61 protein-coding genes and 1 tRNA gene (1 of these 62 running past the window's edge) are annotated in these 55,106 nt (G+C 60.1%); 21 read left to right on the plus strand and 41 right to left on the minus strand.

The genetic code is table 11. The features are described from left to right. Positions 1-259 precede the first annotated feature (259 nt). Positions 260-1,537 (minus strand): L-fuconate dehydratase, encoded by a 1,278-nt coding sequence (locus QD409_RS15155; RefSeq protein WP_092848736.1) that lies wholly within the window; start codon positions 1,535-1,537, stop codon positions 260-262. A 41-nt stretch (positions 1,538-1,578) separates the two neighbouring features. Next, a complete protein-coding gene (locus QD409_RS15160; protein WP_092848739.1) occupies positions 1,579-2,739 on the minus strand; it encodes a CaiB/BaiF CoA transferase family protein in 1,161 nt (386 codons plus the stop codon). A 231-nt stretch (positions 2,740-2,970) separates the two neighbouring features. On the opposite strand from QD409_RS15160, the gene QD409_RS15165 reads away from it, so the two are divergent. Further along, positions 2,971-3,387, plus strand: coding sequence for a carboxymuconolactone decarboxylase family protein (locus QD409_RS15165; RefSeq protein WP_092848745.1), 417 nt, complete (start codon positions 2,971-2,973; stop codon positions 3,385-3,387). Between the two features lie 54 nt (positions 3,388-3,441). Here QD409_RS15165 and QD409_RS15170 read toward each other — a convergent pair whose 3' ends face one another. Next, positions 3,442-3,831, minus strand: a complete 390-nt coding sequence (locus QD409_RS15170) for a hypothetical protein (RefSeq protein WP_092848756.1) — start codon at positions 3,829-3,831, stop codon at positions 3,442-3,444. Positions 3,832-4,170: 339 nt separating this feature from the next. Here QD409_RS15170 and QD409_RS15175 point away from each other — a divergent pair, with 339 nt between their 5' ends. From QD409_RS15175 to QD409_RS15190, 4 genes are all read left to right on the plus strand, one after another. Beyond that, complete coding sequence (locus QD409_RS15175) at positions 4,171-4,668, plus strand: cupin domain-containing protein (protein ID WP_092848891.1); 498 nt, start codon at positions 4,171-4,173, stop codon at positions 4,666-4,668. 211 nt (positions 4,669-4,879) lie between these two features. Continuing rightward, positions 4,880-5,728, plus strand: coding sequence for a MetQ/NlpA family lipoprotein (locus QD409_RS15180; protein WP_092848763.1), 849 nt, complete (start codon positions 4,880-4,882; stop codon positions 5,726-5,728). 123 nt (positions 5,729-5,851) lie between these two features. Further along, positions 5,852-6,937, plus strand: a complete 1,086-nt coding sequence (locus QD409_RS15185) for a methionine ABC transporter ATP-binding protein (protein WP_092848766.1) — start codon at positions 5,852-5,854, stop codon at positions 6,935-6,937. Beyond that, positions 6,927-7,592 carry a methionine ABC transporter permease gene (locus QD409_RS15190; RefSeq protein ID WP_430763039.1) on the plus strand — a complete coding sequence of 222 codons (666 nt, stop codon included), beginning with the start codon at positions 6,927-6,929 and terminating at the stop codon, positions 7,590-7,592. The genes QD409_RS15185 and QD409_RS15190 overlap by 11 nt, the downstream gene beginning before the upstream one ends. Positions 7,593-7,646: 54 nt before the next feature. Here the strand turns inward: QD409_RS15190 and QD409_RS15195 are convergent, their stop codons facing one another. Together QD409_RS15195 and QD409_RS15200 are read right to left on the minus strand one after the other, a co-directional pair. Continuing rightward, positions 7,647-8,678 carry a hydroxyacid dehydrogenase gene (locus QD409_RS15195; RefSeq protein WP_430763040.1) on the minus strand — a complete coding sequence of 344 codons (1,032 nt, stop codon included), beginning with the start codon at positions 8,676-8,678 and terminating at the stop codon, positions 7,647-7,649. Between the two features lie 55 nt (positions 8,679-8,733). Further along, positions 8,734-9,429 carry a DNA-3-methyladenine glycosylase I gene (locus tag QD409_RS15200; RefSeq protein ID WP_092848773.1) on the minus strand — a complete coding sequence of 232 codons (696 nt, stop codon included), beginning with the start codon at positions 9,427-9,429 and terminating at the stop codon, positions 8,734-8,736. A gap of 259 nt (positions 9,430-9,688) precedes the next feature. On the opposite strand from QD409_RS15200, the gene QD409_RS15205 reads away from it, so the two are divergent. The 4 genes from QD409_RS15205 (at position 9,689) to QD409_RS15220 (ending at position 11,413) form a co-directional block, all read left to right on the plus strand. Continuing rightward, the gene (locus QD409_RS15205; RefSeq protein ID WP_092848781.1) at positions 9,689-9,949 is read left to right on the plus strand and encodes a DUF982 domain-containing protein; all 261 of its coding nucleotides are present in this window, start codon (positions 9,689-9,691) and stop codon (positions 9,947-9,949) included. A gap of 253 nt (positions 9,950-10,202) precedes the next feature. Further along, positions 10,203-10,460: a DUF982 domain-containing protein gene (locus QD409_RS15210; RefSeq protein WP_092848784.1), complete on the plus strand. Its 258-nt coding sequence runs from the start codon at positions 10,203-10,205 to the stop codon at positions 10,458-10,460. A 323-nt stretch (positions 10,461-10,783) separates the two neighbouring features. Continuing rightward, positions 10,784-11,038 (plus strand): DUF982 domain-containing protein, encoded by a 255-nt coding sequence (locus QD409_RS15215; protein ID WP_092848789.1) that lies wholly within the window; start codon positions 10,784-10,786, stop codon positions 11,036-11,038. Between the two features lie 123 nt (positions 11,039-11,161). After that, positions 11,162-11,413: a DUF6074 family protein gene (locus tag QD409_RS15220; RefSeq protein WP_092848797.1), complete on the plus strand. Its 252-nt coding sequence runs from the start codon at positions 11,162-11,164 to the stop codon at positions 11,411-11,413. Between the two features lie 5 nt (positions 11,414-11,418). Here the strand turns inward: QD409_RS15220 and QD409_RS15225 are convergent, their stop codons facing one another. Further along, positions 11,419-11,745, minus strand: a complete 327-nt coding sequence (locus QD409_RS15225) for a hypothetical protein (RefSeq protein ID WP_092848800.1) — start codon at positions 11,743-11,745, stop codon at positions 11,419-11,421. Between the two features lie 353 nt (positions 11,746-12,098). Between QD409_RS15225 and QD409_RS15230 the strand changes: the two genes are divergently transcribed. The 4 genes from QD409_RS15230 to QD409_RS15245 all read left to right on the plus strand — a co-directional run bounded on the left by QD409_RS15230 (position 12,099) and on the right by QD409_RS15245 (position 15,643). Beyond that, positions 12,099-12,353 (plus strand): PilZ domain-containing protein, encoded by a 255-nt coding sequence (locus QD409_RS15230; protein ID WP_092848801.1) that lies wholly within the window; start codon positions 12,099-12,101, stop codon positions 12,351-12,353. A gap of 265 nt (positions 12,354-12,618) precedes the next feature. Beyond that, complete coding sequence (locus QD409_RS15235; protein WP_092848803.1) at positions 12,619-14,172, plus strand: hypothetical protein; 1,554 nt, start codon at positions 12,619-12,621, stop codon at positions 14,170-14,172. 27 nt (positions 14,173-14,199) lie between these two features. Then, entirely contained in the window at positions 14,200-14,889 is a 690-nt protein-coding gene (locus QD409_RS15240; protein WP_092848812.1) for a hypothetical protein, read from the plus strand. A gap of 22 nt (positions 14,890-14,911) precedes the next feature. Continuing rightward, entirely contained in the window at positions 14,912-15,643 is a 732-nt protein-coding gene (locus QD409_RS15245; protein WP_092848821.1) for a hypothetical protein, read from the plus strand. Between the two features lie 32 nt (positions 15,644-15,675). Here QD409_RS15245 and QD409_RS15250 read toward each other — a convergent pair. The 8 genes from QD409_RS15250 to QD409_RS15285 form a co-directional block, all read right to left on the minus strand. Continuing rightward, a tRNA-Met gene (locus QD409_RS15250) sits at positions 15,676-15,752 on the minus strand. Between the two features lie 163 nt (positions 15,753-15,915). After that, a complete protein-coding gene (mnmA, locus tag QD409_RS15255) occupies positions 15,916-17,115 on the minus strand; it encodes a tRNA 2-thiouridine(34) synthase MnmA (RefSeq protein ID WP_430763041.1) in 1,200 nt (399 codons plus the stop codon). Between the two features lie 275 nt (positions 17,116-17,390). Then, complete coding sequence (locus QD409_RS15260) at positions 17,391-18,044, minus strand: CDP-alcohol phosphatidyltransferase family protein (protein ID WP_092848826.1); 654 nt, start codon at positions 18,042-18,044, stop codon at positions 17,391-17,393. A gap of 6 nt (positions 18,045-18,050) precedes the next feature. Then, on the minus strand, positions 18,051-18,452 hold the full coding sequence (locus QD409_RS15265; protein ID WP_092848893.1) for a hypothetical protein: 402 nt from the start codon (positions 18,450-18,452) through the stop codon (positions 18,051-18,053). After that, a complete protein-coding gene (locus tag QD409_RS15270; protein WP_092848829.1) occupies positions 18,449-19,399 on the minus strand; it encodes a phosphatidate cytidylyltransferase in 951 nt (316 codons plus the stop codon). Before QD409_RS15270 ends, QD409_RS15265 begins: the two co-directional genes overlap by 4 nt. Positions 19,400-19,401: 2 nt before the next feature. Beyond that, positions 19,402-20,049, minus strand: coding sequence for a lysophospholipid acyltransferase family protein (locus QD409_RS15275; protein ID WP_092848895.1), 648 nt, complete (start codon positions 20,047-20,049; stop codon positions 19,402-19,404). A 207-nt stretch (positions 20,050-20,256) separates the two neighbouring features. Beyond that, a complete protein-coding gene (gene serA, locus QD409_RS15280) occupies positions 20,257-21,852 on the minus strand; it encodes a phosphoglycerate dehydrogenase (protein WP_092848832.1) in 1,596 nt (531 codons plus the stop codon). Between the two features lie 142 nt (positions 21,853-21,994). Beyond that, the gene (locus tag QD409_RS15285; protein WP_430763042.1) at positions 21,995-23,173 is read right to left on the minus strand and encodes a phosphoserine transaminase; all 1,179 of its coding nucleotides are present in this window, start codon (positions 23,171-23,173) and stop codon (positions 21,995-21,997) included. Positions 23,174-23,438: 265 nt separating this feature from the next. Between QD409_RS15285 and QD409_RS15290 the strand changes: the two genes are divergently transcribed. Continuing rightward, positions 23,439-24,224 (plus strand): glycosyltransferase family 25 protein, encoded by a 786-nt coding sequence (locus tag QD409_RS15290; RefSeq protein ID WP_092848837.1) that lies wholly within the window; start codon positions 23,439-23,441, stop codon positions 24,222-24,224. Between the two features lie 9 nt (positions 24,225-24,233). Here QD409_RS15290 and QD409_RS15295 read toward each other — a convergent pair whose 3' ends face one another. Then, positions 24,234-25,061 (minus strand): outer membrane protein, encoded by an 828-nt coding sequence (locus tag QD409_RS15295; RefSeq protein ID WP_092848840.1) that lies wholly within the window; start codon positions 25,059-25,061, stop codon positions 24,234-24,236. A gap of 242 nt (positions 25,062-25,303) precedes the next feature. After that, positions 25,304-26,149 (minus strand): outer membrane protein, encoded by an 846-nt coding sequence (locus tag QD409_RS15300; RefSeq protein WP_092848847.1) that lies wholly within the window; start codon positions 26,147-26,149, stop codon positions 25,304-25,306. 398 nt (positions 26,150-26,547) lie between these two features. Here QD409_RS15300 and QD409_RS15305 point away from each other — a divergent pair, with 398 nt between their 5' ends. Continuing rightward, complete coding sequence (locus tag QD409_RS15305; protein WP_245298010.1) at positions 26,548-27,024, plus strand: SH3 domain-containing protein; 477 nt, start codon at positions 26,548-26,550, stop codon at positions 27,022-27,024. A gap of 95 nt (positions 27,025-27,119) precedes the next feature. Here the strand turns inward: QD409_RS15305 and glmM are convergent, their stop codons facing one another. The 12 genes from glmM to ybgC form a co-directional block, all read right to left on the minus strand. Next, on the minus strand, positions 27,120-28,472 hold the full coding sequence (gene glmM, locus QD409_RS15310) for a phosphoglucosamine mutase (RefSeq protein ID WP_037151568.1): 1,353 nt from the start codon (positions 28,470-28,472) through the stop codon (positions 27,120-27,122). Between the two features lie 284 nt (positions 28,473-28,756). After that, positions 28,757-28,960 carry a GDCCVxC domain-containing (seleno)protein gene (locus QD409_RS15315; RefSeq protein WP_245298011.1) on the minus strand — a complete coding sequence of 68 codons (204 nt, stop codon included), beginning with the start codon at positions 28,958-28,960 and terminating at the stop codon, positions 28,757-28,759. Between the two features lie 205 nt (positions 28,961-29,165). Then, complete coding sequence (ftsH, locus tag QD409_RS15320; protein WP_092848857.1) at positions 29,166-31,109, minus strand: ATP-dependent zinc metalloprotease FtsH; 1,944 nt, start codon at positions 31,107-31,109, stop codon at positions 29,166-29,168. Positions 31,110-31,225: 116 nt separating this feature from the next. Beyond that, positions 31,226-32,560, minus strand: coding sequence for a tRNA lysidine(34) synthetase TilS (gene tilS, locus QD409_RS15325; RefSeq protein ID WP_092848867.1), 1,335 nt, complete (start codon positions 32,558-32,560; stop codon positions 31,226-31,228). Between the two features lie 5 nt (positions 32,561-32,565). Beyond that, complete coding sequence (gene ybgF, locus QD409_RS15330) at positions 32,566-33,576, minus strand: tol-pal system protein YbgF (protein ID WP_092848874.1); 1,011 nt, start codon at positions 33,574-33,576, stop codon at positions 32,566-32,568. A 158-nt stretch (positions 33,577-33,734) separates the two neighbouring features. Next, positions 33,735-34,268: a peptidoglycan-associated lipoprotein Pal gene (gene pal / locus QD409_RS15335; RefSeq protein WP_092850471.1), complete on the minus strand. Its 534-nt coding sequence runs from the start codon at positions 34,266-34,268 to the stop codon at positions 33,735-33,737. A 152-nt stretch (positions 34,269-34,420) separates the two neighbouring features. Then, positions 34,421-35,725 (minus strand): Tol-Pal system beta propeller repeat protein TolB, encoded by a 1,305-nt coding sequence (tolB, locus tag QD409_RS15340; protein ID WP_092850837.1) that lies wholly within the window; start codon positions 35,723-35,725, stop codon positions 34,421-34,423. A 20-nt stretch (positions 35,726-35,745) separates the two neighbouring features. Next, on the minus strand, positions 35,746-36,129 hold the full coding sequence (locus QD409_RS15345; RefSeq protein ID WP_092850473.1) for a hypothetical protein: 384 nt from the start codon (positions 36,127-36,129) through the stop codon (positions 35,746-35,748). Between the two features lie 56 nt (positions 36,130-36,185). Then, the gene (locus QD409_RS15350) at positions 36,186-37,445 is read right to left on the minus strand and encodes a hypothetical protein (protein ID WP_092850476.1); all 1,260 of its coding nucleotides are present in this window, start codon (positions 37,443-37,445) and stop codon (positions 36,186-36,188) included. Between the two features lie 9 nt (positions 37,446-37,454). Continuing rightward, entirely contained in the window at positions 37,455-37,913 is a 459-nt protein-coding gene (gene tolR / locus QD409_RS15355) for a protein TolR (protein ID WP_092850478.1), read from the minus strand. A gap of 27 nt (positions 37,914-37,940) precedes the next feature. Next, entirely contained in the window at positions 37,941-38,663 is a 723-nt protein-coding gene (gene tolQ, locus QD409_RS15360; RefSeq protein WP_092850481.1) for a protein TolQ, read from the minus strand. 417 nt (positions 38,664-39,080) lie between these two features. Beyond that, complete coding sequence (gene ybgC / locus QD409_RS15365; RefSeq protein ID WP_092850841.1) at positions 39,081-39,536, minus strand: tol-pal system-associated acyl-CoA thioesterase; 456 nt, start codon at positions 39,534-39,536, stop codon at positions 39,081-39,083. A gap of 136 nt (positions 39,537-39,672) precedes the next feature. Between ybgC and QD409_RS15370 the strand changes: the two genes are divergently transcribed. Genes QD409_RS15370 through QD409_RS15380 form a run of 3 tightly spaced genes read left to right on the plus strand, consistent with a single transcriptional unit; the run spans position 39,673 to position 42,679 of the window. Beyond that, positions 39,673-40,893, plus strand: coding sequence for an NAD-dependent epimerase/dehydratase family protein (locus tag QD409_RS15370; protein ID WP_092850491.1), 1,221 nt, complete (start codon positions 39,673-39,675; stop codon positions 40,891-40,893). Continuing rightward, positions 40,893-41,756 carry a glycosyltransferase gene (locus QD409_RS15375; RefSeq protein WP_430763059.1) on the plus strand — a complete coding sequence of 288 codons (864 nt, stop codon included), beginning with the start codon at positions 40,893-40,895 and terminating at the stop codon, positions 41,754-41,756. Before QD409_RS15370 ends, QD409_RS15375 begins: the two co-directional genes overlap by 1 nt. After that, positions 41,753-42,679 carry an NAD-dependent epimerase/dehydratase family protein gene (locus QD409_RS15380; protein ID WP_092850499.1) on the plus strand — a complete coding sequence of 309 codons (927 nt, stop codon included), beginning with the start codon at positions 41,753-41,755 and terminating at the stop codon, positions 42,677-42,679. Before QD409_RS15375 ends, QD409_RS15380 begins: the two co-directional genes overlap by 4 nt. On the opposite strand, the gene QD409_RS15385 is transcribed toward QD409_RS15380, so the two are convergent. The 6 genes from QD409_RS15385 to ruvC form a co-directional block, all read right to left on the minus strand. Continuing rightward, positions 42,648-43,211 (minus strand): DinB family protein, encoded by a 564-nt coding sequence (locus QD409_RS15385; RefSeq protein WP_430763043.1) that lies wholly within the window; start codon positions 43,209-43,211, stop codon positions 42,648-42,650. The two genes, QD409_RS15380 and QD409_RS15385, sit on opposite strands and share 32 nt — an antisense overlap. 12 nt (positions 43,212-43,223) lie before the next feature. Then, positions 43,224-43,733 carry an NUDIX hydrolase gene (locus tag QD409_RS15390; protein ID WP_092850511.1) on the minus strand — a complete coding sequence of 170 codons (510 nt, stop codon included), beginning with the start codon at positions 43,731-43,733 and terminating at the stop codon, positions 43,224-43,226. Positions 43,734-43,738: 5 nt separating this feature from the next. Further along, positions 43,739-44,641 (minus strand): metallophosphoesterase, encoded by a 903-nt coding sequence (locus QD409_RS15395; RefSeq protein ID WP_092850514.1) that lies wholly within the window; start codon positions 44,639-44,641, stop codon positions 43,739-43,741. Position 44,642: 1 nt separating this feature from the next. Then, positions 44,643-45,683 (minus strand): Holliday junction branch migration DNA helicase RuvB, encoded by a 1,041-nt coding sequence (ruvB, locus tag QD409_RS15400; RefSeq protein ID WP_092850517.1) that lies wholly within the window; start codon positions 45,681-45,683, stop codon positions 44,643-44,645. A gap of 153 nt (positions 45,684-45,836) precedes the next feature. Then, positions 45,837-46,451: a Holliday junction branch migration protein RuvA gene (gene ruvA, locus QD409_RS15405; RefSeq protein ID WP_092850520.1), complete on the minus strand. Its 615-nt coding sequence runs from the start codon at positions 46,449-46,451 to the stop codon at positions 45,837-45,839. 47 nt (positions 46,452-46,498) lie between these two features. Next, positions 46,499-47,026 carry a crossover junction endodeoxyribonuclease RuvC gene (gene ruvC / locus QD409_RS15410; RefSeq protein WP_092850523.1) on the minus strand — a complete coding sequence of 176 codons (528 nt, stop codon included), beginning with the start codon at positions 47,024-47,026 and terminating at the stop codon, positions 46,499-46,501. 190 nt (positions 47,027-47,216) lie between these two features. Here ruvC and QD409_RS15415 point away from each other — a divergent pair, with 190 nt between their 5' ends. Continuing rightward, positions 47,217-48,215 (plus strand): LLM class flavin-dependent oxidoreductase, encoded by a 999-nt coding sequence (locus QD409_RS15415; RefSeq protein WP_092850526.1) that lies wholly within the window; start codon positions 47,217-47,219, stop codon positions 48,213-48,215. Positions 48,216-48,284: 69 nt separating this feature from the next. Here the strand turns inward: QD409_RS15415 and QD409_RS15420 are convergent, their stop codons facing one another. From QD409_RS15420 to QD409_RS15430, 3 genes are all read right to left on the minus strand, one after another. Further along, positions 48,285-48,722 carry a DoxX family protein gene (locus tag QD409_RS15420; RefSeq protein WP_092850529.1) on the minus strand — a complete coding sequence of 146 codons (438 nt, stop codon included), beginning with the start codon at positions 48,720-48,722 and terminating at the stop codon, positions 48,285-48,287. 106 nt (positions 48,723-48,828) lie between these two features. Then, entirely contained in the window at positions 48,829-49,290 is a 462-nt protein-coding gene (locus QD409_RS15425) for a tetratricopeptide repeat protein (RefSeq protein ID WP_092850531.1), read from the minus strand. A 25-nt stretch (positions 49,291-49,315) separates the two neighbouring features. Continuing rightward, the gene (locus tag QD409_RS15430; RefSeq protein ID WP_430763044.1) at positions 49,316-50,290 is read right to left on the minus strand and encodes an MBL fold metallo-hydrolase; all 975 of its coding nucleotides are present in this window, start codon (positions 50,288-50,290) and stop codon (positions 49,316-49,318) included. Between the two features lie 343 nt (positions 50,291-50,633). Here QD409_RS15430 and QD409_RS15435 point away from each other — a divergent pair, with 343 nt between their 5' ends. After that, complete coding sequence (locus tag QD409_RS15435; RefSeq protein ID WP_092850540.1) at positions 50,634-51,389, plus strand: sigma-70 family RNA polymerase sigma factor; 756 nt, start codon at positions 50,634-50,636, stop codon at positions 51,387-51,389. Beyond that, positions 51,386-52,189, plus strand: coding sequence for an anti-sigma factor family protein (locus QD409_RS15440; protein WP_092850548.1), 804 nt, complete (start codon positions 51,386-51,388; stop codon positions 52,187-52,189). The genes QD409_RS15435 and QD409_RS15440 overlap by 4 nt, the downstream gene beginning before the upstream one ends. A 55-nt stretch (positions 52,190-52,244) precedes the next feature. Here the strand turns inward: QD409_RS15440 and QD409_RS15445 are convergent, their stop codons facing one another. The 4 genes from QD409_RS15445 to QD409_RS15460 all read right to left on the minus strand — a co-directional run. Further along, positions 52,245-52,991: a YebC/PmpR family DNA-binding transcriptional regulator gene (locus tag QD409_RS15445; protein ID WP_092850553.1), complete on the minus strand. Its 747-nt coding sequence runs from the start codon at positions 52,989-52,991 to the stop codon at positions 52,245-52,247. A gap of 134 nt (positions 52,992-53,125) precedes the next feature. Continuing rightward, complete coding sequence (locus QD409_RS15450; protein ID WP_430763045.1) at positions 53,126-53,968, minus strand: MBL fold metallo-hydrolase; 843 nt, start codon at positions 53,966-53,968, stop codon at positions 53,126-53,128. A gap of 125 nt (positions 53,969-54,093) precedes the next feature. Continuing rightward, complete coding sequence (locus QD409_RS15455) at positions 54,094-54,918, minus strand: TIGR00282 family metallophosphoesterase (RefSeq protein WP_092850568.1); 825 nt, start codon at positions 54,916-54,918, stop codon at positions 54,094-54,096. A 3-nt stretch (positions 54,919-54,921) separates the two neighbouring features. Then, positions 54,922-55,106, minus strand: the 3' portion of a protein-coding gene (locus tag QD409_RS15460) for a 5-formyltetrahydrofolate cyclo-ligase (protein WP_092850575.1). Its footprint extends 403 nt past the window's final position; 185 of the gene's 588 nt are visible here — the last part of the coding sequence; its start codon lies off the right edge, out of view; its stop codon occupies positions 54,922-54,924.

Consider the following 55,106-nt stretch of genomic DNA (forward strand, 5'->3'; position numbering starts at 1 on the left):
CCGAAGTAGTCTCATCCGGGTCCAATGCCAGTGCCTGATGGCCGCAGCCGCCCAGAACATCAAGAAGATCGCAATGGCCCTCACCAAGGCCAGCCAACCGAGCCCCGCATAAGCAGAGGGAATCTGAACGGCCCGTTCAAAACATCCAGTCAACCTCGAAACTCAACACAAAATAAAACCCCGCCAAAAAATGACGGGGTTTGTCAGCGGTCTGAGCCCGCCGGATGGCGGGCTTTTGCTTTGATCGACACGGCTGGGCTCAGCCCTTGAACGTATATTCGGCGATCGATTCCGGCTTCATCTCGATCGAGAAGCCCGGCAGGCTCGGCGGCATATAGGCGGCATCGTGAATGATGCAGGGATCGATGAAATGCTCGTGCAGATGGTCGACATACTCGATGACGCGGCCGTCCTTAGTGCCTGACACGGCGATATAGTCGATCATCGACAGATGCTGCACATATTCGCAGAGACCAACGCCGCCGGCATGCGGCCAGACCGGCAATCCATACTTGGCGGCAATCAGTAGCACCGCCAGCACTTCGTTGAGGCCACCCATGCGGCAGGAATCGATCTGCACAATGTCGATCGCGCCCTCGGCGATGAACTGCTTGAACATGATGCGGTTCTGGCACATTTCGCCCGTGGCAACCTTCACCGGGCCGATAGCCTCGCGGATCTTGCGGTGTCCGGCGACATCGTCCGGGCTGGTCGGCTCTTCGATGAAGAAGGGCTTGGCGAAGGCAAGCTTGCGCACCCAGTCAATCGCCTGATTGACTTCCCAGACCTGATTGGCGTCGATCATCAGATAGCGGTCGGGACCAATCACCTTGCGGGCAATGGTGAGGCGGCGGATATCATCCTCGAGATCGCGGCCAACCTTCATCTTCACATGATTGAAGCCGGCGTCGATCGCCTCCTGGCACAGGCGGCGCAGCTTTGCATCGTCATAGCCGAGCCAGCCGGCCGATGTCGTATAGCAGGCATATCCCTCGCGCTCGAGCGTGGCGATACGGTCAGCCTTGCCGGCCTCCGCCTTCCTGAGGATCGCGACGGCCTCGTCGCGAGTGAGCACATCAGTCAGATAACGATAGTCGACAATATCGGCGATCTGCTCCGCATCCATCTCCGAAACGAGGCGCCAGACGGGCTTGCCGGCCTCCTTGGCCAGCAGATCCCAAACGGCGTTGACGACCGCGCCGGTCGCCAGATGCATCGCGCCCTTCTCCGGGCCGATCCAGCGCAACTGGCTGTCGCTGGTCAGATGTCGCCAGTATTTGCCGGGGTTTTCCAATACCGTTGCGAGCTCCGTGCCGACGACCAGATGCCGCATCGCCTTGATCGCCATGCAGCAGATGTCGTTGCCGCGGCCGATGGTGAAGGTCAGGCCATGGCCGGCAAGGCCCGGCTTGTCGGTATCGAGGATGACATAAGCAGCCGAATAGTCCGGATCCGGATTCATCGCATCCGAACCGTCGAGGCTCTGCGAAGTCGGAAAGCGCAAATCGAAAACGCGAAGATTGGTGATGCGCGTCATTGGAAAACTCCTTCTATATCCATCGGCGACCTCGCGACCCCTCAACCGAGGTCGAACTCCTCCCAGAGCGCCGCATTATGCTCGCCAACGTGCGGGGCCGCACGCTCGAATTTCGGCCGCTGCCCATCGATGCGGATGGGTGAGCGGGTGGTATGCAGGCTGACGCCATCATCGCGCCCAACCGTCTGCAACATGTCGAGAACGCGAAAGCCTTCGCTGCCCAGAAGCTCCGGCCAGTTCAGCACCCTTGCACACCAGATATCGGCAGGTTCGAGGATCGCGAGCCAGTCGTCGAGGTTTCGGGTAGCAATGCGCGCCGCGATCAGCGCCTTGATGTCATCGCGCGACGTGAACCAGCTCTTCGGGTCGTCACGATAGGGCGCCAGTTCCTCCATGCCGAGCAGATCGGCAAGCTTGGAAATCGGCGTCATGGCAATGGCGAGATAGCCGTCGGCGGCAGGGTAGACGCCATAGGGCGCCGAGAGATAGGCGTGAGCGCTGCGAACATGCGAACGCTCAGGCAGCTTGTGGCCGCCATTCATATGGACACTCAGCACTTCGACCTGAAGATCGACCAGCGCCTCGAGCAGGCTGGTTTCCACCAGTCCGCCCTCGCCCGTCACGCCGCGCCGCACCAGCGCCGCAAGAATGCCCTGAGCAGCAGCCGCACCCGCCAGCATATCGCCGATCGCGAGGCCGAAAGGCACCGGCCCCTGCCCCTCGTCGCCGTTCAGCCACATGACGCCGGAGCGCGATTGGGCCAGTAAATCCTGCCCCGGCCGCGAAACCCACGGCCCCTCTTCGCCGTAACCGCTGATCGAGCAATAGACGAGGCGCGGATTGAGCTTGCGCGCGGCTTCATAATCCAACCCCAGCCGCTCGATCACGCCCGGGCGAAAGTTTTGCACGAGAACGTCGGCCTTGGAGATGAGCTTGCGCAGCGCACTCATGTCGCGCTCGTTCTTCAGGTCGATCGCTAGGCTTTCCTTGGAGCGATTGATCGCGTGGAAGATCGTTGAATCGCCGTTCTCGTGGTCGCTGAGATAGAGCCCGCGCGAGAGATCGCCGCCAGTTGGGCGCTCGATCTTGATAACTCTTGCGCCAAGATCCATCAACCGCAGGGTGCAATAGGGACCTGACAGGAACTGGCTCATGTCGACAACGACCAGCCCGGCCAGCGGCAAGTCCTTCTTCAACGCCATTAATATTCCCGCTCCCCTGACATTACCCCGGCAAACGCGCTTCTCCGCCCCGGCGGTCACTCTCGCTGCCGAAGTTCACGTCGGCCTCAATCTTCTTATGTGAATAGTATTTTCACATATGGATGGAATTTGCAAATGAAAAGAGGGAGGATATTCGTCGGCCTCTTCGCCTACGCCCGAGGAAAATGCGCTATGCTTCCGCAAGATCAGCTTGTTTAACGGAGGCGGAAGATGGCGACGGTCAAATTGCTCGACGATGCGGAGGCGGAAGCGATCCCGGCGGTCAAGGCGGTGTTCGACGATATTCGTGCGGTCCGGAAATCAGATTTCGTCAATAATTTCTGGCGTGGCCTCGCCAACGATCCAGCTCTGCTCAAGCGCACCTGGGAGGGCTTGAAGGCGGTCATGATGGCGGAAGGTCCGCTCGATCCGCTGGTGCGTGAAATGATCTACATCGCAGTCTCGACCGCCAATGGCTGCACCTATTGCATCCACTCCCACACCGCCGCCGCAAAAGCAAAGGGCATGACGGATGCGCAGCATGCGGACCTGCTTGCCGTCATCGGCCTTGCCGGCCAGACGAACCATCTTGTTACGTCAATGCAAATTCCAGTCGATCCCGAATTCGAAGTCGGCCACCGCAGATAAAGCAAAAGGCCCGCAGGCGGGTGCCGGCGGGCCTTCGATCATCGACCGCCTGTCTTAGCGATCAGTCTTTTCCGTAGCCCCGGCATCTGCGGCCATGGCGGCGACATTGAGGCCGTTGTTCACGGCGAGCAACCTCTTGCGAACCAGCACGCCCATGACGCGCGCCGCGGTCGAAAATGTCATCGTATCCAGCGGACCTTCGCCCTCCCAGGGCTTGGTCAGCCGCTCGGTCACGGCCGAGACGATATTGTTGGGCACGATGTCGGTGCATTCGCGCATGGCTTCGAAAACGACGCTGATGGGCACGATGCGCCCTTCGAACGTCACGATCGGTTCGGTGACTTCGTTGTCCCATTCCTCAAAGGCATAGAGCGCCTCACGGAATAGCTGCTGCAGAGTGATGGGGGCATGACCCTCATGAAGGGGCGGCAAGGCATTCGACATGTCTGTCTCCTTTCAATTGGAAGTCCGGCGCATGTATGAAACTCGATGGTCTCCGCGGAGACCCAGGCGCTGCTTCTTCAGTTTGGCGCGCCCCGAACGCAATCAATTGGGGTCAAGCGGCGCGGCAAACCATCTTCTGACCGGCGCAACGCGGGAGACACACAAAATGTTCCCACCGGTCATTTAACTTGATCAAGTCTATAGATTAATCTCGACTTGAAAAGCCTAATTAATAATTTCTAAATTTATCTTTATCTTTGAATGGCTTCACGTAGACTAAAATAGCGTCTGATGGCCGGAGGGCATACGAATCCCTTCCAGAATGGTGAAAGGAAGATCATGTGCGGCGATCATGAACATGGGCATGAACACAGCCACGATCACCGACCGATCGATTGGCGCGAACATGGCGTCAAGATCATCCCCGGCAACGCACTCGATCCGAACACGGCCCAGACTCCGGGCATGAACCGGGCGACCGCGATCAACCACGCCCGCGCCGGCGCGGAGAAGATTTGGGCCGGCACTGTGACGATCCATGCTAATGCCAAGACTGGCGCTCACCACCACGGCGATCTGGAAAGCATCATCTATGTCGTCAAAGGCAAAGCGCGGATGCGCTGGGGCGACAATCTGGAATTCGTCGCCGAAGCGGGCCCTGGAGATTTCATCTTCGTGCCGCCATTCGTGCCGCATCAGGAAATCAATGCCAGCCGCGACGAAACGCTGGAATGCGTATTGGTGCGCTCCGGACAAGAGCCTGTCGTGGTCAATCTCGATATCGAGCCGGTGGAAAAGCCAGAAGAGGTCCTCTGGAAAGACCCCATCCATCGCTAGTCTGCACAATCTTTAGGCAACAACCTCATTTGCCGCATAGATAATCCACAATATTTGTGGAAAATTAATTTCCGCTTGCACATCGAACTGAAAGAGTTTTTCAGAAGTGCAGTGCACAACGCATGATCCTGCTTCGCAGCATGAACACGCGTCTGAGATGATCTGGCCGTCAACGAGAGAATAATCTCGATCATCAGGAACAGGATTTCCCATGACTGAAAAGCTCTTCAAAGGTTTGGACGCGCTGCGCCTTTCCCGTCGCGCCGGCCTTGCAGCCATCCTTGCATCCGCTGTCGCCGTTTTCGGCTGGACGGCCACCGCCACCCCATCTTTCGCTGCGGACAAGACGATCAAGGTCGGCATCATGAGCGGCGAGGATGAAGACGTCTGGCGCGCGGTGGCCGCCGAAGCCGCCAAGAAGGGTCTGAAGGTCGAAACCGTCGTCTTCAACGACTATACCCAGCCGAACGAAGCTCTGGAGCGCGGCGAAGTCGACGCGAATGCGTTTCAGCACAAGCCCTACCTCGACAACCAGATCAAGCAGCACGGCTATCACATCGTGATTGCCGGCTATACCGGCATCTGGCCAATCGGCCTCTACACGAAGAAGTACAAGACCGTGGCAGAGCTTCCGAAGGGTGCCGCCATCGGCGTGCCGAACGACCCGTCCAACGAAGGCCGTGCGCTTCTCGTTCTGCAGCATGAAGGCGTGATCAAGCTTAAGGACGGCACCGGCATTCTCGCCACGACCGCCGATATCGCGGAAAATCCGAAGAACGTCGAAATCAAGGAACTGGATGCCGGCATTCTCGGTCGTTCGATCGACGATCTCGATGCCGCAGTCGTCAACACCGACTGGGCGCTGAAGAGCGGCCTGACGCCGAAAGAGCGCATCGCGCAGGAGCAGATCGACGGCAACCCATACCGCAACTTCATCGCCGTCAAGCAGAGCGACGAGAACGCTCCCTGGGTGAAGACCTTGGTAGCGGCCTACCAGAATGATATTGTGAAGGCCGAGTTCGACAAGGTCTACAAGGGTACGGGCCAGAGCGCCTATTGATAACCGGACAGCGCTAGATGGCGCTGAGCGGCAAGGCGGCCGGGGTTATTGCCCAGGCCGCCTTTGGTGTTTACAGCGCAGCCTCAACTCGCGCCGCACCCAAAAGAAGATCGGGAAGCAGACATGAATTCCTTCACTCCAGCCACGTCTATCGATGGACAGGCGCCGCCTGAACGATCATCAGGCGATGAGATCGTCCGTCTGGTCGATGTCCGCCGCCGGTTTGGAGCGACGCCCGCGCTCGACGGCATTTCGCTGACGGCGCGCCGCGGCGAGATCGTGGGCATCATCGGCCGCAGCGGCGCCGGCAAGTCGACGCTCATCCGCTGCCTGAACGGGCTGGAACGTGCCGACAGCGGCGAAATCCACATCGAAGGCCGCGATATCGCACGTCTGTCGGAGAAGGAACTGCAGCCGCTGCGCCGCCGCATCGGCATGGTCTTCCAGCACTTCAATCTGCTTTCCTCGAGGACGGTCGAAGAAAACATCGCGCTGCCGCTGAAGATCGAGGGCGTCGGCAAGGCCGAACGATTGCAGCGCGCCCGCGAACTACTGGAACTCGTCGGCCTCGCCGACAAGGCGAAGGCCTATCCTTCTGCCCTGTCCGGCGGCCAGAAGCAGCGCGTCGGCATCGCCCGCGCTCTTGCGGCTCGGCCTGCCATTCTTCTGTCGGACGAAGCGACGTCGGCCCTCGACCCGGAAACCACCCGGTCCATCCTGGCTCTTCTGAAGGATATCAACCGCAAGCTCGGCCTGACGATCCTGCTCATTACCCATGAGATGGAAGTGATCCGCTCGATCGCCGATCGCGTCGCGGTCATCGACGCCGGTAGGATCGTCGAAGAGGGTTCGGTATGGACTGTTTTCGCCAATCCGGAAACAGAGATTGCGGCAAGCCTGCTCAGCGGCGCCCGTCCGCAGCTTCCCGAGCATATCGCCGCCCGCCTTTCCCCGTCATCGGGCACCGAAGCCATCCTCAGCGTCGATCTTGCCGGCCCTGCTGCCCAAGGCGCGCTCTTTGCCGAGCTTTCGGCCGCGCTTCCCCGGTCTTTCCGGCTGGTCCACGGCGGCATCGACCATATCCAGAACCAGCCCGTTGCCCGCTTCTTCGTCGCGGTGCCGACGCGCGACGCAACCTTGCCGGCGCAGGTCAGTGATTTTCTGAAAGCCCGTTCCGCCCGGGTGGAGGTTCTAGGCTATGACAACTGATGTAATCCTCGGCCTGCTCTGGCGCTCCTTCTGGCAAACGGTCTGGATGACGGGCGCATCCGGCTTTCTCTCGCTGGTCATTGGCCTGCCACTCGGCCTCGCTCTCGTCGTCACCAGCCGGGGCGGCATCGCCGAACAGGGTTCAATCAGCCGCGTTCTGGGCGTCTTGGTCGACGGCTTCCGCGCCGTGCCTTTCGTGATCCTGCTCATCGCCTTGATTCCGCTGACGCGTTGGATCGTCGGCACTGCACTCGGCACAACGGCCGCGATCGTGCCGCTGACCATCGCCGCCATCCCCTATTACGCACGCGTCGCCGAGGTCTCGCTGCGCGATGTCGATCGCGGCCTGATCGATGCCGTACGTGCCATGGGCGGCAATCGCTGGACCATCGTCCGCGAGGTGCTGATACCGGAAGCTATGCCCGGCATCGTCGCCGGCTTCACCGTAACCATGGTGACGCTGATCGGCGCTTCCGCCATGGCCGGCACGATCGGCGGCGGCGGCCTCGGCGACCTCGCCATCCGCTATGGCTACCAACGCTACGAAACGAACGTCATGATCGCCGTCGTCATTATCCTGATCATTCTGGTCTGGGGTATGCAATGGCTGGGCGATCGCCTCGCCACCCGGCTCGATCGCCGCCAGTCCTGTTGATGCAAATCCATTCCCTGCGCAGAGAGACGCTGCGCCGGGAACGGAGAGCTTTGATCAGTTGCGCGTCACCGGCTTCGACCGCATGCGCGACACCGTCTCCCGCTCCGCGCGCTTGCAGCGCATCGGCGGCAGGCCGCGATCCATCAGATCCATATCCTCCAGCACCATATCGCCCATCTTCTTGAAGGCGCTGTCGAGCGCGCCGGCGCGATGGGCCGAGCGGAGGAAGCCCTTGAGCTTGCGCACCGGATGATCCTTGCCGAGCGGCTCCTCGGGATAGACATCGCTCGCCGCCACGATATGGCCCGAGGCGACTGCGGCCATCAGCGCATCGAAATCGACGACGTCTGCACGGCTGAGGAGAATGAAGGCCGCTCCCTTGCGCATCCCCGCGAAAGCTTCGGCACCGAGAAAACCCTTGTTCTCACTGGTGACGGAGGCAACCACGAAAATGAAATCGCTGCCGGACAAGACTTCGTCCAGCCCGGCGGGCTGCACGCCATGCTCCCTGAGGATCGACGGCGGCATCCACGGATCGAACACCCTGATATTGGCGCGGAAGCCGGAAAGCACCCGGTTCAACGCCTTGCCGAGATCGCCGAAACCGACAATGCCGATGTCGCTGCCCGAAATCAGCCGGGCGGTTGCATTGCCGTCACCGCCCCAAAGCTCTCTGCCCTCACGAAAATCCAGATCGGCATCAGCGATGCCGCGCGCCAGGCTCAGCGCAAATCCAAGCCCGATCTCGGCGACCGGCTCGGCAAAGACCAGGCCCGTGGTGACGACATGAATGCCGCGCTCGAAAAGCACCTCGTAAGGCATGTTGTTGATGAGGTTGCTCTCGACGTTCAGGATGCAGCGCAGTTGCGGCATGCGATCCAGCGTTTCCTTCGACAAAGGCGGCTGGCCGATGATGTAACGCGCCTCGCCGAGCACCGCGTCGCCAAGTCCGGCGATATTTTCCGGGTCCGCCTCGACAATGCGGTACTTCGAATGAAGGAGCGACAATGCGTCCCTGGTGAAGATAAGCTCAAGCGAGCGCGGTTCCGGCGCGCTGATGGCCAAGTGTCTGCTGTCGGTCGTCATTCCGTTCCTCCCTGTCTTGGGGCGAGATCCAATATCATTCGATAGACGAGATCAATCAGGCCTCGTCCTCTTCTCCCGGCATCCCAACGGAGAAGGCACAGATGCGCGAGAGATGGGTGAGCGGCAGGCCCGTCTCCGCATGCCAGGCATTGAACTGATCCTGTATCAACCGCAGATCCTTCTTGGTCGGCTTGCTTTCGGAGATCGGCACGCCGGAAAGCCGCAGGCAGACGAGAACGTCATGGCTCATGACGAAGCTATCGCGGCCGATTGCCCGCAGCAGATATTGCCCGGTCATGCCGCCAAGCCGGTTGGCCTGTTTGTCCAGGACGGCAAGCAGGCCGATCTGATCTTCCAGCGGCCAATCGGCAAAGAAGCGGCCGGCACTGCCGTGCTCGTCTGCAACCCGGCGGACGAACTGCGCGTTGGCGCGCACCGACATGATCTTGGCGCCGTTGCGGATAACGCGCGTATCCGAGGTCAAATCATGCCAATAATCATCCGGCGCGAGATTGAGAAAGGCGGGATCGAAGCCGGAAAAGGCAGCTTCGAAACCCGGCCATTTGGCATCGATGACGTTGCGCACGAAGCCCGCGTAGAAGATATAGCGCGTCATCTCCGACAGAATCCGATCGTCAGGCAGGGTCCGCAGCGCGTCATGGCTGGGCGCCTTCGGCATCAATGCCTTCAGCCCGCCCGCGCCGCCCTTGCGCTTCTCCGCCCGCTCCTTGATCTCCGCAAAGCTTCCCATGCGTTTCTCCCTTCGACTGCGCTGTGCACCAAGTCTTTTACGATCCGGCGCCTATGCGCAAGGGGTCGGCAAGCGCGCATGTGCCTAGCGAAAACACGGCATGAAAATCAACGATTCCAAAGTTGATCGGACCGCCGCTTGAAATGGCCTGACGGCGATTGAAACAACCCCGGACTGCACCAGATACTTTCATGAAATTAACTTGAGATTTCACACATCGTGGCGTTAATTCGGCGGCATCGGATCGGAGCCTCGTACCATGAACAACAAAGACTGGAACTACCCCATCATGGTTATCTGCAAGCGTACCGGAAAGGTCTATACGGTCGCGAGCACGAAGGAAGCGCTGGACATGCTGCTCAACGCGTGGCCTGTGGCGGAAGGCAAGGCATTTCTAATGGCCCTGCAGGTCTGCGCCGACGTCGAAAGCGGCCATGGACAGTCGCTGGAAGCCCGCAACAGCTTCCTGGCGGCTGCGATGGAAGCCAGCGTTCCGGTCGAAATCCCGGCGATCCAGTAGAAATTCTTCCCGAGCCAGACCGTGCTCCAGACAACTCCATAGGACCATGGCCGAAGTCACCGCGGGCGCGACGCGTTCGATGATTGGAGCGGAGCAATCGCCCCATAATCGTCGCACGCATCGCTCCGCCGTCAGCCCACTTGAAGCTTGCGGCAGGGTTCAATCCGATCAGTGCCCGTTTAATTTTCCGAAAAATTTCGAAACCTTTTCCAGCGGCGGGAGTTTGGGTAGCGATGTCGGAGCACTATAAAAAATGAATATGACTGTTAGAGCCAGCTATGTCCGCTGGTCCGAGCCCGTTTATCTGCGCATCGGCTATGGGATGCCCGAAACGATAAGAAGTCCGAAAGAAGCTCTCAACCACCTCCTTTTCCGTTGGCCAACGATCCGGGGCGAGAAATACCAATCAGCAGCGAATCTCTGCAGTGCTGCAAACGGAAATCCGTTTCTATGCGAGCAGGCCAGGAAGATATTCGTTGAAGCCTGCGTCGAAGCAGACGTGCTGGATTAGGTCCGCCTGCAAAAACTCGGGCAAGCCTGAACAGATTAGGCGCTGTTTGCATTGGGCCGCGCTGCATGATGCTGACGGCTAGCCCTGCTTCGCTCGCAAGCCGGCGCCTCAAGCGAGCAATAGCCATCCATAGCGCATAGCCGCCAACGAAATCCGGAGCCGGCGAGCACAACTATGTGTATAGTTGCAGGAAACGGCTGACCATTCCGCCGTCATCGGCGTGCAACCGAAAACAGCCGTACCAACGCCGGGCGAGATCGCGTGCCATTCGGAACGCTTCTTGCAGGCTTACCGGAGCATTTACGTTTCGGAGGTAACGCGTTTTGAAACGAAACACTTTACGGCCATTTCCGGCTGTCACGCTTGTGCTGGGAGAGAACGGCAATTATCGCCGCGTCAATTCGGTACACCAGGTTGCGGAATTGCTGCTGCAACATTGGCCGGTCGAAAGCGGCGAAGAATATGTTGCCGCAGTACGCGTGTGCCTTGAGGCCATGCTGGGTGCCGCCCCACCTGAAGCGGCAAGGGAGGCCTTGATCCGGGCTGCCGCCGAGGCAGGTATATCCGTGATGCAGTGAAATCGCCGCGCCGCGCCGCAAGCAATTGGAATCTAACAAGAAGCAATTCACCTTTTGTGAACCACTGCCAGCGATTGTGCCAACAAAGGCAAGGCGATTCGCCTCGCCAATGACGGAGAGATTATGTCGCTTTTAGCATTCCCGGCCGACAGACGTACCAGCGACATCAGACGCTGCGCCAAGGCCCTGCAGCAACTCAACGGCGAGGAAGCCAATCGTTTCTGGCGCTCGGAAATGGCAAGCTTCGCCGCGACATTGACGGAGCAAGGAATGGACGCCGACGAGATTTCGCGTCAAGCAGCACTCTTCATGCATGCGGTTCAGATGGAACTGCAGCTCGCCTTTGCGATTGACGAACTCAACGCCTCCGCCTGAGGCCGCTATTTCGGCAGCCGGCAGAATGCGATCGACTTGTCGCCGCTCGTCGGCGACTTGATCTGCACAGTCCATTCCCCGCCGGGAAAATGATATCCCTTGGACGCGGCGACGCCTGCGATCTGCATGCAGGCTTTCCGAGCATCGGCGGTCGGCAAGTCGATCGTCGCCGTAAGCGCGTATTTCCGGCTGGAAACCTGGCACGGCGCCGTGAACAAGCCGGTATTGTCTATCATCTTGCAGACCCGGAACGCATTGCTCACGGGATCATCGGCAGCCATTGCAGAACTGGCGACCACCAAAACAGTGGCCACCGCCAAAAGTCGTTTCATTGAAAACCCCGTTCCCCAGTGCAGCACGCTGCCAGAGCGTGTTTCGTCTTGCAAGACGTGCCGCGCGGATTTGCGGTGGCTGTTTGAAAATACAACGCAAATATAGGCAACTTGTTCTCATAAAAGACACTTCCGGGGGGCTTCCGGGGATGTCAGCTTGAAGAAAGCGGTGGTTCAGCGAGCGGCTTCGCGAGAGGCACTGATCATCCCCCTCCGCGGATCTGGCACCAATCACTCCCGTCGCTGCCGCTCTCCTTCCGGCCTGTGAAAATCGCTTTTCCGGCAGCACCATATTAACTTTCCTGATATTAGAACACTCGGAATTAGCGAAACTGCTATCCGGAACCAAAGCGATGACCGAACCCTCGCAAGAAAGCAGAACGTCGGGACGCAAGCGGACACTTCTCGGCGCCAAGATCATCTTCAACGGCGGACACTCGGTCTTCGATTGCGTCGTAAGAAACCTGTCGGAGACCGGTGCGATGATCCAGATCGAAAACCCGCTCTCAACTCCGGACAGCTTTGATCTTCAGCTATCGGACAACAGGCTGTTGGCCTGCGAAGTTCGCTGGCGGAAGATCAACAGCATGGGCGTTCAATTCGTGTAAGAGTGCCTTCGCGAGCCGGTCTGCGACGAATAGGGGCACCGCCCGTCGTCTGCGGGGACTCGACGACCCCGCCCGCTCAAGCCTGGCGCAAGCTGACAAACCTAGCCTCCCCCATGAAAGCTAGGGATCAGTAGCTCGTTCGGACAAGGCAGCCATTCAGCCAGAAACGAGACGGCATCCATGGCCTGTATCGACCCCAAAGATTGCACCTGAAATTGCATGCTTTGGGTTCAGGCACAAGCGCGGCAGCGTTGGGGAACACGACGTGAATACAGCTCCGAACTCCAATCAATTCAATTCGTATCTCATCGGCGCACCAAATGCCCAACCCGGCCCGGCTCAGACTTTTCCGACACCGGCCGCCACCCGGGAGACGCGTCCGCTTCCGTCCGTCAGGACATTCGACGTCTTCGACACGCTGATCGCACGTCGCTGCGTCGAGCCCGCCCATGTCTTCGAGATCGTGGGCAAGCGTGCGGGTCTTTCATCTTTCGCGGTGGCGCGCAAGCAGGCCGAGGCAAAGGTCGCCCAGCACCCCTACAATCTCGATATGATCTACGACGAACTGGCGGTCGCGCTGCAGCTCGACTCGCTGCAGACCTCCGCGCTGAAGGCGCTGGAGATCGATGTAGAACTGGAGCAGGTCATTCCAATTGCGGAAAACATGGCCCGCCTTCGCCACGGCGACGTGCTGATCTCCGACATGTATCTCGGCCCCGACATTATCCGCCGGTTGCTCGACAAGGCAGGCCTCGACAAGAAGGTGAGCCTGATCGTGACCTCCGACGGCAAGCGGTCCGGTGCGATCTGGCCGCAGGCACAGGCGAACCTGGCGATCGAAGAGCATCTTGGCGACAATGCCCACTCCGATGTGGAAATGCCGCGCCGCTTCAATATTCCCAATCGCCACACAACCATTTTCGGTCTCAACCCGGTCGAGAGCGTTCTGATGCAGATCGGTCTCCGGCAGCTTGCGGAACTCTGCCGCGAGACCAGGCTTTCGACCTGGGCGACTGACCCGCGGAGCCGAACCGTCCAGGTGATCCAGGCGAGCCTGAACTTTCCGATCATGCTGCTTGCAAGCGTCGCTCTAGCGAGGCTTGCTGCACGCCTCGACAAGCGCTCGATCCTCTTCTCCAGCCGGGACTGCGATTCCTGGATGCCGCTGTTCGAGAAGGTGTCACAACGGCTCGGATTTACCTGTCAGGCAACCTATTTCTATACGAGCCGCCTCGCCAAGATGCAGCCCTCGGCCAGCTACGCGGCCTATGCGAAGCGCCTGTTCTCCGATGATGCGGTGATCGTCGATCTCTGCGGCACCGGATGGTCGCTTGCCAATTTCGCCGCCACGCTCGGCCTGCGCAACCTGCCGGTATTTTTCCTTCATAAGCTGCCGACCGCGCCAGCCTATGAAGCGATGGCCGCGACCCCGCAGACCTGTCAGTTCCACACGGTCATCTCGCCATCGGAAACAGGCATCGAGAATACCGTGCTTGAAATGAGCAACTATGCCACGCATGGCATGGTCGAGGATGTCCGCATGCTGCAGGACTTCGCCATTCCGGTCTTTGCGAGCGACAGCCGCTCGGCCGAGACCCTGGCGATCGTGCAGGCGCAGCAAGATTGCTTCGCAACGGCCGTCGAGCTCATGGAGAAATATGATCTGCATGAAGTCTTCGCCTTGGACGATGCATCGCTCGTTGCGGTGTCGACAGCACTCTACGGCATGCTGACACAGCAGACGGAATTACGCTCGATCTACGGCAGCAGCCACACAGCGGAAGAGACCGACGTTCGCCGCGCGCTCGGCTGCGCCTGACGCCAGCTTTCTTTTGGAAGGACCTCCATGCCTGAACTCGTAGAGCTTGCCGATTACTACCGGACCGACAAGGGAACGCAGATTGGCCACGCCCATAATTACGCGGCCCTGTACTCGTTTCTCTTCGAACAGTTCCGCGACCAGGCCTTTTCGATGCTGGAAATCGGCCTCGAGCGAGGCGGCGTCGAAGCGGGAGCCTCTGTCGACCGCGTGGGCAGCGACGTGCCGTCGATCCGCATGTGGCTCAACTACTTTCCTCGCGCGAAGCTCTATGGTTTCGATCTCTCCGACTTCTCGCACATCCGGCTGGACCGCTTTGAGTTTCACCGCGGCGATCTCGGCAGCATACCCGATCTCGATCGCCTGAGTGCCGCCCTCCCGACGCTGAAGCTTCTCATCGACGACGGCTCGCATGCCTCGTTCCATCAGCAGCTTGCCTTCCTGAAGCTCTTCGACAAGGTCGAGCCCGGCGGGTTCTATGTCATTGAGGATTTTCACTGGCAGCCGCCCTTCGAAAGCTCTTTGCCGCCTTGCAAGAAGAGCGCGGAGGTTTTCGAAACCTTCCTGAAGACCGGCAAGCTCGATATTCCCTTCGCCCATCCGGATTATCTGAGCATGGTCGCCTCGCAGATCCAGAACGTCTATGTCCACCGCAACAACCGCGGCGGCATCAACGACTGGCACTTCAAGATGGTTGCGCTGCAGAAGCGGCTTTGAAAGCAGAGCGAAAGACGACAACATGTCCTACAGCATCGTGACCGGCTGGTACGCAGACAACGACGCCCGTAACTACAAAGTCCTCGGCGACGATTTCGTTCGCTCGGCGGAGTGCTTCGATATCTGGTATCACTGTGTCCGCTCCTTCACCTCGCCGAGCAACATTCTGATCGTCGATTCGGCCTCGCCGGTGCGCCCCAGGATGCCGGATGATCCCCGCATCAGCTGGGTCAATCTGAAACGCAACTACGGACACGCCGTTCAGGGCTATAGCGCGCTCTGCGGCTGGTCGCGAGCGCTGCTGCTTGGCCTGAGCTACGGCTTCAACAACGGCGACCTCTACACGGTGCTCGTCGAACAGGGCACGCTCTTCTACGGCAAGGACATCATCGAGCGCCAGATCGCTGCTCATCCCGACGCCGACATCATCGCACCCAGTGGCTCGGGAACGCCGCAGCCGCTGCAGACGGGCATCCTGATCTTCCGCAGCGCGATCATCCCGAAATTCATCGAGAACTACACGCGCATTGCCGCGGCCGATGATGCCCTGAGCCCGGAAAAGAAAGTGGCGCTTGCCGGCAACGGCATGCGGATCGCCTTCTCCAACCTACCCTTCGGCCGCCGCCGGCCGATCGACGTTTCGGCAGACCACTTCTTCCTGCGCCACTGCAACGTCGCCGAATTGCACGCCTTCACCGCACGCCTAGGCTTCGGCAAAGAACTCCTGCCGCCTCTTCAGCACCAAGTCGCCTGATTGAGGATTTCGAATTAGTTTTGATTGAGAGATGGTAGCGGAGGAGGGATTTGAACCCCCGACACAAGGATTATGATTCCTCTGCTCTGACCTACTGAGCTACTCCGCCACGTCGACGCATGATCTTTCGGGATCACACGCAAAGGTCAAACGAACCGCCGCTCGAAGCCGCCAGCTCGTTGGTGAGCGGCTTATAAGGTGCGGTTCGGCTTGGTGTCAAGCGGATGATTTGGAAAAATCAGTGCTTTCTCTTGAGCCGGCTCTTTCACCCTTCAGGCCGCGACCGGGCTTGCCAGCAGCGCCTTCAGGGAAGCTTCCGCCATCGGCTCTCTTTCCGAACGCTCGATGAAGCCGCCGCCGTAGACGCGGGCGTCGTCGCCCGGTGCGGAATAGAGCGCGCAGGCCTGGCCGGGAGCCACGCCAGCCTCGCCGATCGAAAGATCGACATAGATGCCGCTGGCATCGGCATGCAGCACAGCCGGAGCCGGGGCGCGGGTGGAGCGGACTTTGGCGAAGCAGGCAAAGCCCTCGCCGGAAGCCGCCTGCAACAGCGGCTCGTCGCCCAGCCAGTTAACATCGCGCAGATAGACGCGATGCGTTTCGAGCGCTTCCTTGGGGCCGACGATGACGCGGCGCGAGCGAGCATCGAGATAGACGACATAGAGCGGCTCGCCGGTGGCGATGCCGATGCCACGGCGCTGGCCGATCGTATAGTGCAGGATGCCTTCGTGATGGCCGAGCACGCGGCCGTCGAGATGGACGATCTCGCCGGCAAGCGCCGCATTCGGCTTCAGCTTGGCGATCACATCGGAATACTTGCCCTGCGGCACGAAACAAATGTCCTGGCTGTCAGCCTTCTTGGCGACGACGAGGCCCATTTCCTCGGCAAGCGCACGCGTTTCCGATTTTGGCATGCCGCCGAGCGGAAAGCGCAGATAGTCGATCTGCTCCTGCGTCGTTGCGAAGAGAAAATAGCTCTGGTCACGATCGGCATCAGCGGGACGATAGAGCGCGCGGCGACGCGGGTGCTCCGGGGACGGGTTCGGGCGCGAACGGATATAGTGGCCGGTCGCCAGTGCATCGGCGCCAAGCTCCTTGGCCGTCGCCAGCAGATCGGCAAACTTGACGGTCTGGTTGCAGGCAACGCAGGGGATCGGCGTTTCGCCGGCCACATAGCTCTCAGCGAAAGGATTGATCACCGTCTCGCGGAAGCGCTTTTCGTAATCGAGCACATAATGCGGGATGCCGAGCGTTTCGCAGACGCGGCGCGCATCGTCGATATCCTGGCCGGCACAACAGGAGCCAGCGCGATGCACGGCAGCACCATGGTCATAGAGCTGCAGCGTGATGCCGAGCACATCATAGCCCTGTCGCTTCAAAATGCCGGCGACGACGGAGCTGTCGACACCGCCTGACATGGCGACGACGACGCGGGTATCTTCCGGCCTCTTGTCAAAATCCAGTGTATTCACGGTCGTTGCCGCCAGTCTTGAACGATCTTCGATGCTGTCCAGAGCGGGATGGCCTTTCTTCGAAAAGCCGCCACGCCCTCATTGTTTGATATCGCATGATCTTATCCAAAACCGCTGCACACTTTTCGGGATCATGCTTCTTGCCGCCGGATGCCATGCAAAAACGGCGAATTTTCATCATGCAGGGCCATCGGCCGCTCTTTGCGGCCAGCCTCAATTGTGGACGGATATAGAAAGGATTGCCATCCCATGCAAGGGGTGGGCGAAATCGCGAATCACCTCTTGGCCTTCAAATGCCGGATCAGATTGCCTCCGCGCCGCAATACGGTCACCGCCGACCCGATGGCGACGATCCAGAGCGCGATCGTCAAAATCCAGCTGCCGCCGCTCCACAGGGCCTCGATGATGGAGAGAAGTGCCGCGCCCGTGATCACGGCCATGCGATGCTGCTTGGCCATCGGGCCGCCGAAATCGCTTGGATTGCCTGTGGCACGTCCGAGCTCACGGACATAGGCGGTCAGCACAGCAAAGACCGCCGCAGCCCAACCAAGCCCCGGCGATGCGATACCATATCCAATCCCGGCGAAGATGAGGATGTCGGCGACGCGATCCGGAAATTCGTTCCAGAACGGTCCGTCGGCCTCGCCCTTTCCGCCCTCGACGGCGACCATGCCGTCAAGCAGATTGCAGAGCAGACGCAGCTGGCAGAACAAGGCAGCCAGGATCAGCAATGTCACGCGCATTCCGGTACTGCCGGCTGCACCGGAGAACCAGAAGGAGGCTCCCGCCAGCGCCGCCATGACCATGCTTGCCTGCGATATCTGGTTCGGCGTCACCGAAAGCGCGGTCATGCGCCGCGCCAGCGTCTGAGCCCATCGCGTGTTGCGGCTGGCCAGCGGCCGCCTGTCGCCCGTTCCGTCACCTGTCATGGCCCCTCACCTGTCATGGCTTCGCTGCCTCCCGCCGGATATCGAGTAATTGTAGATCGCCGCATAGCTGGAGGAGACCAGCAGCGGCACGGCGATGGTCTTCAGGATCTCCGGCGTGCCGCTCAGCGCATGGATGGCAACCAGAATGGTTGCCGAGCCCAGGCAGGCGATCAGCGGCGGCGCCCAAAGTGCAGCAAGGCCGCGGAAGCGTCTCGCCAGAGCTTCGACCGCAGACTTCAAAAACAGCGTCAAGCAGCCCGAAAGCACGCCTTGCACGAAGCCGGCAATCAAAGGGCGCGGCATCGGATGCATGCGATTGGCAAAAACGGCCCAGCCGCCCATGGCAAGGAAGGCAAAAAGCACATGCACGATGCTGCTGCCGGCAAGCGCTTTAAGCTTTCCGCTCATGACAGCGACCACCAGTAGCGCACGAGATGGAAGAAGATCGGCGCGGAGAAGACGACCGAATCCAGCCGGTCAATCAGCCCGCCATGCCCCTCGATGAGATGACCCCAATCCTTGACGCCGCGATCCCGCTTGATCGCCGACATCACAAGCCCGCCGAAAAATCCCATGAGCGTGATGACAAAGGCGAGCAAGCCGGCCTCCAGCGGCGTGAACGGCGTCACCCACCAGAGAGCCGCCCCGATCAAAGACGCGCTGATGACGCCGCCGACAAACCCCTCGACCGTTTTCGATGGAGACAGGCGTGGCGCGATCTTCGTTTTCCCGAAAAGCTTGCCCCAGACATATTGCAGCACGTCGCTGAGCTGGACGACGATCACCAGGAAGGCGATCAGCAGCACGTTGCGGCCTTCATAGCCGGGAATATGCAGGGTCAACAGCGCCGGCACATGCGAAGCGCAAAAGACACAGATCATGAGCGCCCATTGCACCTCGGCGATGCGCACCAGAAACCGCTCGGTATCGCCGCGCAGCACTGCGATGATCGGCATGAACAGGAAGGCGTACACGGGTATGAAGATCGAGTATATGCCGTATTGTTCGGCCCAGAGCAGGTAATATTGTACCGGCACGGCCACGAAGAAGGCTGCGGCAAGCGCCCAATGATCCGCCCGCTTCGTGTTGATCAGCGTCACGAACTCGCGCAGCGCCGCAAAGGAACAGAAGGCGAAGAGCAGGATGACGCCGGCACGCCCGGCGACGAAGGCGATGCCGATCAGCACCACCATCACCCACCAGGCCTTGATGCGGGCATTCAGGTTTTCGATCGCGGCATTCGATCCGTCAGGAGACAGGCGCCGTTCCAGCACATAGCCGATGATGGAGGCGACGATCAGGACGCCGAAAATGCCGAGGACAAGATGGATCAGATCGGCGCTTGCCGCATTCATGCTCAGTCTCCCGCCCGTTTGGGCGCAAGCGCCAGCAGCGCCGCTTCGGCTCTCGCCAGGAAATCCGCCTTCTCCTCGATCTCGCCAATATGCAGCGCCTCGCCGAAGGTGACGGTACAGATCAGCGGAATAGGCACGAACTCGCCCTTGGGCATGACGCGATTGAGGTTGTCGATCCAGACGGGAACGAGATCGATATCCGGGCGCACTTGCGCGAGATGGAAGAGCCCGCTCTTGAAAGGCTGCAGCGGCGCCTCGGTCAGGTTGCGGGTGCCTTCCGGAAACAGGATCAGGGAAGAGCCGGCGTCGAGCGCCCGCGTCATTTGCGTGACCGGATCCTCCTTGCGCGCCTCGCGATCCCGCTCGATCAGCACGGCGTTGAAGACGTCCCTCCCGATGAAGCTGTTCAGCGGCGACTTCAGCCAATAGTCGGCGCCGGCCACCGGGCGAACGCGGCGGCGCAGCCGCGGCGGCAGGACAGTCCAGATCAGGATAAAGTCACCATGGCTGGAATGGTTGGCGAAATAGACGCAATGACGGGCGCGGGCGCCGCTCTCGGGCCAGATGGCTCTCACTGCGGTAATGGCCCGCGCAAACAGCACGATCGCCACGGAAACGGGCTTGGCCAGCCATTCGATCGGCGTGCCCATCCCTTCCCCGAGAATGTTCTTCCGCAAAGCCTCCATGACACAAGAAATAGGCGTGTTTGGCCGCCTCCGATAGTCTGCGAGCCGAGCTTATCCACAACCCTCACAACCACGAAGAAAGCCCGGCGCAACTCGCGTCGCACCGGGCTTTCGGATTGGCTCTTGGGAGGAGCGCACTCTGCGGCTGCCGCCCTTCGAAGGCAGGCCAGCCTAGTCGACTGCGAACACCAGCGGCTTTGCTTGACGAATAGCCTGATGCGCGGTCAGCTTGGCAAGCACATCGTCGCTGAGCGGGCCGTCGACATAGAGCAATGCGATGGCATCGCCGCCCTGCTTGTCGCGACCGAGCTGGAAGTTCGCGATGTTGACGCCGGCGGAGCCGAGCGTCGTACCGATGAAGCCGATCATGCCGGGAACGTCGGTATTGGCGATATAGATCATGTGGTTGCCCACGTCGGCGTCGAGGTTGATGCCCTTGATCTGGATGAAGCGCGGCTTGCCGTCCGAGAAGACGGTACCGGCAACCGAGCGCGTCATGCTGTCGGTGGTGACAGTCAGCTTGATGTAGCCGTCATAGACACCGGTCTTGTCGCGCTTGACTTCCGCAAGCACGATGCCCTTTTCCTTGATCATGATCGGCGCCGAAACCATGTTGACGTCGGCGACCTGATTGCGGATCAGGCCGGCGAGCAATGCGCTTGTCAGAGCCTTCGTGTTCATGCCGGCCGTCACGCCATCATAGAGAATCTCGATTTCCTTGATCGGATCTTCCGTGACCTGGCCGACGAAGGCGCCGAGAACATCTGCGAGCTTGATGAACGGCTTCAGAATCGGCGCTTCTTCGGCGGTGATCGAGGGCATGTTGATGGCGTTGGAAACCGCACCCTTGACGAGATAATCCGCCATCTGTTCGGCGACCTGCAGAGCGACGTTTTCCTGCGCTTCCGTTGTGGAGGCGCCGAGATGCGGCGTGCAGACGACGTTCGGCAGGCCGAACAGCGGGCTTTCCTTGGCAGGCTCGACTTCGAAGACGTCGAATGCGGCACCAGCGACATGGCCCGACTTGATGGCGGCAGCAAGGGCCGCCTCATCGACCAGTCCACCACGGGCGCAGTTGATGATGCGAACGCCTTGCCTCATCTTCGCAATGGCAGTGGCGTCGATGATGTTGCGGGTCTTGTCGGTCAGCGGCACGTGCAGCGTGATGAAGTCGGCGCGGGCGAAGAGCTCGTCGAGCTCGACTTTGGTGACGCCCATTTCCTCGGCGCGCTCCTTGGACAGGAACGGGTCATAGGCAACGACATGCATCTTCAGGCCGATGGCGCGGGCAATCACGATCGAGCCGATGTTGCCGGCACCGATGACGCCGAGCGTCTTGCCGGTGATTTCGACACCCATGAACTTCGACTTTTCCCACTTGCCAGCCTGGGTCGAGGCATCGGCAGACGGAAGCTGACGAGCAACGGCAAACATCAGCGCGATGGCGTGTTCAGCCGTCGTGATCGAATTGCCGAACGGCGTGTTCATGACGATGATGCCGCGGCGCGAAGCGGCCGGGATGTCGACATTGTCGACACCGATACCGGCACGGCCAACGACCTTGAGGTTCTTGGCCGCTTCGATGATCTTCTCGGTCACCTTGGTGGCTGAACGGATGGCGAGACCATCGTAATTGCCGATGATTTCGAACAGCTTGTCCTTGTCCTTGCCAAGCTGCGGCTGGAAATCGACTTCGACGCCGCGATCGCGGAAGATCTGGACGGCGGTTTCCGACAGTTCGTCGGATACGAGAACGCGAGGTGCCATGGAGGCCTCCTGAAAAAGGTCAGCTAAGACGAGCAATTCCAGGAAAATGCGAAACGGTTTTCCGGTCGGAATTGCATGAAAACAACGAGAATTTCGAGATGCTGGGCTCCGCCTCTCCGGCGGAGCCATGACGCTTCAAGCCTTAGGCAGCAACCTGGGAGAGCGTTGCCTTCTGCGTTTCGAACGCCCAGGCGAGCCAGGGCATCAGCTTCTGCATATCGGCAGCTTCGATCGTTGCACCTGCCCAGATGCGCAGGCCCGACGGTGCGTCGCGATAGTGGCCGACGTCATAGGCGACGCCTTCCTTTTCGAGGAGCGCGACCAGACCCTTGGCGAAATTCGCCTGACCGTCTTCGTCGAGAGCGGCAACATCCTTGTCGACGATCTTCAGGCAGACGGAGGTGTTGGATTCCGTCTCGGCCTTGACGGCGAGATTGGCGATCCAGTCGTTGGCAGCAACGAAGTCATGGATGACCTTGGCGTTGGCATCGGCACGGCCGATCAGCGCCGTCAGGCCGCCGAGGTCCTTCGCCCAAAGCAAAGCATCGATGTAGTCTTCAACGCAGAGCATCGAAGGCGTGTTGATCGTCTCACCGGTAAAGATGCCTTCGATCAGCTTGCCGCCGCTTGTCATGCGGAAGATCTTCGGCAGCGGCCAGGCCGGCTGATAGGTGGTCAGGCGCTCGACGGCGCGCGGCGACAGGATGATGACGCCATGTGCGCCCTCGCCGCCCAGAACCTTCTGCCAGGAGAAGGTGACGACGTCGAGCTTGGCAAAATCGAGGTTCTGAGCGAAAGCCGCCGAGGTGGCGTCGCAGATCGTCAGGCCCTTGCGGTCGGCAGGGATGAAATCGCCGTTCGGAACGCGAACGCCGGAGGTGGTGCCGTTCCAGGTGAAGACCACGTCACGATCAAAATCGATCGTGGAAAGATCAGGGAGCTCGCCGTAACCGGCTTCGAGCTTGCGGACGTCCTTGAGCTTCAGCTGCTTGACGACGTCGGTGACCCAGCCGGCACCGAAGCTTTCCCAGGCGACCATATCGACGCCGCGTTCGCCGAGCAGCGACCACAGCGCCATTTCGACGGCGCCGGTGTCGGAAGCCGGAACGATGCCGATGCGGTAATCCGCCGGCACTTCAAGAATTTCGCGAGTAAGATCAATGGCCTGCTTCAGCTTGGCTTTGCCGACCTTCGCGCGGTGCGAACGGCCAAGAGCCGCATCGGAAAGAGCGTCGAGCGTCCAACCGGGGCGCTTCGAGCAGGGGCCAGAAGAGAAATGGGTATTGTTCGGACGGATGTCCGGCTTGGCGAGCTTAGTCATGATGCTATCCTCTCAGATAGAAAGCCCTTCGTTGGGGAAGGGTGTCCCGCCGCCGGGTATATGGGAAGCCGCTCGTAAGCGCAATAGCAAAATGCAACCGGTGCCACCACTTCACCAATTCGCGGAGAAAGCTTGATGGTGGCAACCTACACGCAATGCAATCAAATTAAGTTTAGCCGCACAAAGCTGGTTTCCGTGGCGACCCGTACTCATATCAGGTCGGCGCCGACTGATTGGCGCCACCGGAAGATAACAAGTGTGCTCGATGTCCGTAACTGCGCTCGCCAAAGCCCCTCTTCAGCCCGCCCAGCCTATACCAATCTATCTGATCAACATCGACCGCGCGGCGGATAGGCTGGCGGAAATCCAGCGGCAGAGCAGTGAATTCGGTTTCCGGTTCGAGCGCATCAATGGCGTTGACGGCGCGCTCATCCCCCGCGCGCAATGGATCGACGTCGACCATGCACGCTTTCAACGACGGCATGGCAGAACCATCCTGCCCGGTGAATACGGCTGCTACCGAAGCCACATGATGGCGTTGCGCCAATTTCTGGCCAGCAGCGACGAAATAGCCGTCATCATTGAAGATGACGTCGCTCTGGGTGGGGATTTCCTTGATCGCGCCATGGCAGCCAAAGAGGCAGCACCCGCGGCCGATCTGATCAAATTCGTCAATCATCGTTGGCACGGCTTTCGCGAGATGGCGAGCAGTCAAAAGGGAGACGTTATCGGCCGTTGCCTTTTCGGTCCCCAGGGTTCGACGGCATGCTATCTCGTCACGCGCAACGGCGCCGAGAGAATCGTGAAATCGCTGACCGTCATGTCCCTCCCCTGGGATGTCGCCATCGAACGCGGCTGGGACACGCGGATCTCCATATTCACCACCCGCACCAATATCGTCGGCTTTAGCCAATTGAAGGGGATCACGATGGTCGGCTGGCGCCGCGACTATCGTGCCGCCAAATCTTCAGCGTTGCGGCGGATACCCGCGCACCTGTTTCGTGTTTCGGATTTCTTCCGGCGCATGGCCTATGTTCTGACGAAGCGGTAGCTACTCGGTCTACCAGGTGGTGATCCGGAGACCTATCCTTATTTCATGACGCGACAGCGCGCCATCGCGACCCATCGTGCCGGCGCCCGCCGCCGAATCAGCAGCGGAAGCGCCGAACATGTCGCCGCCCGCGATATGGGAGAAACGATAGCCAAGATCGACCTTTACGTTCGGCGCAACCTCGTAGGCAACGCCAGCCATCAAGGCATAGGTCATGCGCCAATCGCTGTCCCCGGCATAGCGCGTACTGACAGAGGCCGCGCCGCCGCAACCCGAAATGCCGTCGACGCATGAACCGATCGCATTGACGCTGCTCCAGGAAACCCGCGTCGCGCCGAGACCGGCGCCGACATAGGGTGTGAGACCGGCCACGGTTCCAAGATCGACATAGCCGTTCACCATCAGGCTGCCCGCCCTGAAGGAAGAGCGCGCCTTCGTGGAGCAACTGGTACCTCCCGCTCCGCCGGAGCAGGGCATATCGCTCGAGATACGGCCATTGAAATCGTCGCTGAAGAAGTCGCCGGTGACGTCTGCACGGAACAAGTCGTTGAACTGATAGCCGACACCCAGCCCGCCGGAAAAGTCGCCGCCGAAGCGGTTGGAATCGAAGCGACCCGAACTATAGCTGCCGCCGGCCGGATCGTAGGTGCGCAATGTCGTGGCGCTGCGGCTGGCATTGACGGCGTAACCGAGATCGCCGCGCACGTACCACCCCTTCGCATCCTTGACGCTCACTTCGGCCATCTTGATCTCGGGCGGCGCTTCGCCGGCAAGGGCAGCACCGGCCGATGCGCCTGCCATCGCTGCGGCCAGCGCCAAAGCGTCAAAACGGATCATTACCCCTCGCCTTCCATCCAAGTGCGGATGCCCGCCTATCGAATTGCAGGCCTTTGTTGCCTGGCAAGAGCTCGAAAGTGAGCTCATGACCGGGAGGCCGCCATTCTCATTTCATTAACCATAGGGAATTCATGGTTAATGAAGGTTTAAAGCAGGGGAAATTTGCTTAACGGAGAGATAGAAAAGCAAAGGCCGCCCGGAGGGAAACCGGGCGGCTTTTCAATATCTTATGCGAAAGGCGCTTACTTGTAGACCGGCTGGACCGGGATATCGGCCGGCGGCATGTAGCTTGCAGTCTGGCAACCGCCGAAGGTGTAGCGGGCACCGATGCGGGCTTCGTGCAGGTTGATGCCCTTGTCGTAGCCAGGACCGCCATTTTCCGCATAGCCGAACATGTCGCCGCCCTGGATATGGCGGTAACGATAGCCAACGTCAGCCTTGAGGTTGCAGCTCAGGTCGATCGACGTACCGGCCATCAACGCATAGGTGAAGCGCCAGCTGCCGCGGCCATTATGGTTGACGGATCCGTCGCACGAGTCCGGATTGGCATCCGAGCAAGACGTGTTGTTCAGCTTGTCCCATTTGACATAGGTGCCGCCGATACCTGCGCCGACATAGGGCGTAAATACGCTGTAGGTGCCGAGATCGACATAGGCGTTGGCGAGCAAGCTGTAAGCCGTCATCGAGGCAAGGTCGCGAGAGGTCGCAGGCACAGCCGTGAAATCCGGGCCGCAGGCGCCGCAATCGCCCTTCGTCGAGCCCTTGAAGTCGGACTTGAAGAGATAGTCCAGCGTCACATCAGTCCGGAGATAATTGTTGATCTGATAACCGACACCGCCGCCGAGTGTGAAGTTGCCATCGAGCTTCGCGCTGTCGAAATCCACCAGGCTGGCATTGGACCCTTGGAAGTAGTTCGCGCCGCGTAGGTTCGCAAAGGCGTAGCCGACGTCGCCGCGCAGATACCAACCGCTGGACTGGGCGACAACCACCTCCGGCTGCGGCTGCGGCTCTGGCGTATAAAGATCTGCAGAAAAGGCTGACGTGCCGACAAGCAAACTGGCAAGTGCGCCGATCACGGTTTTCATCATGGCTTTGGCTCCAAATTTCTTGTCATTGGCGCAGCAAATGCTTGCCAACCGAAAAGACCTGGCCGGAATAATGAAGAAAAGGAGTTAAAACCTGATTAACTACGAATATTTACCCTGTTTTACTGAAGGCTTATACTCTGTCCTTTATATTAGATAATATTAAATCACCAACAAAGAGAAAGAGATACGGGCGCCCCCTCTCGCCTCACACGGCGCAAAGCATAGATTTGGGCGGGCGGTCATACAGAAATCTCTAAACCAATTGGCAAGAATCCGACCGTTACAGTGCAGCCGCCGGGAGTCAACTCAGGAGGAAGTTACTGACGTATCAACGGAAAATATGCGCCAGCCTGTGCCTGATCTTCGCCTTCCTGGGCTTCGTCGCTGTGGCTTATGCGATGCCGGTACAGCCCGTCGCCGCCACGGCATGGAACAAGGGGCGCGAAACGGGATTGCCGATCCCTCGCTTCGTTTCAGTAAAGGCCCATAAGGCGCGCATGCGGGTCGGCCCATCGACGATCTATGCGACGAAATGGATCTACATGAAGCCTGGCCTTCCGATGGAAGTCATCGACGAATATGGCCATTGGCGGCAGGTTCGCGACTATACCGGCGCAACCGGATGGATGCACAGCGCCCTCCTCTCCGGAGCACGCATGGCCATCGTGGCGCCTTGGCTGACGAAGAATGCCGTGCTGCGCGCCGATCCGGAACCGACCGACACGCCGGTTGCCCAGTTGCAACCGCGCGTACTGCTTTCACTGCACTCCTGTACCGGGACCTGGTGCCGCGTTTCCGTCAGGGAGCATTCGGCGCGAGGCTATATCAGACAGGACAAGCTCTGGGGCGCCTATCCCGGCGAAATGTTCCAATAGGCAGACAATCCGCAACCAGCGCCGGAAAGCAGCGCGGCCGCCTTCGATAGAGGCGGCCGTCGATCTGATATTGACGATGATGTCCGATCTGCCGCTCAGGCGGCAGTGCGCACGCTCGAGATGACGTCGATCAGCCCGCCGACGATACGTTCGATCTGGCTGCGATCGTCGCCCTCCGCCATAACGCGGATCAACGGCTCTGTGCCGGACGGGCGGATCACCAGGCGGCCATTGCGGGCAAGTTCGCTTTCGGCATCGGCAATCGCTTTGCGCACCTGACTGTCTTCCAGCGGCCTGCCACCGGAAATACGTACGTTGCGCAGCAATTGCGGCACCGGCTCGAAACGGCGGCAGACTTCGCTGACGGGTTTGCCGGTGCGCTTCACCGCGGCAAGGATCTGCAGGGCGGCGACGAGGCCGTCGCCGGTCGTCCCATAATCGGAAAGTACGATATGGCCGGATTGCTCGCCGCCGACATTGAAATTGTTCTGGCGCATGTGCTCGACGACATAGCGGTCGCCGACGGCCGTGCGGGCGAGCGACAGGCCGCGCTCGTCCAGGAAGCGTTCCAGACCAAGGTTGGACATGACGGTCGCCACGATGCCATTGCCACGCAACAGCTGGCTCTCGGCCCAGCTTTCGGCGATAACGGCCATCAGTTGATCGCCATCGATGATCGTGCCGGCTTCGTCGACGATGATGACGCGGTCGGCGTCGCCATCCAGCGCGATGCCGATGTCGGCACGCACTTCGTCCACCTTCTTCTGCAACGCCACCGGGCTGGTGGAGCCGCAATTCAGATTGATATTCGTGCCGTTCGGCTCGTTACCGATCGTCACGACCTCGGCACCAAGCTCCCAAAGGGCGGCCGGGGCAACCTTGTAGGCGGCACCATTGGCGCAATCGATGGCGATGCGCAGCCCTTGCAGCGTGACGTCGCGGGGCAGCGTTCGCTTGACGTGTTCGATATAGCGGTCGTGGACGCCGTCGACACGCTTTGCGCGGCCAATATTCTCGGCCTTGGCAAGATGCTCCGAAATATCTCTATCGAGCATGTCCTCGATCTTCATTTCAAGATCGTCGGACAGCTTGTAGCCATCGGGGCCGAAAAGCTTGATGCCGTTGTCTTCGTACGGATTGTGAGAGGCGGAAATCATGACACCGATATCGGCGCGCAGCGAACGCGTCAGCATCGCGACGGCAGGCGTCGGAATAGGCCCGAGAACGAAGGCATCAACGCCGGCGGCCGTGAAGCCCGCGACCATCGCGTTCTCCAGCATATATCCGGAAAGACGCGTGTCCTTGCCGATGACCACTCGGTGACGGTGACTGCCTCGCTGGAAGATCGTGCCTGCAGCGATACCCACGCGCATGGCAAGATCCGGCGTCATCGGATAGGTATTGGATTGACCGCGAATTCCGTCGGTTCCGAAATAGCGACGTTTCATATGCACTCCCGTGATTGCAGCGTCCCTCTGTGGGACCGCGGCATCCCGTTCACCTCCACTGAATTCAGTAGGCGGCGCGAACATCGATGCTTGAGGCTCATGCCATAGATTGCAAAACTCGGCACGTAAATTACCAAGAAAGCGTATTACAACGCGTTACCATTAATAAGCACTAAAAAAGGCTGATCCCCAATGAAACGGAACCAGCCTCCTAGTCTATCGGTGTAAATGCGGTGACCGTTGGTATGGCAGCAGTTGAAAACCTGTACTACCCTCGCACATCCTTAACGGCGTTGCCCTTCCTGCGCCTGGACCGGCGGGCAAGGAACGGTTCCGTATGAACAGAACACACAACAGTCGCCGGGCTTCGGCCGAAGGATGGCGCCGCAGCCCTTGCAATCATAGAAATGCTGGCAGGCGTCTGTCGGCATGATTTCGGTCGCCGTAAAGCGGCAGGTCGGGCAGGTAATCGTTGAACTGAGGATCACCGATACTTTACGCACAGAGATATCCGATCTTCAGTAAGGCAGCGTCGGCTTACGGAGTGCAGCACTCTGGTCATTTTCGATGTTCGGTCTACCATCGGCTGCAACCTCAGCTCCAGTTCGTTACCCTCATTCATCAAAAAGAGGCCAGGTCCCTATTCAAAGGAGAACTGGCCTCTTCGTTTGCATATTCAATCGGCTCCGTGCGTCAGCGTGGCTGAGGTTCAAAACCGCCTTCAGCTTCATCGCCCTTGGTGCCGAGCGGGCCATCCTTCTTCGCGCCGGTCTTCGGCACTGCCGAACCCCGGCTCGGTGGCGTGTCGTCACCGAGATCGCGCGCCGGCTTTTCACCGCGGATCAGCGCCTTGATCTCTTCGCCGGTCAGCGTCTCGTATTCGAGGAGGCCTTCGGCGATCGCCACGAAGCCATCATGCTGTTCGGTAAGGATATCCTTGGCCTGATGATAAGCCTGGTCGATCAGGCGGCGCACTTCGTTGTCGATCGTCTGCGCAGTCGCTTCCGAAACGTTCTTGGACTGCGAGACGGAATGACCGAGGAAAACTTCCTGCTGGTTTTCGCCATAGGCAACCAGGCCGAGTTCATCGGAGAAGCCCCACTGGGTCACCATCGCGCGGGCAAGCTTGGTGGCCTGCTCGATATCGGAGGACGCACCGGAGGTGATGTTCTCCTTGCCGAAGGTCAGCTCTTCCGCGACGCGGCCGCCCATCATGATGCAGAGGCGCGACACCATCCACTTGTAGCTCATCGAGTAACGATCGCCCTCGGGGAGCTGCATGACCATGCCGAGCGCACGACCGCGCGGAATGATGGTCGCCTTGTGCAGCGGATCAGCGAGATCGACATAGAGCGCCGTGATCGCATGGCCAGCCTCGTGGTAGGCGGTGAGCTTCTTTTCCGCTTCGGTCATCGCCGAAGAACGGCGCTCGGCGCCCATCATGATCTTGTCCTTGGCATCTTCGAATTCCTGCATGGTCACCAGACGCTTGTTGCGGCGGGCGGCCATGAGAGCAGCTTCGTTGACAAGGTTCATCAGATCGGCACCGGAGAAGCCGGGCGTACCGCGGGCGAGCGTCTTCAGATCGACGTTCGGAGCCAGCGGAACGTTGCGGGCATGAACCTTGAGGATGCGCTCACGACCGACGATATCCGGGTTCGGAACCACGACCTGGCGGTCGAAACGGCCCGGACGCAGCAGCGCGGGGTCGAGAACGTCGGGACGGTTGGTGGCCGCGATCAGGATGATGCCTTCATTGGCCTCGAAACCATCCATCTCGACCAGCAACTGGTTCAGCGTCTGTTCGCGTTCGTCGTTACCGCCGCCGAGACCGGCGCCACGATGGCGACCGACGGCATCGATTTCGTCGATGAAGATGATGCAGGGCGCATTCTTCTTGGCCTGCTCGAACATGTCGCGGACGCGGCTTGCGCCGACACCGACGAACATTTCAACAAAGTCGGAACCGGAAATGGTGAAGAACGGCACGTTAGCTTCGCCGGCGATGGCGCGTGCCAGAAGCGTCTTACCCGTACCGGGAGGTCCCACAAGCAGAACGCCGCGCGGGATACGACCGCCGAGACGCTGGAACTTCTGCGGATCGCGCAGGAATTCAACAATTTCCTCCAGATCCTGCTTGGCCTCGTCGACGCCTGCAACGTCCTCGAAAGTGACGCGGCCATGCGCTTCCGTCAGAAGCTTGGCCTTGGACTTGCCGAAGCCCATCGCACCGCGCGAGCCGCCCTGCATCTGCCGCATGAAGAACAGCCAGACACCGAGGATCAGAAGCATCGGCAGCAACGTGCCGAGATAGCTCAGGAAGCTCGAGGATCCGTCCGACTCCGGACGGCCGACAATGTTGATGTTCTTGTTTTGCAGGCGCTCAAGCAAGCTGTCATCCACGACCGGAGCATAGGTCTGGAAGGGTGTCCCATTTTCCACATAGCTGCCGACAACGCGATTTCCGGTGACGGTAACGTCACGGACGCGGCCGGAATCAACTTCCCGAAGGAACTGCGAATAAGGTATTTCCCTGGAGCCTGTTTGTGCCGGCGCGTTCTGAAACATACTGAACAGAGCAATCAACAGCAGAGCTATGATTGCCCACAGAGCGAAATTACGAAAATTAGGGTTCATCGAACTCCCCAGCACTGAAACTTCCGCCGCAAAGCGACGGCATTACTTGATCCCTAACATAGGGTTGCGCCAAGCCGTTGCCAAGGCAAACCGCGTCGGCGCATGCCTTTTTCCGTCTATATGACCGAAAGCGGCAGCCGCCTATAGGCTTGACGGCCAAAAGCGATCGAAAGCCGATCTGCAAACATGAGGTCGAATCGTGTCAAAAAGCGGTCGAAGGATGCAAGATAGGGGGCGACCGCCACAGTCGGCGCCATGCCGGCCTCATCCGATACAATCAGAGGCAAGGCAGCCCGAGCCCGCCGCACTGCCGCCCGCGGCAAATTCGGCGGAAAAATCAGTGCACTATCCGCACCGGCCGCTTGGACGCAAATCGTCGTCGAGCCTCGATTGGTCACCTCAAAACGACCATCCCAAATGCCGCTGGCACCCTGCATCAGAGTCAGCGGCTTGATGTTGCGGCTTTCCCGCATGAGGCAAAGCGTCTCACGGCGTAGGTCGAAAACCACCCCACCCGCCGTGCGGCGCCCCGGCATCCCGCTGTTCACGAAATCGAGAATGCGCTGCATTTGCTGGCGACCAGGCCCATAGACGTCCCCGCCGAAGACGGCCGTAAGATAAGAGAGGGCGTAGCCGACAGCAGCCGCGTCTCCGGATAGACCGGCCCGGTCGATGACGCAGAGCGCATCGGCATGAATGGTCACATGCTCGTCCAGCCACAACGCCGCCTTGCCGGAAAGCAAGACGCGATTCGCACCGTCATCTGCGGGGACTGCAACCACGGGGTCCACGGCCAAACGCATGCGTGTCCGCACGCGCTCGTAGCGGATATCCTCATTGCTGGGGTCATCGAGCCAGGACACGCCACGCCCTTCGAGATAGGCGCGGATATCCATGCGCCGGCAGGCCAGGAAGGGCCTGACGATCCAGATACGACGATCGAACAGCATTGCATCGGCGATGCCGGTGCGAGTTTCATCCCCGCCCCCGCCGCTTTGGCGCTCCGCGCGCATGACGATCGTCTCGCGCTGGTCGTCAGCCGTATGGGCGGTAACGATCACATCAGCCGAGATTTCGCGGGCGAGATCCGCGAGCAACTGGTAGCGCGCCTCGCGGGCAGCAGCCATGATGCCGCTCTTCGGCTTTTCGCCGTCCCAGCGACGAATGAAATGAGGAATGCCGCGCGCGGCACAGACTGAGGCGACCTCTCGGGCCTCGTCGGCGCCAGCGGCGCGCAAGCCATGATCGATGGTCGCGGCGGAAAGAGTGATATCGGAGCGGGGAAAAGATTTCAGCTGCTCGGCGAGCGCGATCAGCAGCCCAGTGGAATCGCTGCCGCCGGAAATGGCGACCAGAATATGAGCAGGCGTTACAAGCGAATGGAGAAACTCGGCTGCGGCGACTTCAGGCACAAGGGCTGTGGCTGCACCGGTCACAGCGACGTTGGACATGGGGTTCAGCAAGCAAGCCGCTTCTGTTCGCTTGCGACCTTGCTGGTAACGGCCTTCGAAGCCTTCGGATAGCGCTTGCCCACTTCGCGAAGCGTGGCGCAGGCGGTGTCCTTGTTGTCGAGCGCGGCAAGCGACATGCCGAGCTTCAGAAGCATTTCAGGCGCCTTTTCCGACGTGCTGTACTTCTGATGGGCATTCAGAAAAGTCTTGGCGGCTTCATTGTACTTGCCCTGGGAATAGAGGGCTTCGCCGAGCCAGAAATTCGCATCCGCAGACCGCGAGCTGCTCGGGTAGCTGTCGATATACTGGCGGAATTCCCGTTCGGCGACGCTGTAGTCGCCGGACAGGACGTGGCCGTAGGCGGCCTTGTATTGATCGTTCTCGTTGCCGAGCGACGCCGTTTGCGTTCCAGAGCCCGCGCTGGGCGGCGCACCGGAACCATTATCGGTCCCGGTATTCGAACTGCCGACTTCGCTGCCGTTCTGATCGAACTGGATCGAGCCGAGCTGGGACGCCGGTTTGCCCGCGCCGGCGCCACGCGGCGAAGCCGCATTGCCGCTCTGGGAATCGCTGATGACATTGGCAACGTCATCCTGCTTCCCGCCGGTGCCCTGAGCCGGCACATCGGCCTCACTCTTCTTCATCGTGCCGCCGGCCGGCGCACTGCCGCCACGCTTCTCGATCTGCTGGAAGCGGAACTCGTTGTCTTCCTGCGCCTTGCGGATCTGTTCCTGCATTTGCAGCAGCTGATAACTCATTTCCTCGACGCGGCCGTTCAACTGGCGCAGCTGGTCCTCGAGCCGCTGCAGGCGAACCTCGGCGTCGCTGCTCTGAACTTTGACGACCGGAGCGCCGCTATATTGGGCTTGCCTTTGATACGCATTGTTTGGCGCCGGCTGCGCGGAGGTGTCGTGGCCTCCGAAGTGGATTCCGAACAGCGACACGGCAGAGGCATCGCGCTCGCTACCTGCAAAAGCAGCGAGACAAAGCATGCTCGCCACAACAAGTTTTTTCATATGGATCGTCCTGTCTCATTGATTCTTCGGGCCAGGGGCTCGAACAGGAGATTTTTACAATTGCTCTCAAAAAGCAACGGAGTTCGGCCAAAGTGTGGTCAAAAAAACAAAGGCGACCCTGAGGCCGCCTTTATCATCTGGACTGGCCGTTTGACCGATCAGGAACCGGCGCCGTTCAGCACAGTAACGGCGCGGCGGTTCTGCGACCAGCAGGAAATATCGTCGCAGGTGGCGACCGGGCGTTCCTTGCCGTAGGAGATCGTCTTCATGCGCTTGGCCGGAACACCACGCGAAGCGAGGTAGTCGCGGGTGGCAGCCGCACGACGGGCGCCGAGCGCCAGGTTGTATTCGCGTGTGCCGCGTTCGTCGGCATGGCCTTCGACGGTGATTGCGTAGTTCGGATAACGAGCCAGCCACTGGGCCTGACGATCGAGCGTCTGCGCAGCATCGGTGCGGATCGAGGTGCTGTCGGTGTCGAAGAAGATGCGATCGCCGACATTGACCGTGAAGTCCTGCGGCGAACCCGGAGTAGCATTGCCGGCACCATTCAGGCCAAGACCGTTGGCATCGTTCGGCAGACCCTTCTTGGAGGCGCAGCCGGCCAGAGAAAGGCCAACGAAAAGCGCGATCATGATCGGGTTGCGGGCGAGGTTCTGCATATGGCCAACGGCCGGGGTTGCGATGCGGCTCATGGCCGGTCTCTCCTTAAGTCTCTATCAGGGTTGCCAGACTGTAACCGGGTTCGGTTAATCCAATTCCAACGACTATGGTTAATGATGTCCTAAAATTGTCCGGAAAAGGTCCAGTCACAGGACTTTGCGGCGATAAAGTGGCAGTCTCTCTACTACTCGAGAAGCGGCGACCATGCCGGGTCGGAAGCAAAGCCGGGAGTCGGAATTTTCTGCTCGTTATATCCGGTCAGGTCGATGGAGAAGAGCTGCGGGCCACCGGAGCCAGCCGGCTGGCGGAAGAACATGATGACGCGGCCGTTCGGAGCCCAGGTCGGACCTTCGTTGTGGAAGCCCGTCGTCAGCAGGCGCTCGCCGGAACCATCCGTCTTCATCACGCCGATAGAGAAACTGCCGCCGGACTGCTTGGTGAAGGCGATGAGATCGCCGCGCGGCGACCAGACCGGCGTGGAATAGGAGCCGTCGCCGAAAGAGACGCGGCGCTGGTTGGAGCCGTCTGCATTCATCACATAGATCTGCGGCTTGCCGCCGCGGTCGCTTTCAAAGGCGATCTGCCTGCCGTCAGGCGAATAGGAGGGAGAGGTATCAATCGCACCCGTCGACGTCAGACGCGTGGTCGTGCGCGAGCGCAGGTCCATCGTATAGATATTGGCGTTGCCTTCCTGCTGAAGGCTCATGATCACCCGCTGGCCATCCGGCGAGAAGCGCGGCGAGAAGGTCATGCCCGGGAAGTTGCCGACCAGCTCGCGCTGACCCGTCTGCAGCTGCAGCAGATAAACGCGCGGCTGCTGATTGGCGAAGGACATGTAGGTCACCTCCTGCCGGTTCGGCGAGAAGCGCGGCGTCAGCACGAGGTCGCTGCCGTCGGTCAGCATGCGCACATTGGCGCCGTCCTGGTCCATGATGCCGAGCTGCGTCTTGCGGGCCGTCTTCGGGCCGCTTTCCGCGACGAAGACGACGCGGGTATCGAAGTAGCCCTTCTCGCCGGTGATCTTCTGATAGATCGCGTCAGCGATGAGATGGGCGACACGGCGCCAGTTATCGGGCTGGGCATAAAACTGCTGGCCGACCATCTGGCTGTTGCCAAACGTATCCCACAGGCGGAATTCGGCGCGAAGACGGCCGCCTTCCTGCGTCACGCGACCGGTCACCAGCGCCTGCGCGTTGATCGCCGTCCAGTCCGGGAAGCGCGGCGTCGAATCCGGATTGCTGATCTTCTCGATGAAGGCCTGCTTGTTGATCGGTGCGAACAGACCGGAACGCTGGAGGTCGGCTGCGATCACACCCGAGATCTGCGGACCGAGGCTGTCATTCGACAGAAGATCGGTGATCGCGATCGGCATGGGCTGGACATTGCCCTTGTTGATGTTGAGCTCCACCACGGCATAGGCCGGAGTGGCGAAGGCTGCCGTCAAGCCTGCCAGCACCAGCAGGAGACGAACGAGGGAGTTTCTGATCATATGTGCCAAGCCTTTCAGCATTAAAGCGCCATGTCGCCGGGTTCGAAGTTCAGGATGACTTCGACCGAACGAGTTTCATTGTCGAATTGAGTCTGCGGCAGGTCCTTGAAAGGTGCCGCCCGAAGGACGGCGCGAACTGCACTTGCCGCAACAGCAGTCTGCGTCTCTTTGGGGCCGCCCTTTGTGGCGACTTCAGGCTCGCCCAAAATCCGCCCGCCGCGATCAAGTCTGATGCGGATCCGAACGTGAGCATTCTTCACGCCAGGCAGACCCGGAATGAGGTTCCAGTACTTAGCGACTTTCTCGCGAATACTGTCCGCAGCCGCGCGCTCAAGAGGGTGCACGCCTGTTGCGTTCACGGGCCGCACTGACAAGAAGCCTGCCAGCGTAATCCCAAAGGCCATAAGCAAGCTCAGGCTGAAGCGGGAACAGTGTTTCGTCGAAAGCTGTACTCCCCGCATCACAGCCCCAAGTCCCTCGGATCGAAGTTGAGCACCAGCTCGTTCCAACCATCCGCGCCGTCATATTTATCCGGTGGCAACAGCCCTCCGCCGTTCACTTCCTTCTGCAAATCGGTTCGGCTCTTTAACACCGCACGCTCGGCCGCGCCCCTTAGGGCTTCCTGTGTCGTGGCCGGCCCGCCGCTGACGGCGACCTCCGGTGCACCAACAATCTGACCTGACTTGTCAAGACGAACATGAACTTTGATCTTTACATCGCTCGCCCCTTCCATTCCGGGGACGACATTCCAGTTCTTGGCGATCAGATCGCGCAAACCGTCCTTTTGGCTCTGGCTGAGCTTGCCGCCGCCGAGCGATTTCATGCCGCCGCGCGAGGCGACCTGCGTATCAGCGCCGGCTGAGGCCTGCTGGGACGAGCGCTTCGCACCGCCCTTCGACGATGTGTTGTTCAGCATCGCCGAGATTTGATCCTCATTGAAATCGCTCGCAGTCGACTTGGCTCCCTTGGCGGACTCGCGCTTCTTATCTGCGTCTTTTTTACCATCATCAACGGACTTTTCCTTGCTGATGCTCTGAGTCGCGGTCTTGTCCGTCGGCTTAGCGGCGGCCACTTTGGTATCCGGCTTCGTCGCGGGCGTGGTCTCCTGCTTTGGCTCAACAACTTTCGGCGGCGTCGGCTGAGGTTTGATAACCGGCACGGGAACGTTGTTCGGCGTTGGGATTTCGGCCTGCTGCGTCGGCTGTTCGGTCGGCGGCGGGGTCGGCGTCGCATCAGCCTTCGGTGTCGGCGGCGGCGGATCAGCCTTCGGCGTCGGAGTTGGCGTCACATCCGGCTTCTGCTGCGGAATGGCGGCCACTTCCTTCGGCGCAGCCTCTGTTTCCTGCTGTTCAATGGTCTTGGCGTCGTTCGGTCGCGGATCGTCCTGCGGAACGGGAGCATCTACCTTCTTCGGCGCCAGGGCCGCGGTGTCGCTCTCCGGCCGTTGGGTCGGCACGACCGGGTTCTTGATATCGACTTTGTTCTCGCCGACATTCTGAGCGTTGGCGACCTGGTCTTGCTTCGTGGTCTGCTTGCGCGAGACGTGATCCGTCACCGGCGCCTTCTTCTCACCCTGCTGGAGCTGGTCTGCCGTGACGATATCGACATCCATCGCCGTGCTTTCCGGCGTCTCGAGAGGCGCCGGCGCGCTCAGCGTCACCATGGCGCCGATCAGCACCAGGATGTGAAAAACCGCAGATGTGGCAAGACTGCGTTTCATGGCGATCCGTCAGTGATCCGTTATCTGCTGCGTGACCAGACCGATATTCTTGTAGCCGGCCTCCTGGATGCGCGACATCACGTCTGCGATCACGCCATAGGGCGCCTTGCCGTCGCCGCGCACGAAAATGCGTTCATTATAGCCGGTGGTCGCGATCGCCTTCAGCTTGGCGGCGATCTCGGTCACGTTGATCTGCGTTTCCTGCAGGAAGACCTGACCGTCGGCCTTGATCGAAATGGTGATGGGCTGGGTCTGGGCGTTGAGCGCGCCCGCCTGCGTCTGCGGCAGGTCGATCGGCACACCCGAGGTCATCATCGGCGCCGCCACCATGAAGATGATCAGCAGAACAAGCATGACGTCGACCAGTGGCGTCACGTTGATATCGGCGATCGGGCCGCCTCGGCCTCCGCCACGACGACCACCCCGGCGGCGGCCGCCACCGCCATTGCCTCCAACAGACATTGCCATGTGAGCTACTCCGGTTCCGTCCGCTGTTTACTGCGCCGCCTGGCGCGGCTGCAGCTTCTCATCGATCTGGCGCGAAAGGATGGCGGAGAATTCGTCCGCAAAACCTTCCATACGCGCCGAAAGCTTGCCGGCATCGCCAGAGAATTTGTTGTAGGCGATAACGGCGGGAATAGCCGCGACCAGACCGATAGCGGTCGCAAGCAGCGCTTCGGCGATACCGGGCGCGACGACCGCAAGGTTGGTCGACTTCGAACCGGCGATGGCCTGGAACGAGGTCATGATACCGACGACCGTACCGAACAGACCGATGAACGGACCGGCGGAACCGATGGTCGCGAGCGACGCGAGGCGGGCGATCAGATGTTCCGACTCACGCGCCAGCGTGACGTCCATGGCGCGATCGATACGCATCTGCAGACCGATCGGCGAACGTGCGCCGCGCTCGAACGACTTCTTCCATTCCCGCATTGCTGAGACGAAGATAGCGCTCAAGCCCGTGTTGTTGCGCTCCGAAAGCGTGCGGTACAGCTCTTCGAGCGACTGGCCAGACCAGAAGACCTGCTCGAATTGATCGAATTGCCGACGTGCTCGCGCATAGCTCAGATACTTGTCGATAACGATCGCCCAAGTCCATACGGACGCGGCCAAAAGGCCGATCATGACGAGCTTGACCACGAGGCCCGCCTGCATGAAGAGCGACCAGAGCGTGATGTCCGATGTGGTGGCCGCTGCCAATGCTACTTGTTCCATTGATCCAAAATCCCCGAATCCAAACGCCCGGCGCTAGACCGGGCGGCTAAAAGTGATCTCACAAGAAATGTTTGGCAGCCGCCGCTGAACGCCCTGGTCAAGCCTTCCAAGCTTACAACTGCCTTCTTGCCGTCAAATTTGGTCAAAGGAAGGCGTGCACCGCACAAACTCCGACATAAGCAGTAAGACACTATTATGGTTAAAAGAATGTTAGCGTCAAAACATGAAGGATTTAACGGCGGGCGAAGGCTATTCTGGCTCCTGGAAAGAATTGACCGGACGAAACCGGCGGCAGACGCAGACATAACTTGCGCGGCAAATTCCTTCACATAAAACTCAAGTTTTTGCAAGCGCCAGCAGGCGAACGGTCATATCTTTGCATCCCGCCGCCCACCGTCAAACGAACGAAATGCCTTGCTAGCCAGCGGATTCCGCGGCAGTGAGCATCTGCGCAGCGAGCTTTTCCGGCAACCGACGCGGCCGTCCTTTGGCGTTGATCACGGCGATGATGACCTTGGCGGCGATCAGCAAAGTATCGTCGCGACGTATCTCCTGGGAAAGCACCATCTTGGCACCGCCGGCCTTTTCAGTGACGGTACTGATCGTCAGCACGTCATCCATGCGCGCCGGTCCCTTGAAATCGATCTCCATGCGATGGACCACGAAAACAAGCCCCTCCTCGTCGGCATTCAAGAGTTCGCGCTGTTCCACGCCGAGACAACGCAGATAATCCGTACGCCCGCGCTCGAGGAAATGCAGGTAGCGCGCGTGATAGACGAGCCCGGAAAAATCCGTATCTTCGTAATAGACTCGCTGCACCAGCCGATGGCTTCCGGCTTCCAGTTCCCCAGCAATCAGAAAGGGGCTGTTCATCGTTGCCGCATCTCCTTGAATGTCCGGCACCTCTTTGGCCGAAGTTCTGCCATCAAGCAAGCTTTGAACAATTGTCATAAACTCCGACTATCCGGGATGGTGCCGGAAAGCGGATCGGCGCAGAAGGAAAAACCTCATGAAAATAGCGGTAATGGGTGGCGACGGATTCATCGGTTGGCCAACCTCGCTTCACCTGTCCGACGCTGGTCATGAGATCCACATCCTCGACAACCTCTCCCGCCGCTGGATCGACACGGAACTGGGCGTCCAGTCGCTGACGCCGATGGATTCGATCCAGGAACGCACCCGCATCTGGCATGCCGAAACCGGCCGCCGCATCCATTTCAACCTCATCGATCTGGCCAAGGACTACGAGCTTCTGAAGAAGTGGCTTGCCGAGCATCGCCCCGATGCGATCGTGCATTTCGCCGAGCAGCGCGCCGCCCCCTATTCGATGAAGAGCGACCGCCACAAGAACTACACGGTCAACAACAATGTCAGCGCCACGCATAATCTGCTGAATGCGCTCGTCGAACTCAATCTCGATACCCATCTCGTGCATCTCGGTACCATGGGCGTCTACGGTTATTCCACGGTCGGCGCCGCCATTCCCGAAGGCTATCTGCCTGTTGGCATCGATACGGCCGATGGCCGCACCGTCAGCCAGGAAATCCTTTACCCCGCCAATCCTGGCTCCATCTATCACATGACCAAGTGCCTCGATCAGCTCCTCTTCCAGTTCTACGCCAAGAACGATGGGCTCAGGATCACCGACCTGCATCAGGGTATCGTCTGGGGCACACACACCGAACAGACCCGCCGCCACGAACAATTGATCAACCGTTTCGACTATGACGGCGACTACGGCACCGTGCTCAACCGCTTCCTCATTCAGGCAGCGATCGGCTATCCCCTGACCGTGCACGGCAGCGGCGGCCAGACCCGCGCCTTCATTCATATTCAGGACTCGGTGCGCTGCATCGAGCTTGCGCTGAAGAACCCGCCGGCCCGTGGCGCTCGCGTCGAAATCTTCAACCAGATGACGGAAACACACCGCGTGCGCGATCTCGCCGAGATGATCGCCAGGATCAGCGGTGCGGAAATCGTCCGCCTGCCGAACCCACGCAAGGAAGCCCCCGAAAACGAACTGATCGTCAAGAACGACAAGTTCCTCGAACTCGGTCTGGAACCGACCACGCTGGAGGCCGGTCTCCTCAGCGAAATCGTCGATGTCGCCAAGAAATATGCCTACCGCGTCGATCGCTCGCGCGTTCCGGCGGTCTCAGCATGGACGAAGGATCTCGCCACGACAGTCAACCATGATCCCGAGGGCAAAAGGTTGAAGTCCGTGTCATGATGCTGGGAAGCGAAATGCTCCAGGGGCTGCGCCCGCACAGCCGTCCCCGTGCCGGACAGGCATTCGTGACCCTCGTCACGAATGCAGATTATGCCATGGGCGCGCTGGCGCTGGCGCGTTCGATTGTTCGCACCGGCACCAGGGCCGATATCGTCGTGCTGCATACGGCCTGCGTTCGCGAAAGCGACCTCGCCCCGCTCGTTGCGCTCGACTGCCGTCTCATCGAAGTCGAACACCTGCCGCTGTCGGATGCTTTCAACGAGCGGCATGCGCGCGGTAATCTCCACGCCGCAGCTCCCTTCACAAAGGGCCGCAAGCCTTCCTTCCACACGCCACTCGACAATTTCTGCAAGCTGCGGCTCTGGCAGCTCATCGAATACGACACCTGCGTCTTCATCGATGCCGATGCTCTCGTGCTGAAGAATGTCGACCGGCTCTTCGATTATCCGGAGTTTTCCGCCGCGCCGAATGTCTATGAGAGCCTCGCCGATTTTCATCGGCTCAATACCGGCGTTTTCGTCGCCAAGCCGTCGCTTGCGACGTTCCAGGATATGCTGCAGCAGCTCGATCGCCTCGATGCTTTCTGGCGGCGCACGGATCAGACTTTTCTCGAGGCTTTCTTCCCGGATTGGCACGGCCTGCCGATCTTCATGAACATGCTGCAATATGTCTGGTTCAGCATGCCCGCCCTCTGGAACTGGAACAGCGTTTCGATCCTGCACTATCAGTACGAAAAGCCCTGGGAGGAAAACCATCCGAAGGCGGAGCTGCTGCGACCCTTGATCGATTTGTGGCATAGCTTCCATACCGGAGAGGATGTGCCCGACATCGCGACGCTTGCAAATCCGAAAGAAGCCGCATGAAGGTTCTGATATCCGGGGGAACGGGTCTTGTCGGCCGATACATCGCCGAGGAGTTGCTTTCCGTCGGATACAAGGTAGCCGTCGGCGGGCGCAACGCGCCACCCGCAGGTTTCTTTTCCCAACCCGTCTCCTTCGTACCGCTCAGCCTGGATCCCGCCGAAACCCAGAGTCATGCCTTCGATGACGTCTATGTCTTCGTGCATGCGGCTTTCAGCCATATCCCCGGCAAATACCGCGGCGGTGAGGGAGAGGACCCCGAGGGATTTCGCCGGCTCAATCTGGATGGCACGGTCAAGCTGTTCGAAACGGCCAGAAAGTCCGGCATCCGCCGCTGCATCTTCCTCTCCTCCCGCGCCGTCTATGGCGATGGGATCGCGGGGGAGCCGACCGAGGCGACCAAGCCGATGCCAAACACGCTCTACGGTGAGGTCAAGCGCGATGCGGAGCATGCCCTGTTTTCCCTGTCCGCACCCGATTTCGCGACCGCGAGCCTGAGGGCGACGGGCGTCTATGGCGACCTGCGACCCAACAAATGGGATGACCTGTTCGACGACTATCTGAAAGGCAAGCCGGTTCCGTCCCGTGCGGGAACCGAAGTTCACGGCCGCGACCTCGGCCGCACGGTTCGTCTTTTGCTGGAAACGGAAGCGGGACGAATCGACGGCGGGGCTTTCAACCTGTCGGATATTCTGACTGATACACACGAAATCCTGGGACACCTCCAGAGCGCAACTGGCTGTCCTCACGCGCTGCCCGTGGCTGCTCCGCATAGCGCGGTCAGCACCATGGATACGTCGAAGATCCGCGCGCTTGGTTGGCAAGGCGGCGGCAAGACCTTGCTCCGGCAAACCATAGAGGCGCTGGCAAAGTCAGCGCCGCGCCATGCCGGCATCAGCGCATCAGCTTTGTCTCATCCCAGCTGAGTGCCGCCAATTCCTCACCCCTGAAACGCGCATCGTCGGCAACGATGAACTCATCAAGCTGTGGCGGAGCGACGCTGGTTCCGGCAAGCATGGCATGCACCTGGCCGCGATGATGCGTCTGATGCTGGAAGAGATGGTTCAGCACATCGTCGGTTCTCTCCCGCTGGATGCGGCCGGTGCGTTGAATATCGATGATCCGCATCGCCGTCTCCGGCGTCAGCCCCTCGCAGAAAGCCACCAACCGGCGATCGACATCCGCCTGCTGCCCGGTCAACTCGTTCAGGCGATCATACGGCTCCTCGATGTCGAAAGCTTTCTGGCCCAGCGTGCCGCCTTCCAGCGCATCGACATAAAACCAGTCCACCGTCAGGATATGATTGAGGGTCCCTTTGATCGACGGAAAGAAGCTGACGCGCTTCGCTTCGAATTCGCCCGGCTGCGATGCCGCACAGGCTCGATGCAGCCGGACATTCGCCAGCGCGTTGTTATAGGCAAGCTTGCGAAAGCTGCGAACAGGATCGAAAGCAGACATGAAGCCTCCTCGCTAGGCCTTGTCGAGATCGCCATCCCGCCAAACGAGATGACGCGGAGCCAAGGGCAAGGTCTCGATTTCCTCGGCGATGAAATAGGGCGGTATGTCGAGTGCAACCAGCGCTTCCCGCGTCGCCCGCACCCATTTGAATTCCAGATCGTTATCGCCATCCTGGACGCGGTGCACGATGTCCTCAGGATGGAAGTGGAAGCTGGCGGGTATGTCCATCAGATAATAGAGGCCGAGCTCGTGCCAGTCGCGCTGCTCGTAATGAAAGAAATTCTCCACCGACCAGAGCAGGCGCTCCACCGTGACGTCGACGCCAAGCTCCTCCTGCATTTCCCGCCGCAGGGTCTCTTCGGAGGTCTCGCCGATCTCGGCGCGGCCACCTGGGAACGTCCAGAATTTTTCATGCACGGCGCGATGCACCAGAACATGCCCGTCGCGAAAGCCCAGGCCAGCCACGCGCATCTGAAAACGTGAGCGACCGGCATTCAATCTGATGAGCTTGCGTTTCGACACTATCTTTACCCCACATCGACCACGACGATTTCCGGTGGAACTCCGAAGCGAACGGGCACAATGGAGCAGCCGAGGCCGCCGGAAACGATGATATGGCGGTCTTCCTCGATGATATGGCCATAGACATACCGGTCGCCATAGCGCGACGGCGAATAGGGTGACCAGCCGAAGACCCTCACCTGCCCGCCATGTGTATGACCCGAGAGAGTGAGCGACACCCGCGAGGGAACGGCGGGAAAAACATCCGGCTCATGTGCAAGAAGGATAACCGGCGCATCATCGGTGATCTGCGCCAGCGTCCCGCCGAGATCCTCGAGCCCCTTCGTGAACGGCCGCTTCCAGCGGATGCTCCGGCGCAGCGCAAGCTGATCCTCAATGCCGGCAAGCCAGAACCCATATCCGTCCTTTTCCAGACGCACGGCGCGATTGGAATAGACCTCGATCCCGACGCTGCTCAATGCCCGATGGCTGAATGTGGGACCTCGACCGCTTCTTTGAGCGGCCGCATCGTGCCACCAGTCGTGATTACCGACGATGGCATGGACGCCGAGCGGCGCCTTCAGTGTCGCGAGTTGCTCGGCCCACGCGCGATGACCGACCTTGCCGGTGATGAGATCGGTTCCCGATGTATAATCGCCGAGCAGGACGATGATATCGCCGCCGAGCTCGTTGGCATGGGCGCAGATCGAGCCCATGCGCTCGGCCGACATCCACGGTTCGCAGGCATGAAAATCGGCAAGCGCCACGATGCGAAGCTTCAGCCCCGGCGCCCATCCCGGCGGCGTCAGGGCATAGCGGGTCACCTCCAGGCGGATGACGGGCTCATATCCGAAGGCATAGCCGCCGAGTGCCATCAAACCGAATAGGCTGCCGCCGAAAAGCTTCAGAAAGGCGCGACGGCCAAGCAATTCAATCTCCCTCCTGGAACAACCCGAACTGGGCGGCCTCCAGGTCCTTGGGCGGCTGCATGCCGAGATGTTTCCAGGCAATCGCGGTCAAGACACGGCCGCGAGGCGTGCGCTGAATGAAACCCTGCTGGATCATATAGGGCTCGATAATGTCTTCGATCGCATCGCGCGGCTCGGACAAGCCTGCGGCAATGGTCTCGATGCCGACGGGTCCGCCGCCGAAATTGACCGCGATCATGTTGAGATAGCGCTTGTCGAGCTGATCGAAGCCGACATTATCGACGAGAAGCCGAGTCAGCGCTTCGTCGGCAACCTCCCGCGTCACCGCCTCCACCTTGGCCACTTCGGCGAAATCGCGCACGCGGCGCAGCAGCCGGCCGGCGATACGCGGCGTGCCACGGGCCCGGCGCGCAATCTCGCGCGCGCCCTCATCGGTCATACCAAGACCCATCAGCCTTGCACCGCGCCGGACGATCAGTTCGAGTTCCTCGACGGTATAGAAGCTCAGCCGGACCGGAATGCCGAAGCGGTCGCGCAACGGCGTCGTCAGCAGCCCGAGGCGGGTCGTGGCGGCAACCAGCGTGAACTTGGCAAGATCGATCTTCACCGAACGCGCCGCCGGCCCCTCGCCGATAATGAGATCGAGCTGGAAATCCTCCATCGCCGGATAGAGGATTTCCTCGACGGCCGGATTGAGACGATGGATCTCGTCGATGAAGAGCACGTCGCGCTCTTCGAGATTGGTGAGCAGCGCCGCAAGATCGCCCGCCTTGGCGATTACCGGGCCGGAGGTGGAGCGAAAATTGACGCCGAGCTCCTTGGCCATGATCTGCGCGAGCGTCGTCTTGCCGAGGCCGGGCGGTCCGACGAACAGCACATGGTCCAGCGCCTCGCCGCGCCCCTTGGCCGCTTCGATGAAGACCTTCAGATTGGCGCGGGCTTCCGCCTGGCCGGTAAATTCGTCCAGAGACTGCGGCCTGAGCGTCGCATCGATATCTTCTCCCCGCTTTTCCGGCGATATCAGACGTGCGGCTTCACTCATGTCAGAGGTTCCATTTCCGGTATTCGTTTCTCGGCTTTCAAGCCGAAGGCGGCATTAGTTCTGCCGCGCTCAAAATAGTCTTCCTCGAGAGAGCATCGCAAGTCGATGTCCCGATTTTGAGACAATAGTAAGGAACGCGGAGGGTGCAAAGCCTCAACGCGACAGTTCCTTGAGGCCGAGACGGATCAGCTTGGCGCTATCGGCACCCTCGCCTGCCGTCTTCAACGCTGCGGCAACGGCGTTGGCGGCCTGATCCCGGGAATAGCCGAGATTGGTGAGCGCCGATACGGCGTCGGCAACGGGTGCTGCGGCAACCCCTTCCCCCAACTCCTGCTTGAGCCCGATATTGGCCGCGTCACCGGCAAAGGCCGGCGCCTTGTTCTTTAGTTCCGTCACGATGCGCATGGCAACCTTCGGGCCGACGCCCGGCGCCCGCGAAACGGCGGCGCGATCCTGCAAGGCGATCGCATTGGCAAGCTCGGCCGGCGTCAGGGTCGACAACAATGCCAGCGCCACTTTCGCACCCACACCTTGAACCGTCTGCACGATGTTGAACCATTCGCGTTCCAGCGCCGTCATGAAGCCGAAAAGCCGGATCTGATCCTCACGCACATAGGTCTCGATGAAGAGAGTGCACGCCTCACCGACGGAGCCGAGCTTCGATAGTGTCCGAGCCGAGCAATAGGCAACATAGCAGACGCCGTGCACGTCCACGAGCACATAGTCTTCGCCGATCTCTTCGATTGTGCCTTTCAGCTTGCCGATCATGGGTGAGGTCCGTCAGGGATGGTTTTAAGTGAATGGGATGAATGCGGTTACGATGCCTTGGCAGCAGCAAGCAAAGATGCCTGCCGCAGCCGGTTGGCACCGCGATTGTGGGCGTGGCAAATGGCAATGGCGAGTGCGTCGGCCGCGTCGTTGCCCTTGAATTCGACCTTGGGCATCAGGATCTTCAGCATCATGTGGATCTGTTGCTTCTCACCATGCCCGACGCCGATGACGGCCTTCTTGACCGCATTCGGCGCATATTCCGAGACCGGCAGGCCGGCCCGCGCCGGCACCAGCATGACGACGCCGCGTGCCTGGCCGAGCTTCAAGGTCGCCACCGCATCCTTGTTGACGAAGGTCTGCTCGACGGCGGCCTCATCCGGCTGATAGCTGTGAACGACTTCGGCAAGGCCGTCGTGAAGCTGGCAGAGACGGGACGCAAGATCCATGTCGCCATCCGAAGTGACGGTTCCCGACGCCACGAAGCGGAGCGAGTTGCCGAGCGTATCGATGATACCCCAACCGGTGCGCCGCAGGCCCGGATCGATGCCGATGATGCGAATCGTATTCTGCATAGGTCAACCTATCTTTCAGGCTGAAGATGTGCCAGCAAAATGTGAACAAAACAAAAACAAGACACAGATTGGATCGCTGGAACCACGCTGAAAACATCGCGACGAAATTGCGGCGACGGGGTTTGGAATGAGCGAGCGGCGCTCCTACATGTGGAAGCGACCCTCCCTTCCACCACGCAGGTTTCTTGCCATGGTTCCCTTTTCCATCCTCGATCTTTCGCCTGTTGCCGAAGGCAGCACCATCCGCCAGTCCTTCGACAGCTCGAAGCGCATGGCGCAGAAGGCGGAAGAGCTGGGCTACAACAGGTTCTGGCTCGCCGAGCATCACGGCATGCCGGGCGTCGCCAGCGCTGCGACGTCAGTCGTCATCGGCCATGTCGGCGCTGCGACCTCGCGCATCCGCATCGGTTCGGGCGGCGTCATGCTGCCGAACCATTCGCCGCTCGTCATTGCAGAGCAATTCGGCACGCTGGAAGCCCTGTTTCCCGGCCGTGTCGATCTTGGCCTCGGCCGCGCGCCCGGCACCGACATGCGCACGGCGCAGGCTCTGCGCCGCAATATCGATGCCGGCGCGCAGAGCTTCCCTCAAGATATCGTCGAGCTGCAGCATCTTTTCAGCCCCGCCGACGAGAACCAGGTCATCCTCGCCGTTCCCGGCCATGGCGCCAACATACCGATCTGGCTGCTAGGCTCCAGCCTCTACAGCGCCCATCTCGCCGCCATGCTTGGCCTTCCTTATGCCTTCGCCTCGCATTTCGCGCCGGAAGCCCTGCTGGACGCCGTCGCCATCTATCGCGAGCGCTTCACACCTTCGGCGACGCTCGACAAGCCCTATGTCATGGTCGGCGTCATGGGCGCAGTGGCGGATACCGATGAGGAGGCGCAGTATCACTTCACCTCGGCACAGCAGCAATTCGTCAATCTGCGCCGCAATGTGCGCGGCCCCTTCCCGCGCCCGCGCAGCGACATGGACGATTTCTGGACGCCGATGGAAAAGCTGAACGTGGAAAATACGCTGCGCTACGCCGTGGTCGGCTCGCCTGCGACGGCGGAGGCAAAGCTGTCGCGATTCATCAAGGATACCGAGGCAGATGAAGTCATTATTTCGATGCCGGTTCACGACATCGAGGTGCGTTTGAAATCGGTGGAACTCTTCGCGACGCTTCCGAGTTTTAAGAAAGTGTCCTGACTTTCGAGGACAGGCAAACTATCCGGCGAGCCGATCTTACTTCCGCGGCTCACCGGGCGATCGACGGGCTCAAGCCACGAGCCTCGTCTTCCAATGACGCCGGATGAGCATGTCCAGGGACAGCTTGCCGGCGCCGGCGACGATCAGTGCGAACATGCCGCCTGAGATCGCCAAATCCTTTTCGAAGTGCAGCAACTCATTGTGACTGGCGAAGTTGGTGTGAAAGAGCAGCGCCGTCAGCAGGCAGAATAGGCCGAGGCCAAATGCCGCCAAGCGGGTCATCAGCCCGAGCGCAATGGCAAGGCCGGCGCCAAGCTGCAGCACGATCGTTGCAGTCGCGATGGGGGCCGTGACGCCAAGCTTGGCCATGGCCTCCAAAGCATTGTCGAAATTGCTGGCGAGTTCGATGCCTTCCTCCAGGAAGAGCAGCGACAGCAGCACGCGGCCGAACAGCAATGCCATGTCGGCCATATTGACAAGAACGGCACTCTCCTCTTCGAATTCCATGGCCTTTCTCCTTCCCGTCAAAATCCGCGCGGTTTCCAATCCGGCCCGGCAGCATTCCCACGACTTGATCGAATGGAAATGCCGCCGGATCGGTTGAAGCCGTGCGCTAGTTGGTACCCTTGGCGGCAATCGCCTTGGTCAGATCTTCAAGCTCTTCGCATCCTGACGGGCAAAGCTTGGTCAGCGCTGCCATCTGCTCGCGTGCCTTGGGCATGTTGCCGGTCTCGACATAAAGTTCGCCGAGATATTCGTGCGCGCCCTTGTGATCGGGCTGCAGTTCCAGCGCCTTGGTGTAGTAGGTCAGCGACGTCTTGAAGTCCCCGGTCTTGCGCAGGGTGAAGCCCATCAGATTGTAGACGTCGGCCTGCTGGTGCTCTTCGGCGATGTCGCGAAGCTCGGCAAGCGCGCCGGCATAGTTCTTCGCATCGATCTTGGCACGCACCGAGGTCAGGTCAGGCGCGTCGGTCGATTCCATGTTGTCGACGGCAAACGCGATGCCTGCTGTCGCGGCCGGGAGGATGGTGACGGCGCAAAGGCCGGCGATCCCGAAAATGGCATTCCTGAACATGGTATTTGCTCCTCTTTTTGGCCGCTCAGGCCTGGATGGTGGGGGTGAATCCGTAGGCATTGCCGTCCTTGACGAAGGTGCCGGAGCCTGGGAATGGAAAATGCGAGCCGCAAATCCTGATCTTGTCGGCAATGATGCGATCGATCAGTCTGCGGCGGGTGGCGACGGCCATCGGGCCGTCCTGGTCGTAGGCGCCTTTCCATTCCGGATGGGGGGCAAGCAGCGCCGGCACATACATGACGTCGGCCGAGACCATCAGCTGCTCGCTGCCGCCGTCGATGAGGAAGACCGAATGCCCAGGCGTATGGCCGTATGCGGCCAGCATGTGCACGCCGGGCGCGACTTCTGCACTATCGTCGACCAGCTTCCAGTTCTTCCATGTCGGGAAGACGGAGGCGATACGCCGGCCGGCTTCCTTGCGTCCCTCCGCCAGCTTGTCGACGCGGCCGGGATCGGTCCACCAATTGTATTCGGCTGCGTTGACGATCAGCTCGGCATTTGGGAAGACAGCCGCATTCGTTCCCTTTTCCATCAGTCCCCAGACGTGGTCCGGATGGAAATGCGAGATCATGATCGTATCGATCTTCTTATAGTCGATGCCGGCAGCGGCCATGTTGGCCGGCAGATGCGTGGCATTGGTCTGCCATTGCCCGACACCCGAGCCGGCATCCATCATGATCTTCCGTCCGCCGATGTCGAGAACGACGACCGTGAGCGGAATAGGCATGAAATCCGTCGTCAGGCCGGCCTTGGAGAGCGCTTCCTTGGTGTCATCGACCGAAGCATTCTTGATGAAGGCTGGATCATGCGGCTTGCGCCAGATGCCGTCATAAATGGCCGTGACCTCGATCGAACCGACCTTGTATTTGTAGAAGCCGACCGTCGGCTCCAGCGGCGTGGCGGCAAAGGCTTGCGGGATGAATTCGAGCTTTGACGACAGCCCGAAGGCTGCCGCCGCTGCGGCCGTGCCGAGAACGGCGCGGCGGGTCATATCAAACATCGCAATATCTCCTCAGGGTTATGGCTTTTGAGCCAGGCGGAGGACGCTTCAGATCGCGGCCATCCACTGAGGAAGAAGATCGATAACGATGGGCGCTTATTCCCCACCGCGCCCAAAATTCTATCAAGCCATTGATATATATGGAAATTATTTTAGAAAGCCTTGATTGAGACGGCAGAACGGCGACCATCCGCATTCGGTGTTTGCGATTTTTTGCGTGCGATCGGGAATAAAACCCGCTCGAGCGCGATCTACCGTCTCAGGCAACATTGCATGCACCGTATCCGAGGCTTACAGTCGGTATCGGCGTTTTGCGGGGATCATGATGACAGACGCCCGAATTATGACTTCGATGACGCTTGGCGACCAACTCCACTCATTGACATGGAATTGGCCGCAAACCACCGCGATACGCAGGCTGGCGCGGCTTCTGGCTCGGCTGCGAGCCTTCGTTGCGCAGCCGAAAACCGCCTATCATGCCGTCCTGATGGCGGTGGCAGAACCGGCGGCAAATGCCGGGCCGCAGCAACGCGCGATCTCCTCACCCGATGAGACCATGCGCCGCTTCCAGCAGACCATCATCCCGCATCTGGATGCCGCCTATAATTTCGCACGCTTCTTGAGCAGGGACGCCGATGGGGCGCAAGATATCGTACAGGAGGCATTTCTGCGCGCCTATCGTGGCTTTGGCGGCTTTCGCGATGGCGATGCTCGAGCCTGGACCTTCACCATCGTCCGCAACTGTTATCATGCCTGGCTGCAGGAAGGGCGGCGCAAAACCCGCTATGAACAGCCGATGACCGGCGAAAGGGACTTGGATGAAGGCTCGCCGTCATCCGATCCCGCTTCCGAGGAGGATACGCCGGAGGCAGCATTCATCCGCAAGTCGGAAACGCAGCGGGTGCGTGAGGTCATCAACACACTGCCCGATGCCATGCGCGAAGTCCTGGTCCTGCGTGAGCTCGAGGACCTTTCTTATAAGGAGATCGCCGACATCATCGATGCGCCGATCGGCACCGTCATGTCGCGCCTTGCCCGCGCCCGCCGCGATTTCGGCGAGGCCTGGCGCACCCTCGACGAAGAGGGGGCGGCACGATGAGCGAGGGGAAACACAATGATCACGGCGAGTGGGCTGACCTGTTGCACGGTTTCATCGACGGCGAACTGGACGCCGCCAACGCGGCGCGTTTCGAGGCGCATCTTGCGACTTGCCCGGAATGTGCCGGCGAGATGGAGAATGCCGTGATGGTCAAGCGTCTTTCCGCACGCGAAGGAGTGAAATGGCAGGCGCCGGACACCGTCCATGCCCGCGTTCAGGCCGCACTTTCGCTGGAACAGGCCATGACCAAGCGCGCAACGGCTGCCGCGCACCAGACGGAAAGCCCATCGCGGCGCATTTGGCGATTGGTTCGCGAATGGAGCTTCGTGCCGTCGCTTGGCGTTTTGGCCGCGAGCCTCATGCTGGTGCTGAACGTGCCGCAGCAGAGCCAGACGATCGAGGACCAGCTTCTTGCCAGCCATGTGCGCTCGATGCTTGCCGATCATCTGACCGACGTGCTGACCTCCGACCAGCACACCGTCAAACCGTGGTTCAACGGCAAGATCGATTTTTCGCCGCCGGTGGTCGATCTGGCGACCCAGGGCTTTCCCCTTGTCGGCGGCAGGGTGGATTATCTCGACGGCCGCGTAGTCGCGGCGCTGATCTATCGCCGGCATGGCCATGTGATCAATCTGTTCATCTGGCCTGCTGCATCGGGAACCCGCAGCAATGCCGAGAAGGACGGCTATAATTTTGTCGAATGGCATGCGGACGGGCTGATCTTCTGGGCCGTCTCCGATGTCGCAGCCCCCGATCTCGCTGCTTTCCGCGACGATTTCACGCGCGCAACAACCCCATAACGCAAAAAGCCGGCCGCATCGCTGCCGCCGGCTTTTCTGATTCATTGCGAGGGGATCAGGCCGAAAGCTTGGCCAAAACCTCTTCCGAGACTTCGAAGTTCGAATAGACATTCTGAACGTCGTCGTCGTCTTCGAGGCTGTCGATGAGCTTCATCAGCGACACGGCCTTTTCTTCGTCGACCGGCACATTGTTCTGTGCGCGCCAGATCGCCTTGACCGTTTCGGCTTCGCCGAGCGTCGCTTCAAGCGCCTTGGCAACTTCGCCGAGGGATTCGAAGGCGCAGATGATCCAATGACCTTCTTCGTCGCTTTCGACATCGTCAGCGCCAGCTTCGATCGCCGCTTCCATCACCTTGTCGGCATCGCCAACAGTCGCCTTGTAGGTGATCTCGCCGACGTGATCGAAGGAGAAGGACACCGAACCGGTTTCACCAAGCGCACCGCCGGCCTTGGTGAAGATTGAGCGGACGTTGGAAGCCGTGCGGTTGCGGTTGTCGGTCAGCGCTTCGACGATGATCGCCGTGCCGCCTGGACCATAACCCTCATAGCGGATCGCATCGTAATTCTCGGTATCGGCGCCGGATGCCTTCTTGATGGCGCGATCAATATTGTCCTTCGGCATCGACTGCGCCTTGGCGTTCTGAATCGCCAGGCGCAGGCTCGCGTTCATGGTCGGGTCAGGCAGACCCGCCTTGGCGGCGACAGTGATTTCACGCGCCAACTTCGAGAACATTTTCGAACGCACCGAGTCCTGACGACCCTTGCGGTGCATGATGTTTTTAAACTGTGAATGGCCAGCCATGGCACCCCTGTTCACGTCTTTTGTTGGGAATGGCCGCCTTATAAGAGCGAAGCGGCCTTCATTCAAGTAAAAAGCCGGATAATGGCGGCTGGAGGATGCTGACTTCAAGAAGATCGCAGAGACGATCGTGACGCTCAAAGCCCCTTGAGCACATAGATCAGGGGCTTGCGTGGCAAGGTCTTCACCGACACCGTCACGCTTGATGTCGGTGCGTAGCCGACATCGAAGTCGGGACCGAACAGGGCGAGGAACTGATCGATCGGTGGTCCCCAGCGATGCATGGGCAGGATGAGCGACGAACGCAGCCGCTTGACCACGCGGCTCATGCTCTCAGCCCCCATGGTCAGACCGCCATCGACCGGCACCATCACGACATCGAGCCGGCCGATCTCAGCATATTGATGGTCAGTGAGTTCGAAATGCAGGTGTCCCAGGTGGCCGATGCAAAGGCCGGCAACCTCGAAGATGAAGATCGAATTACCGTTGGCCTCGATGCCGCCGCCCCAGGAGCGAATATCGGTCGTGACATTGCGGATCAGCGTGTCGCCGACGGTCAGATGGATCTTTGCCGGCTCTCCGGGCACGTCGCTCCAGCCATGCAGTACATATTTGATCGCCGGATCGGGTGTCAGCGTATAGTGGCTCGGATGCGCCTTGTTCATTGTCACGACTTCAGCCGTGTAGGGTGGCGGATATGCGCCGCTATAATCCGTGGCGATGGAAACCCCGCCGGGCGTCTCGATGAGGAACGTCGCGTGCCCGAGGAAGGTGATCTTCACGTCGCCATCGACGAGTTCATTGGCAAGGGTGGGGCCGGGTAGAGAAAAGCTGGCGAAACTCGCCTTGGGAAAGGATTGCGCGATCGCCTGGCACTGGCTCGGCTCCGGACGCGCCGGCTCTTGCTGGGCGTCAGCCGCGCTCCAGCCGAAGATCATCGATAGGAAGAACGCGGCAAGGACAGGAAATCGCGGCATCATGCCATCCCCTCGAGCCCGACAGTGGCGGAAGGATGCGGCATCGGCGGAGACGGGTCCAGCTGCAATCAGGCGCGATTGCTCACAATCGCGTCATCGCATGGCGATGATGAAAACCCGTGCGGCGATCAGCGCCAGAAGTCCGGAATGGTTTCCGCCAGACGCGGGCCAAGCCGCAGCGGCGCGATCTTCTCGGCCAATCCCGTCGCGTCGGAAATCTCGACGCCGACGCCGCAGATGGTCGCAGGCCCCGAAGCCGCTTCGAACCGTCCCTTCGGCATTTTTGAGATGAACCGGTTGAGCGGCTCTTCCTTTTCCATGCCGAGTGAGGAATCATAATCGCCGCACATGCCGGCATCCGACATATAGGCTGTGCCGCCATTCAGGATCTGCGCGTCCGCGGTTGGCACATGCGTATGCGTGCCGACGACGAAGCTGGCGCGGCCATCGACGAAATGGCCGAAGCATTGCTTTTCGCTGGTCGCTTCCGCATGAAAATCGAAGATGATGGCATCGGCCTGTTCCTTCAGCGGACAGGCATCGAGAATAGCTTCGGCAGACTTGAAGGGATCGTCCAGCTCCGGATGCATGAAGACGCGGCCCATGATGTTGGCAACCAGAACCCGGGCGCCGTTGCGAGCGTAATACAGGCCGGAGCCGCGGCCGGGCGTGCCGGCCGGATAATTGGCGGGGCGCAGGAACTGGTCATGGCGCTCGCAGAAAACGACGGCTTCCTTCTGGTCCCAGACATGGTTGCCGGTCGTCACGACATCGGCGCCGGCGTTGATCGTCTCTAGAAAGATATCTTCGGTGATGCCGAAGCCGCCGGCGGCGTTCTCGCCATTGACGATGACGAAATCGAGCTTCAGATCGGACACCAGCCCCGGAAGGCGGTCCCATACCGCAGTCCGCCCGGTCTTCCCGACCATGTCACCCAAAAAAAGCAGCCGCATTCGCTATCCAATCGCTTTCGAAACGAAATTGAGTCCGCTCTCGGTCAAAATCGCGTCAAGACGGACATCATGCGGCTCAGCCGGTACTGATGGCACTTCTTGGCAATCAAATGCAATGCCGATCAGGCTCGGATTCAGCCCTTTTTCATGCAGGCGGGTAATAGCGCGATCGTAATAGCCGGCGCCAT

Source organism: Rhizobium sp. BR 315, assembly GCF_050577975.1.
Taxonomy (GTDB): Bacteria; Pseudomonadota; Alphaproteobacteria; order Rhizobiales; family Rhizobiaceae; genus Rhizobium; species Rhizobium miluonense.

What these genes read in the sequence shown, in the direction of transcription:
- QD409_RS15155 (WP_092848736.1), bottom strand. Translation starts at nt 1,537, where the DNA reads ATGACGCGCATCACCAATCTTCGCGTTTTCGATTTGCGCTTTCCGACT.
- QD409_RS15160 (WP_092848739.1), bottom strand. Translation starts at nt 2,739, where the DNA reads ATGGCGTTGAAGAAGGACTTGCCGCTGGCCGGGCTGGTCGTTGTCGAC.
- QD409_RS15165 (WP_092848745.1), top strand. Translation starts at nt 2,971, where the DNA reads ATGGCGACGGTCAAATTGCTCGACGATGCGGAGGCGGAAGCGATCCCG.
- QD409_RS15170 (WP_092848756.1), bottom strand. Translation starts at nt 3,831, where the DNA reads ATGTCGAATGCCTTGCCGCCCCTTCATGAGGGTCATGCCCCCATCACT.
- QD409_RS15175 (WP_092848891.1), top strand. Translation starts at nt 4,171, where the DNA reads ATGTGCGGCGATCATGAACATGGGCATGAACACAGCCACGATCACCGA.
- QD409_RS15180 (WP_092848763.1), top strand. Translation starts at nt 4,880, where the DNA reads ATGACTGAAAAGCTCTTCAAAGGTTTGGACGCGCTGCGCCTTTCCCGT.
- QD409_RS15185 (WP_092848766.1), top strand. Translation starts at nt 5,852, where the DNA reads ATGAATTCCTTCACTCCAGCCACGTCTATCGATGGACAGGCGCCGCCT.
- QD409_RS15190 (WP_430763039.1), top strand. Translation starts at nt 6,927, where the DNA reads ATGACAACTGATGTAATCCTCGGCCTGCTCTGGCGCTCCTTCTGGCAA.
- QD409_RS15195 (WP_430763040.1), bottom strand. Translation starts at nt 8,678, where the DNA reads ATGACGACCGACAGCAGACACTTGGCCATCAGCGCGCCGGAACCGCGC.
- QD409_RS15200 (WP_092848773.1), bottom strand. Translation starts at nt 9,429, where the DNA reads ATGGGAAGCTTTGCGGAGATCAAGGAGCGGGCGGAGAAGCGCAAGGGC.
- QD409_RS15205 (WP_092848781.1), top strand. Translation starts at nt 9,689, where the DNA reads ATGAACAACAAAGACTGGAACTACCCCATCATGGTTATCTGCAAGCGT.
- QD409_RS15210 (WP_092848784.1), top strand. Translation starts at nt 10,203, where the DNA reads ATGAATATGACTGTTAGAGCCAGCTATGTCCGCTGGTCCGAGCCCGTT.
- QD409_RS15220 (WP_092848797.1), top strand. Translation starts at nt 11,162, where the DNA reads ATGTCGCTTTTAGCATTCCCGGCCGACAGACGTACCAGCGACATCAGA.
- QD409_RS15225 (WP_092848800.1), bottom strand. Translation starts at nt 11,745, where the DNA reads ATGAAACGACTTTTGGCGGTGGCCACTGTTTTGGTGGTCGCCAGTTCT.
- QD409_RS15230 (WP_092848801.1), top strand. Translation starts at nt 12,099, where the DNA reads ATGACCGAACCCTCGCAAGAAAGCAGAACGTCGGGACGCAAGCGGACA.
- QD409_RS15240 (WP_092848812.1), top strand. Translation starts at nt 14,200, where the DNA reads ATGCCTGAACTCGTAGAGCTTGCCGATTACTACCGGACCGACAAGGGA.
- QD409_RS15245 (WP_092848821.1), top strand. Translation starts at nt 14,912, where the DNA reads ATGTCCTACAGCATCGTGACCGGCTGGTACGCAGACAACGACGCCCGT.
- QD409_RS15260 (WP_092848826.1), bottom strand. Translation starts at nt 18,044, where the DNA reads ATGACAGGTGACGGAACGGGCGACAGGCGGCCGCTGGCCAGCCGCAAC.
- QD409_RS15265 (WP_092848893.1), bottom strand. Translation starts at nt 18,452, where the DNA reads ATGAGCGGAAAGCTTAAAGCGCTTGCCGGCAGCAGCATCGTGCATGTG.
- QD409_RS15270 (WP_092848829.1), bottom strand. Translation starts at nt 19,399, where the DNA reads ATGAATGCGGCAAGCGCCGATCTGATCCATCTTGTCCTCGGCATTTTC.
- QD409_RS15275 (WP_092848895.1), bottom strand. Translation starts at nt 20,049, where the DNA reads ATGGGCACGCCGATCGAATGGCTGGCCAAGCCCGTTTCCGTGGCGATC.
- serA (WP_092848832.1), bottom strand. Translation starts at nt 21,852, where the DNA reads ATGGCACCTCGCGTTCTCGTATCCGACGAACTGTCGGAAACCGCCGTC.
- QD409_RS15285 (WP_430763042.1), bottom strand. Translation starts at nt 23,173, where the DNA reads ATGACTAAGCTCGCCAAGCCGGACATCCGTCCGAACAATACCCATTTC.
- QD409_RS15290 (WP_092848837.1), top strand. Translation starts at nt 23,439, where the DNA reads ATGTCCGTAACTGCGCTCGCCAAAGCCCCTCTTCAGCCCGCCCAGCCT.
- QD409_RS15295 (WP_092848840.1), bottom strand. Translation starts at nt 25,061, where the DNA reads ATGATCCGTTTTGACGCTTTGGCGCTGGCCGCAGCGATGGCAGGCGCA.
- QD409_RS15300 (WP_092848847.1), bottom strand. Translation starts at nt 26,149, where the DNA reads ATGATGAAAACCGTGATCGGCGCACTTGCCAGTTTGCTTGTCGGCACG.
- QD409_RS15305 (WP_245298010.1), top strand. Translation starts at nt 26,548, where the DNA reads ATGCCGGTACAGCCCGTCGCCGCCACGGCATGGAACAAGGGGCGCGAA.
- glmM (WP_037151568.1), bottom strand. Translation starts at nt 28,472, where the DNA reads ATGAAACGTCGCTATTTCGGAACCGACGGAATTCGCGGTCAATCCAAT.
- ftsH (WP_092848857.1), bottom strand. Translation starts at nt 31,109, where the DNA reads ATGAACCCTAATTTTCGTAATTTCGCTCTGTGGGCAATCATAGCTCTG.
- tilS (WP_092848867.1), bottom strand. Translation starts at nt 32,560, where the DNA reads ATGTCCAACGTCGCTGTGACCGGTGCAGCCACAGCCCTTGTGCCTGAA.
- ybgF (WP_092848874.1), bottom strand. Translation starts at nt 33,576, where the DNA reads ATGAAAAAACTTGTTGTGGCGAGCATGCTTTGTCTCGCTGCTTTTGCA.
- pal (WP_092850471.1), bottom strand. Translation starts at nt 34,268, where the DNA reads ATGAGCCGCATCGCAACCCCGGCCGTTGGCCATATGCAGAACCTCGCC.
- tolB (WP_092850837.1), bottom strand. Translation starts at nt 35,725, where the DNA reads ATGATCAGAAACTCCCTCGTTCGTCTCCTGCTGGTGCTGGCAGGCTTG.
- QD409_RS15345 (WP_092850473.1), bottom strand. Translation starts at nt 36,129, where the DNA reads ATGGCCTTTGGGATTACGCTGGCAGGCTTCTTGTCAGTGCGGCCCGTG.
- QD409_RS15350 (WP_092850476.1), bottom strand. Translation starts at nt 37,445, where the DNA reads ATGAAACGCAGTCTTGCCACATCTGCGGTTTTTCACATCCTGGTGCTG.
- tolR (WP_092850478.1), bottom strand. Translation starts at nt 37,913, where the DNA reads ATGGCAATGTCTGTTGGAGGCAATGGCGGTGGCGGCCGCCGCCGGGGT.
- tolQ (WP_092850481.1), bottom strand. Translation starts at nt 38,663, where the DNA reads ATGGAACAAGTAGCATTGGCAGCGGCCACCACATCGGACATCACGCTC.
- ybgC (WP_092850841.1), bottom strand. Translation starts at nt 39,536, where the DNA reads ATGAACAGCCCCTTTCTGATTGCTGGGGAACTGGAAGCCGGAAGCCAT.
- QD409_RS15370 (WP_092850491.1), top strand. Translation starts at nt 39,673, where the DNA reads ATGAAAATAGCGGTAATGGGTGGCGACGGATTCATCGGTTGGCCAACC.
- QD409_RS15375 (WP_430763059.1), top strand. Translation starts at nt 40,893, where the DNA reads ATGCTGGGAAGCGAAATGCTCCAGGGGCTGCGCCCGCACAGCCGTCCC.
- QD409_RS15380 (WP_092850499.1), top strand. Translation starts at nt 41,753, where the DNA reads ATGAAGGTTCTGATATCCGGGGGAACGGGTCTTGTCGGCCGATACATC.
- QD409_RS15385 (WP_430763043.1), bottom strand. Translation starts at nt 43,211, where the DNA reads ATGTCTGCTTTCGATCCTGTTCGCAGCTTTCGCAAGCTTGCCTATAAC.
- ruvB (WP_092850517.1), bottom strand. Translation starts at nt 45,683, where the DNA reads ATGAGTGAAGCCGCACGTCTGATATCGCCGGAAAAGCGGGGAGAAGAT.
- ruvA (WP_092850520.1), bottom strand. Translation starts at nt 46,451, where the DNA reads ATGATCGGCAAGCTGAAAGGCACAATCGAAGAGATCGGCGAAGACTAT.
- ruvC (WP_092850523.1), bottom strand. Translation starts at nt 47,026, where the DNA reads ATGCAGAATACGATTCGCATCATCGGCATCGATCCGGGCCTGCGGCGC.
- QD409_RS15415 (WP_092850526.1), top strand. Translation starts at nt 47,217, where the DNA reads ATGGTTCCCTTTTCCATCCTCGATCTTTCGCCTGTTGCCGAAGGCAGC.
- QD409_RS15420 (WP_092850529.1), bottom strand. Translation starts at nt 48,722, where the DNA reads ATGGAATTCGAAGAGGAGAGTGCCGTTCTTGTCAATATGGCCGACATG.
- QD409_RS15425 (WP_092850531.1), bottom strand. Translation starts at nt 49,290, where the DNA reads ATGTTCAGGAATGCCATTTTCGGGATCGCCGGCCTTTGCGCCGTCACC.
- QD409_RS15430 (WP_430763044.1), bottom strand. Translation starts at nt 50,290, where the DNA reads ATGTTTGATATGACCCGCCGCGCCGTTCTCGGCACGGCCGCAGCGGCG.
- QD409_RS15435 (WP_092850540.1), top strand. Translation starts at nt 50,634, where the DNA reads ATGACTTCGATGACGCTTGGCGACCAACTCCACTCATTGACATGGAAT.
- QD409_RS15440 (WP_092850548.1), top strand. Translation starts at nt 51,386, where the DNA reads ATGAGCGAGGGGAAACACAATGATCACGGCGAGTGGGCTGACCTGTTG.
- QD409_RS15445 (WP_092850553.1), bottom strand. Translation starts at nt 52,991, where the DNA reads ATGGCTGGCCATTCACAGTTTAAAAACATCATGCACCGCAAGGGTCGT.
- QD409_RS15450 (WP_430763045.1), bottom strand. Translation starts at nt 53,968, where the DNA reads ATGATGCCGCGATTTCCTGTCCTTGCCGCGTTCTTCCTATCGATGATC.
- QD409_RS15455 (WP_092850568.1), bottom strand. Translation starts at nt 54,918, where the DNA reads ATGCGGCTGCTTTTTTTGGGTGACATGGTCGGGAAGACCGGGCGGACT.